Origin of the sequence: Lapillicoccus sp., from assembly GCF_025353065.1 — a bacterium.
Lineage (GTDB): Bacteria > Actinomycetota > Actinomycetes > Actinomycetales > Dermatophilaceae > Lapillicoccus.
On sequence record NZ_JANXRJ010000223.1, the window covers coordinates 1 to 49,946 of the forward strand.

Consider the following 49,946-nt stretch of genomic DNA (forward strand, 5'->3'; position numbering starts at 1 on the left):
CCTTGTAGACGTTGCCGACGATGTTTTGCGAGCTCTTGCGCTCCCAGTGGAGCTCGGACAGGCGTCCGTTCTCCAAGATCGCGATGCGCGTCTCCTCGAAGCTCGTGTTGGCGAGCACCTCGCGCTTGACCGGCGCGCGGTTGCTCTTGCCCGTGTTCGTGCGCTCCTGGCTGCGCCCGCGGTCGTCGCGCTCGTCGCGCCGGCCTTCGCGATGGCGATCGCCGCCGCGGTTCTCGCCGCGCCCGCGCCCGCCTTCCGCGCGTCCGCCCTCGGCGCGTCCGCCTTCGCCGCGCCCGCGCCCGCCTTCGCCTCGACCGGTCTGGTCGCGGCGTCCCTGATCTCGCCCTTGTCCGTTGCGGTCCCGTCCGCCGCCCTGCGGGGGGGCGGGCCGGACGACCTGCTGGGGGGCGGGCCGGACGGCTCGGCGAGAGGCGACCCGGTCCACAGCCCACGCCACCGCGCGAGGTCGAGGTCCGCAGATCGACGCTGCCAGAACGACGCCCGACCGCGTAGCCACGACCGGACGCCGGACGCCCGGACCCATGCGACCTCGGCGTCGGCGTCCTGCGGTGCCTGAGCCGCGAAGAGGAGGGCGTCGGTCGTCGCGGCGAGCTGCGGCAGGGCGTGCTCCGCGGAGCCGGGGCCGGCGGCGCGCTCGAGGACCTCGGCCTGCTCTCGTCGGGTGAGTCCTCGCGGCACGACGATCCCCAGTCCCGCGGCCGTGTCGACGATCTCGGCCCAGGCCGCCGCCACCCGGGCGGCCGGTGAGCCGCTGGTGCGGCGCCGACGACGACGCAGGATCGTCGCGAGGGCGGCCGCCGCCAGGGCGAGGGCCGTCACCAGGAGGAGCGCCCCGAGGGCCCAGCCTCCGACGATGAGCACCGTTGCCAGGAGTGGGCGTTCACTCGATGAGCCGACAGCGGCCGGCGCGGCGACGGCGGGTGGGACGGTGGTTGCGGGCGCGGGGACCGGAGGCACCGACGGCGTGGGGGCGACGACGGGCGCCGGTGTGGCCCGCTGCTGCTGCGGCGCCGGGTGCCGGCCGCGGTCGGGGACCACGTCCTGCGGCAGGATCGGCAGCCACGGGCCCGCGGCCGTCTGGACCTCGACCCAGGCGTGGATGTCCCTGCCCTTCACGACGCCGGCCTCGGGCAGGGCCCCGAGGACGACCCGGCTCGGGACGCCGAGGCGGGAGCCGACGAGGGCGAGGGCAGCGGCATACTGCTCGTCGTCGCCGACCATCTGGGGGGAGCCGAAGAACCGGGCCATCCGGCTGAGGCCGTGCCCGGGGAGGTACTCGCTCTCGGAGCCGCCGGGGGGTCCGCCGTCGGAGTAGGCGCCGGTGGTGCGCATCTCGCGGGCCGCGGTGCGCAACGTCGTCCAGGGGTCGGTCGAGCCGGCGCTCCACGCCGTGATCCGCGGGTCGAGCAGCCGGGCGAGGCTGGGGTCGACGCCGGCGCCGGTCGCGAGCGCGAGACGGGCGGGAAGCGCGGACAGGGCGGGGGGCGCCGTCACGAGCGCCTGGAGCCGGTAGGTGTCCCCCGGCGCGAGGCCCGCGGGCAGGACCCCGGCGCTGGTGACCGGGTCGAAGCGCAGCGCATCCGCCAGGTCGGCGGCGCGGGGGCCGCCGAACTCGAGCCCGGTGACCGTGGCCACCGTCGGCAGCCACACGTCGGCGTAGCCGTTCGTCGAGACGGTGACCGTCACGGTGACCGGCGAGCCCGGGAGACCAGCCACCGGCGCGGCGATCTCGTGCCCAACGCGGCGGAACCGCACACCGCTCGCACCCCCCGTGCTCCACACCCGACCGTCGTAGGAGTCCATGGTGAGCAGCCGGACGGGGATGCCGTCGGGCAGTCCCGAGACGGTGAACAGCGTTGCGGCATAACGCCCTGAGGGATCGGGCTGGGTGTAGGCGCGGAAGCCGGCGAGGGGGCTGGCAGCCGCGCCGACGACGACCGGGGAGGTGAGGGCCGACCGCCATACCGTCCTCGTCGCGTGCCCGCCGGGCAGGAGGGGGCCGAGGAACAGGCCGCCGACGGCGGCGAGCGCGAGGAGCGCCGCGCTGCTGAACGTGCGGGCGGCCAGGCCCTCGCCACTCGGCAGTGGCGCACCCCGTCGCCCGTGCCGCACCGCCGCCCAGGCGAGCAGGACCACGCCGAAGGCCGCGCCACGCCACGCGGGCTGCGCCGGCCCGGCCGACCCGAGCAGCACCGACAGCACGAGCAGGAGGAGCGGCGGGAGCAGAGCCGGGGCGACGGCGTCCCAGCGGCGGGCCACGGCATACGAGACCGAGGCACCGACGAGGCCGAGGAGGAAGGGCAGCGCCATCAGCGGTCCGGCGCTGTCGACCGGCAGGACCGAGGTCAGCAGCAGCACCCACCCCGTGACGGCGGTCCCGAGCAGGCCGCCGAAGGTCGACCCGCTCGGGAGCGCGCCGACGATCAGGTCCTGCCGGGTCGCGAGGGGGCCGCCGAGCAGGAGGTAGACCGCCGCGAGCGCGAGGAGCACGACGACGGCCGGCATCCGCGCGACGAGCAGGACGTGGGTCACGACGAGGGCGAGCAGGCCGCCGGCGAGACCGACGACGAGCCAGGCCGGGCCGGCGAAGGAGGAGGCGAGGCCGAGGAGGGTGAGCAGGTGGAGGACCAGCACGGCCACCGCGTCCTCGAGGGCCGTGGGGGTCGGCACGAGGGCCCGGCCCGCGGCACCCAGCCGTTCCCGGGCGGTGGGCGCGGTGACGAGCATGCTCGGCGGTGGCGGGGTGAAGACACTCACGTGCGCAGTCCGGCGGCGAGCAGGCGCGGCAGGTCGTCGAGGTCGCGCAGCGAGAGCACCAGCATGCTCTCGAGACGGCGGATGCCGTCGGTGGCGGCGCCGACGACGATGACGACGCACCGCACCTGGGTGCCGAACTGGTGGAGGGCCCGGTCGAGGTCGATGGTCGATCGGCGTGGGCCGGTGACGACGAAGGCGACGCTGGTCTCGGGGGCCAGGCGCGCGGCGGCCGTGACCTGGCGCAGCAGCGAGGCGTCGTGCGGACCGGTGCGGGCCATGTCGTTGAGGAGGTCGGGCGCCGAGATCCGTTGTCGCCGTATGTCGCCGCACACGATGGATGCCTCCTGCCGGTCCTTGAGGACACGCAGGACGAGGGAGGTCGCGACGGAGAAGGCGGTCTCGAGGTCCGGTGACGACCCGTCGGGCTCGGCGGGCGCTGCCGACGGCGCGGCACTCCCGGCGGCAGCACGCGCGTCGACCCGGATGGCCGTCCGGAGAGCAGCGCGGAGGTCGGTGCCGGGGTCGGCGCGGGTATGCCGCGCGCTCGCGTCGGCATACGACTGCGGCTCGGTGTCGACGACGACCGTGACGTGCGAGCGTCGGGTGTCGAGGTCCTGGCGGACCTGCAACCGCCCGGTGCGCGCCGAGGTGCGCCAGTGGATGTGGCGGCGGTCGTCGCCGGGCTGGTACTCCCGCAGGGCGTGGAACGCGAGGTCGGCGCTCGTGCGGTGCTCGGTCTCGGTGCCCTCGAGGTCGCGGAGGAGACCGAAGCCCAGCGTGGGGATCGGCAGGGTGCGCGGGTGCACGACGACCTCGTGCACGTCGGTCCAGCGCACCCGGCGCCGGACCAGCCCCAGCGGGTCGCCCTGGAGCGTCGTGGCGGGACCGACCCGCACGATCCCGCGGCCGGTGCTCGGGACGGCGAGCACCTCGCTGTGGCCGGCTCCGGCCTCGAGCGACGGGACGGTGAAGCGGACGGTGCCGGGTCCGACGGGCAGCTCGACGAGGAGAGGGAGCAGTCGCAGCCGGCCCCGGTTGGTGACGACGACGGCGGCGTGGACCGGGCCGCCGACCGCCACCCGGGTGGGTGAGACCTCGACCTCGATCGTCACGCGGGCGCGCACGAGGGTGAGGACGACGCAGGCGACGAAGAGGACGATGGCGGCGTCGGCCACCATGAGCAGCTCGCGCCAGCCGAACGACGCCCCGAGCGCCCAGCAGACGGCGGCGAGCAGCAGGGTGAGCCATCCGAGCGCGGAGACGCGCGCGGTCAGCCGGCCGGCGAGGGGCATCACCATCCGGCTCTCAGGGCCGGGGGGGTGACGTCGGCCAGGACCTGCCGCACGACCTGGTCGACGGTGACCCCGCCGAGCTGCGCCTCGGAGTCGAGCAGGAGCCGGTGGGAGAGGATGGGCTCGGCGAGGATCTTGACGTCGTCGGGCACGACGTGGGTGCGCCCCTGCGACAGCGCCCACGTCTTGGCGCAGCGGACATAGGCCAGGCATCCCCGGACCGACAGCCCGAGCCGCAGCGAGGGGTGGCTACGGGTGGCGTCGGCGATGCCGCTGATGTAGCTGAGCAGTGCGGCGTCGACGTGGACCTCGTCGGCGAGGCGGCCCATGTCGGCGATGACGTTGGGCGTGACGATGGCGGTGACGAGCGACGACCGGTCGCGGTTCTTCGCCTCGGACAGGATGGCGAGCGTCGCCTCGTGGTCGGGGTATCCGACGCTCGTCCGCATCAGGAAGCGGTCGACCTGGGCCTCGGGCAGGGGATAGGTCCCCGAGTGCTCGATGGGGTTCTGCGTCGCGACGACCATGAAGGGACGGGGCACGGGATGGGCGACCCCGTCGACGGTGACCCGGCCCTCGTCCATGACCTCGAGGAGCGCCGACTGGGTCTTGGGCGACGCGCGGTTGATCTCGTCGGCCAGCACGATCGTCGCGAAGACCGGGCCGGGGTGGAACTCGAAACGCTTGTGGTCGGGGTCGTAGATCGTCACGCCGGTCACGTCGCTCGGGAGCAGGTCGGGCGTGAACTGGATCCGGCCGTGGGTGCCCTGGACGGTGCCGGACAGCGCCCGAGCCAGCTGCGTCTTGCCGGTGCCGGGGACGTCCTCGAGCAGCAGGTGGCCCTCGCTGAGGAGACAGGTCATCGCCAGGCGGACGACGTGGTGCTTGCCGAGCACCGCCTTCTCGACGTTGGCCACGAGCTGCGCGAACGTCTGCGCGAACCAGTCGGCCTGGTCCTGGGTGACGGTCATGGTGTCAGTCTCTCCTCGGCCGGGTGGGCGGACGTGGTCATGAGCCCTGGACCTGAGGGCTCGCGGACGCCCAGTCGTCGATCCGCACCGGATCGGCGTCGACGTCCCAGAGGGTCCCGGAGTCGAGGTCGTCGAGCACGACGATTCCGCGGTCGACCCGCAGCCGGACGCCACCGAAGTGGCTGCCGCGGGCGAGCGAGCCGAGCTCGACAGCCTGCGTCGTGGTCGCGGCCGGGCCTGATGCCGTGCCAACGCAACTGCGCCCGAACCAGACCTTCGCCGCCACCGCCCAGGCCCCGTGGAGGCAGGCGTCCACGTGGACGGGACGGGACAGGATGACCGATGAGGGGGCGCCCTGGGCGTCGGTGCGCGCGCTGTCCGCGAGGGCGACGACGGTCCCGCTCTGGCTGCCGTCGCCCAGCGGGACGACCTTGAGCTCGGCGGGGGTCTCAACGAGGACATAGGGGCTGTCGGCCCCGGGCTGCTGCAGGGCCACCTGGGCGAGGCCGCCGGTCTGTGACGGGGAGTCGTCGGACACCTCGACCGGTGCGGCGAGACCCGCGGCATGCAGCAGGGCCGTCGCGGGATCGTAGGCCACCCAACGGTTCCCGACGACGGTGAGCTCGACGGCCTTGGACGTGAAACCGAGGGGCGCCGACGTCGCAGCGCCCAGGCGGCCGCTCGTGGCGTCGACACCGATGGTGACGACCGTGCCGGTGGCGGCGGACGCGGCATACACCGATCCGTCGTCGCCGACCGCGACCGCTGCGACCCCACCGACGACCGCGAGGGGCGGTGCCGAGGGCGCGATCGCGGCGAGCGAGTGGACCGCTCCGTCGGTGCCCACCCGTTCGGCCCAGACCCGGCCGGTGCCCGGGTCGACCACGGCCACGGTGCCACCGCGGACGTCGACCGGCAGGGGCACGGCATACGGCAGCCCGGTGGCCTTCGAGGGCAGCGGCAGGGCGATCGACGAGGAGCTGCGCAGCGTCGCCGTGCCGGGGTCGATCGGCAGGACGCGGGCCGGGGAGCCGGCGACGACGAGGACGGCGGGCCCGTCCTGGACCACGTCGACGACGGCGCCGGTCGCCCCCTCCACCTCGCCGAGGCCGACGCCCGCGTCGAGCTGCCCGGCCGCGGTGTTGAGCCGACCCACGAGGGTGCGTGAGGAGTCGCTGACCCACACCCCGCCGTCGTGGAGGCTGATGGTGCGAACCGCTTCGCCGCTGGCGTGCGCCGCGGACCAGACGAAGGCTCCGGCGGCGAGCGCGACGACGACGGAGGAGGCCACCGTGGCCCGTCGCCTCAGCGTGCCGGTGGTGCTCATCCCTCGTCCTCCCCCTGTCGTCGGTGCCCCGTCGTGGTGGTGGGGGCCCTGCCGTGGTCGCCCTCGTGGGACGGGCCGCTCAGCCGTGCGCGTCCCCGGATGCGTCCGGAAGCGCGTCCCCGGGTCCCTCGAGGAGAGCGAGGTCGGCCTCGGTCACGATCTTCGTCGAGAGGGCGTGCTCGACGAGTCGCGACTTGCGGTTGCTGGCGAGCTTGCCGACGCCGCCGTGGAGCCCGCGGGTGCCGGCGTCGGCGAGCTTCTGGCAGACGTTGTCGAGCTTGCGGTTGAAGCGGGTGATCGTCCACCCGAGCCGCTCGGCCGCTTCGGCTGACGACGGGATGTGGCTGGTCCCCGGGGAGTTGCGCCGCAGGAAGGGCTCGCACAGGGCGACCACGAGCAGCTTCTGGTCGGGGGTGAAGCCCACCCGTCCGACGGTCGCCTGCCCTCCCTCCTCGGTCACCGTGTCCTGCTCTCGCGCCACGGCCCGGAAGGCGGGTCGGTCGATGGTGATCTCGAAGTCGTAGGTCGTGGGGCCCGCCGTGAACCACACCATCATCTTGTTGAGGGCCAACGGGATTCGCGCACCCGGGTTGAGCCAGGCCTGGAACAGCCCGTGCTCGTCGGCGACGGTGGCGGTGAGGGTGGAGCCGACGTTGACCAACCACCAGAAGCCGTTGTCACTGGTGACCATCAGGAAGGTGCGATGGAGGAACGGGTTGTCGTCGATCTCGATGTCGCCCGAACGACCGATGGTGAGGTCCGTGCCGGGCGCGGCGACGAAGTCCTCCCCGCAGAAGGAGACGGTCACCTTGCTGTGGATCACTGGGCCGTCTCGCACTTCGTGGCGGACACCGGGGAGGTGAGGTTGGCCCGCACGACCTGGACCACGGCGCAGACCGTCTTCCCGGCGGCGGCGCTGACCGTGAGGGTGCGCGCCGCCTGCGACGACGGCCGGACCGTGGTGGTCGCCTCGACCGTCGGCCCGACGTAGACCCGTGACACGTCGGTGCTGCGGGGGTCGGCATAGCTCCAGGCGAAGAGGACCTTCCCGGTGCCGGTCGTGGCGGTGAGGGCCGGCGGTGCGAGGACGTCGCCGGGCCCGGTCGACGCGACGGTCGGGCTGCCGGTCGACGCCGGCAGCGGCGTGCTCACAGCGGGCGCCGTGCTGCGCGGCCAGAGCACGACGATCGCCGCGACCAGTCCGAGCACGACGACCCCGGCAACCACCGGAAGGAGCCAGCGCGGGTTCTCCTGCGGGGTGGCTCGCGCCCGCGCTGACCGCGCTGACCGGCCTGACCGCGCTGACCGGCCTGACCGCGCGGCACGCCCTGACCGCCCGGCGCGCCCGCCCGGCGGAGGTGGTGGGACGGGGGGCTGGTCGTCCAGCGGTCGGGCGGGACGCACGAAGGCACCGGATCCCGAATGATCGCCCGGGGGCGATGGCACGAACGAGGAACCGGGGGCCCGCACGCCGGGGTCGCGCGGGTCGCGCGCACCGGCGCCGACGAGCGCCCGCGGCTGCGTGTGGCCATCGGGCGGCGGAGCCGGCGGTGCCGGCGGCCCTTGCGGCGCGGTATACGTGCCGTAGGCCGTTGCGACAGCAGGCACCGGTGACATCGACGGCCGGGGCGAGAGGACCGGAGGGCCCGCGCTCTCCGTCGTCGTCTGCCCCTGCTCGTCGAGGACGACGATCGGTGTCGCGGGCAGGTGCAGCTCGACCTCGACCTCCTGCAGGGCGCGGGCCAGCTCGATCGCCGACGCGGGCCGGGCCGCCGGGTCCTTGGCCATCGCTCGGGCGAGCAGCCTCTCGAGAGAGGCGGGCACGTCCGCCCGCCCGGTTGTGGGGACCGGCGTCGAGCGGATCCGCGGCATGAGCGCGTAGGCCGAGTTGTCGCCGCCGGGGACCTCGAACGGCGACCGCCCGACGAGCAGCTGCCAGAGTGTCGCCGCGAGGGAGTAGACGTCGCCGCGCACGTCACCGTTGTTGTGGCCGTAGAGCACCTCGGGGGGAGCCCACGGCACGGAGACCCCGGTGTCACCGGTGTCCTGCTCGGGACCGCCGCGACCCGCGATGCCGAAGTCGGTGAGCCCGGGGACTCCGTAGGGGCTGACGAGGACGTTGGCGGGCTTGATGTCGCGGTGGATGATGTTGGCCCGGTGGGCGGTCTCGACGGCGCTGCCGAGCTGGATCCCGGTGCGCAGGACCTCGGGGACGGGGAGCCGCTCCACGCGGGACCGCGCGGCGAGGTTGGGTGGTGGGTAGTACTTCATCACGAGGTAGGGGCGGCCGTCGCTCGCAGTGTCGGCGCGGAAGACCTGGACGATGTAGGGATGGTCGCCGAGCTGCGCCATCGTGTCGGCCTCGTTGACGAACTGCGAGCGCACCGCCTCGGTCAGCCCCTCGCCCTTCAGGACCTTGACCGCGACCGGCATCCGCGGGCTCTGCTGCTGGTAGAGCAGGACATCGGCGTAGCCACCCGCGCCCAGCGGCTCGACGTAGTCGAGACCCGGGATCTGGGGCGCGGGTGTCGGCGTCATCGCTCCACCTCGAAGGTCAGCTCGACCTCGTCGGCCAGCGAGATCCTGGTGCCGGGCGTGACGACCTGCTGCTCCTGCGGCCGCAGCCGCACCGGCCACCCGCCCGGGACCGTCACCGTCGTGCCGTTGGTCGCGTCGAGGTCGCGGACGACGACCTGCCATCCGTCGAGAACCACCTCGAGGTGGGTGCGCGAGACGTCCTTGCGAGGGCTCGCGACGCGCACGACGTGGGGACGCGAGGCGGCGGGCAGATCCAGAGGCGGCTTGGGTGCCCGACCGAGGATGACGCCGCGGTCGAGGGTGACGACATCTCCCGAGGACAGTCGCAGGTACCCGAGCGGCGGGCGCGGCATCGTGATCGGCTGCTGGGCGGCGATCTCGCGCGAGCACTGCCGGCACCGGCTGGTGTCGGGCGGGTTCGGGTGACCGGACGGGCAGCGCACCCCCGTGACGGACGGGCCACTCCCCTGGTCGTGGGGGGGCACGGCGCCCACAGGCGTCCCGGTGTCGGCCGGCGTCGGGGTGACGGACTCGTCGCGATTAGCGGGGTTGTCGCGGCCGTCGGGGTTGTCACGGCTGTCGGGGTTGTGAGTGACCGGCGCCGGTGCGGCGGCTGGGCGACCGGAGTAGAACCGCGCTCCCGTCGTGGCCGGAGGCGTCGCAACCGGGGGCGGCGGGGTCTGTGGTGCCACCACGGGGACGATGGCGGCCGCCACGGGCACGGTTGAGATCCCGACCGGAGGCACTCGTCTCGGTGGCTCGTCCGCGCTGCGTCCGGGCGCGGTGACCTGTTGCGGCCCGGGTCGCACGACCGGCGCACCGGGCACCTGGGGGGCGGGCCATCCGCCCACCGGAGGTCCCTCGGGAATGGTACTGGGGGCGGTGGGGGGGTTTGCCCCCGCAGCGGTCCCGGCGCCGAGGCCGGCCGGGTCCTTAGGGGTGGCCCACGGTACGGAGGAGATGAGCAGACCTCCGCCGGCCACCGGGGACACGGGGTCGGACGCCGACACGACCTGCGGGAGGGCGGCCGGGTCGGCGCTCGGTTGCGCGGCGCCGCTGGCGAGGTCGGTTCCCGGGGGCAGGGGGACGGCGGGCGGTTGCTCCCTCACGGACGGGGGCAGGCTCACCGGCTCGTCAGGATCTGCGCGCTCGTCGTTGCGCTCGTCATGGCGATCGCCGAGCGCCACGAGCTTGGCGAGGTAGGCGTCCCGGTCGACGGTCCGCCCGAAGAGGTGGTCGTAGCCGACCTCCGCTGGTGCGGGCACGACGTCGGACGAGGCCGCCCACACGTCGGTCGGGTCGACCGAGGGCAGGGGTCCCGGACCGGGCGGCACGGAGGCTGGACCGCCCCGCGCGTGCCCACCGGCGAGAGGCAACGCGCTGGGGTGGGGGCCGTCCGTCTCGGCGTCGCCCGGCAACGGATGCGCGGGCGCCGGATTCGCGGGCGCCGGATCAGCAGACGACGGATCCGCAGGCGACGGATCAGCAGGTGACGACCCGGGACCGTCGAGCGACGGGATCGCCGTCAGGGTCTGCTCCCCGACGACCGATGCCCCTGCGGGAGTCACCACAGTCACCGGAGGCACTTCAGTCACCGCAGGCGCCGGTGCGCTCGCCGCCGGTGGTGGTGAGCCGGAGAACGGGGTCTGCGGCACACCCGCGAGCAGCGGCCGGTGGTCGCGCCACGACGGGAGGCCGTCGAGGAAGGAGCCCACCGCAGCCGGCGGGCTGCTCCCCGGGGGAGAACCGGAGGGAGGGGTCGAGTGAGAGGTCGAGGAAGAGGTCGAGGAAGGCGTGGAGAGCGGGATCGACGAAGAAGTGGAGGGCGGCTCGGCGGGTGACGGGAGCGCAGCGTCGGCCTCCGGTCTGGCCGGGGCGAGCGATGGGTCCGGTGCCTTCGCCGGGTCGGTCAACCAGCCCCGCGGGCCGGCCGAGCCCGCACCGGTCGGCAGGACGGGCACCAGGGGTCCCGAAGATCCCGGGGGGAACGACGCAGCGTCGGCCGGGGCCGGACTGTCGCTTGCAGGCGGCATACCAGCGAGAGTTGTTGTTGCAGTAGACGGCTGGCCAGCAGGATCCGGCCGGGGCCCGCTGCGGAGCCTGATCGCCTCGACCGACCCCTCGAGATCGACATCGAGCCAGACCCGCGCACTGGGCGCAGCGAGGAGGCGCTGGCCCTCGGGCGTTCCGACCTCGATCCAGGCGCTGCCGTGCGCGACGACCCGGATTGGGTCACCGACGTGGACACCCGCGAAGGAGGGCGCGCTCCGGGGTCCGTTCTTCGCCAGCACGTCGATGACGGCGTCGAGGTCGTCGCTGTCGGCGGCGTCGCTCGCACTGATCAGCAGCTCGTCGTCGTCACGCAGCGCGACGAGAAGGTGGACCGAGGGGCCACCGATGTAGGTCCACCCGAGTGGGGGGATGTCGACGTCGACGGTCGGGGAGCTCACCATCCTTCGGTCGTCACCTGACCCTGGCGCTCCTGGCGCCCTCGAGGCGACGTCTCCTCGTCGATGTCGGCGACGCCTTGCGCGCCGGCCAGGGAGACCACGATGGCCGTGACGTTGTCACGTCCACCGTGGTCGCAGGCGAGGTCGACGAGAGCGGTGGCCGCCGCCTGGGCGTCGGGGTGACCGAGCAGCACGCTGCGGATGTCGTCCGAGGAGCATTCGTTGCTCAGGCCGTCGGAGCAGACCAGGAAGCGCTCGCCGGGTTGCTGGGGAAAGACCCAGGTGTCCACCGCGCCCATGGGGTCACGGCCGAGGGAGCGCGTGACGACGTTGCGGGCGGGGTGTGTCCGCGCCTCCTCCTCCGTGATCCACCCGGCGTCGATGAGCTCACGGACCTCGGAGTGGTCGACGGTGACCAGCTCGAGCTCACCGTCCCGTGAGAGCCGGTAGACGCGGGAGTCCCCGATGTTGAAGACGGCCCAGTGGTCGCTGCCGCTGACCTCGATGACCGCCAGTCCGGCCAGCGTCGTGCCCATGCCGGCCTGCCGGGGGTCGTTCGCGGCGGAGCGCAGGATGGTGCGGTTGGCTTCGTCGACCTGGGCGACGATGTCCTGCAGCCGCAGCCGGGCCATCCCGTCGAGCCGCCCCACGGTGCGCGCGGCGATCTCGCTGGCCACCTCGCCCGCCGCGTGCCCACCCATCCCGTCGGCGACGGCGAACACGGACTCCGAGGCGACCGCGGCGTCCTCGTTGTGGTCGCGGACCCGACCGACGTCGGTCGCCACTCCTGCCGTGAGCTCGAGCATCACGGTCATGCCCGCACGCCGGAGCGAGCCTTCCAGGGGACGACCCTGGCGCTCCGGATGATCGTCTTGATGACCGGGTAGTCCGTGGCTGCAGCCGAGCCACCGCAGGTGCCGACCAGCTGCAGGAGGTTGACGGCACCTCCCGGCACGACGGGCTCCAAGGTGTGGAACAGGTGCACCTGCAGCAGGGTGCCGGCGCGGTCGTCCACCCAGGAGAGGTCGATGCCGTCGAAGACACAGCCATCGATCTCACCCCGGAACACGCCGGCGGTCTCGCCCTGTGCCCTCCCCGCGGCGGTGGCCCGGATCTCCTCGACCGCGCGGTCGACGGTGAAATCGTCCTCCCGGTGCTCGACACGCACCAGCACGTTGCTCATGAAGTCTCGGTCGGCGCCCGGCTTCCGGGCCGAGAGCAGCGCCCCGGGCGCCGTGGTCGGCTCCCAGCCCTGCGGGAGGTCGAGGGACACCTCCGGCGGAGCGGGGAACAGCTCGCTCGGCGAGGAGATCGTCGTCATGGTGCGGATCCTTTCATCCGAGGACGGGGCATCAGGCGCCGTGCGAGGTGCCGACGGGCCCGTTCTGCTCGACGCGCCCGCCCTGCTCGACGCTCCCGACCTGCCAGGGCGTGATGGTCGCTGAGCGCAGGACCCCCTGCAGCACCTCGTACTCCGTGGCGGCCTCGGGTCCACCGCACGAGCCGATCAGCTGGATCATCTGGACGGCGCCGCCGGGCACGAGCGCCTCGAGCGCGTGGAAGAGGTGGACCTGCAGGATGGTGCCGACCTGGTCGTCGACCCACGACAGGTCGAGCCCGACGAAGGTCAGTCCGCCGATCTCGCCCTGGAACGGCGGCGAGGCCACGCCCTGCGGCCGCCCCGGGGCGCTGCCCTGGATCTCCGCCACCGCACGGGAGACGTCGAAGTCGTCCTCCCGGTGCTCGACCCGGACCACGACGTTCGTCATGAAGCCCGGCCCCGGCTTCCGGGCGGCGAGCACGGTGCCCGGGGCCTGCGTTGCCTCCCAGCCGTCGGGGAGGTCGAGCGACAGCGCCGGGAGCGCCGGGAAGCGCTCGCTCGGGTAGGTCACGGTCGTCATGGCTGGGAAGGTCCTTCCGCGGGTCGCGCCCGGATCGGTCGATGTGGTCGTTGGTGCACTCCGGGTCCATTCTCACCGACGCCTTCCGTCATCACCTCATGCAATCGGCCGGGAGCCCCGGTCAGAACCAGTTGCTCGGGTCGAGGGCGTGACCCACGTCGTCGATCACGGCCTTCGGGCTGAAGCTGACGTCGAACGTGATGTCGATCCCGATCCCCAGGGTCGCCCCGAGGTCGGCGCTGACCCCCACCTTGTCGAGGCTGAGGGAGGCATCGGCGGTGGCCTTGATGCCGACCCCGTAGGAGACCCCGACACCGGCCGAGGCGTCGACGTACCTGGTGTCCACCCCGGCGGCCGCCTCCGCCTTGCCCCCGACGAAGGCATCGGCACCGACGTGCGCCTGCAGCCCGTCCGGCCCGACCCCGACCATCCCTGATGCGTTGGCCTCCGCACCGGCGTAGGCCTTGCCCTCGGCATACGCCGGTCCGGCCATCACCTTGCCCTGGGCGTAGCCGAGATAGGCGCCGGCGGTGGCGCTCGCTCCGACGCCGAGGATGCCGTCCTTGTAGCCGGAGTAGGCGTCGCCCTGCGCCTGTGCGTAGCCGACCGCGGCCATCACCTCGTGGTGCGCGCCCACGTCGGACACCGTGGCCACGGCCACGTCCGCCTGGCCGTGGGCGAGGTTGTAGGTCGCGCTGGCATGGTCGCTGACCTTGTCGGGACCCTCGGGGGCGGCGTGCTGCGGCTGGGGGCCGCGGTCGCGCTGGTAGCCGATGCTCTGGCCGTAGTCCTGCGCGACCTTGTGGTTGCCGAGGTAGGTCTCGCCGTAGGAGGAGCCGCGGGAGGTCTGGCCGTCGGCGAGCAGCCCCGTCGTGGTGGTGGTGTCGATGCCCACCCGCGTCTGACCGGGCCCGTCGGTGACGGAGAGGGTGGTGGTGGTGCTGCCGTGCTTCACCGCATACTCCGTCGTATGTCCGGTCGGGGTGTAGCTGGTGCGCGCCGGGCCCTGCCCGTCGGGGGTCAGCCAGCTCGGGGTTCCGGGCCCACCCCCGGAGCCGCTCGGCCCACCACCTGACCCACCCGGCCGGCTGCCTCCCCCGGTGGTCCCGCCGCCCCCGGAACCGCTGGCGCGGCGCTGGTCCGCCGCGTTCTGGGTGAGCTTCTCAGCGAGCCCGGCGAGCGTCGCGCTGGCCTGGCGGCAGGACGGGCCGACCTTGGTCCGAAAGATCGCCATCGACGCGCCCTGGTCGTCTCCCGACCAGTTGGGCGCGAGCACCAGGGCGACGCCGGAGGTGGCGCGGTCGATCTCGAGGAGCTCCGCGGCATACTGGCGGAACCGGCCGGTGCTCGCGTCGAGCGCCTCCGGGTCGGCTCCCGTGGTGAATGCCATGTCGACCTCCTCCCTGTCCGCGCCTCGTGCTGCCGTTCCTGGTGGGCGCGGCGGGCGCGGCGACCGGGTGCCCCCTGGACCACCCGGTCGCGCTGACACGACCGTACGGTCGCGGGAAGGTTCCGGGAATGGGGAGCACTCCCCATCGGAGCGGTCGGGCAGGTTCAGCAGCGCTCGACCGCGCTCAGGCCGAGGGCCGTTCGGCCCACCAGGCGAGCAGCCGCTCGCGCGCCACATCCGGGCCGAGCAGGCCCTCGTCGAGCCGGAGGGCGAGGAGGAAGCGGTAGGCCTGCCCGATCTCCCGACCCGGCGGTATGCCGAGCAGCTCACCGATCTCGTCGCCGTCGAGCTCCGGCCGCACGGCGGCCAGCTCCTCCTGCTCGAGCAGCGTCTCGATCCGGGCCTCGAGCTCGTCGTAGGTGCGCGCGAGACGGGCCGCCTTGTGGGCGTTGCGGGTCGTGGAGTCGGAGCGGGTCAGCAGGTGGAGCCGGCCCAGCAGCGGGCCGGCGTCGGTGATGTAGCGGCGGACGGCCGAGTCGGTCCACTCCCCGGTGCCGTAGCCGTGGAAGCGCAGGTGCAGTTCGACGAGCCGCGAGACCGCCTTGATGGTGTCCTTGTCGAAGCGCAGCGCCCGCAGTCGCTTGGCGACGAGCTTGGCTCCGACCACCTCGTGGTGGTGGAAGCTCACCCCGCCCGCGGGCTCGAAACGGCGGGTGGCGGGCTTGCCGACGTCGTGGAGCAGTGCGGCCAGCCGGAGCACGAGGTCGGGCCCGGACACCTCGACGGGGGTCTTGACCCCCGTGACCCGGCGACGACCCTCGAGGCCGATGGCCTGCTCGAGCACCGTGAGGGAGTGCTCGTAGACGTCCTTGTGGCGGTGGTGCTCGTCGATCTCGAGCATGAGCGCCGGCAGCTCCGGGAGGAACTCGGCGGCCAGCCCGGTCTCGACGAGCAGGGTGAGCCCGGCCCGGGGCGACGCCGAGAGCAGCGTCTTGCTCAGCTCGTCCCGGACCCGCTCGGCCGAGATCATCGACAACGTCGACGCGCGCTCGACCATCGCGGCGCGGACCTCAGGCGCGACGGCGAAACCGAGCTGCGCGGCGAAACGGGCCGCCCGCATCATCCGCAGGGGGTCGTCGGCGAAGGACTCCTCCGGCGTCGCGGGCGTGCGGATCACCCGCGCCGCCAGGTCGGCGATCCCGGAGTGCTGGTCGACGAACTCCAGCGAGGGCAGCCGGATCGCCATCGCGTTGACCGTGAAGTCGCGGCGCACGAGGTCCTCGGCGAGCGAGGTGCCGAAGACCACCTCGGGCTTGCGGCTCGCCCGGTCGTAGGAGTCGGTGCGGTAGGTCGTGATCTCGATGATCGTGGCGCCGAGCCGCAGGCCGATCGTGCCGAAGGCCCGGCCCACGTCCCAGTGCGCGTCGGCCCACGACCCGGCGACGGCGAGGATCTCGTCGGGGGTGGCGTCGGTGGTGAAGTCGAGGTCGGCGCTCGTCCGGCCGAGGAACGCGTCCCGGACCGGGCCACCGACGAGCGCGAGCTCGTGCCCGGCGACGGTGAAGAGGCCGCCGAGCTCCTGCAGCAGGGGGAGCACCGGCGCCAGGCCTGCGACGGCCTTCCGCCGGAGACGGTCCCCGTCCGCCCCAGAGCCCTGTCCGGACGGTGGGGGTGGTGAGGAGACGGACACGGCGGTCCAGCCTAGGCGGTCGGGTGGCCTGACGTGACCGGTGCGACGTGCGCGGGCCCGCACCGAGCGCAGGGTCGCTGGTTACAGTGGGCTGATGAGTGCCATGACGTCAGGCCAGGCGAACCACGCCCGCCGCCTGCCCGCCGTGGAGGAGCGCTCGGCCGGAGGCGTCGTCATCGACGTCCACGAAGGTGTCGCCAGGATCGCCGTCATCGCCCGTCGCAACCGCGCCGGAAGGGTGGAGTGGTGCCTGCCCAAGGGGCACATCGAAGCCGGCGAGACCCTGACCGAGACCGCCGAGCGGGAGGTCGCCGAGGAGACGGGGATCGTGGGCCGCGTGCTCGCCGAGCTCGGCACCATCGACTACTGGTTCGCGACGTCCGACCGGCGGGTGCACAAGTTCGTCCACCACTACCTGCTCGAGGCCACCGGGGGAGAGCTCACCATCGAGAACGACCCCGACCACGAGGCGATCGACGTGGCGTGGTTCCCCCTCGTCGAGGTGCACCTGCAGCTCACGTTCCCCAACGAGCGCCGGATCGCGCAGGTCGCCTGGGAGCGGCTGGCAGGCACCGCGTGAGTCGAGCGGTCGCCACGTGAGTCGACCCGCCGGCCGCCGACGGCAGAGGGTATGCCGCGTGCTCACCAGCGTCACCCTCCTCACTTGCGCGCGGCTGCTGCCGACGGCGACCGGGCCGGCGGGCGCCGCGCCGGCGCCGGGCAGGACCGCGACGACCACTGCGGTGACCGGCGTCGGCACCGACGACCCGGCAACGACCGCCACCTCGGTCCTCACGATCACCTCCGTCTCGCCGGCCGTCGCCCAACCCGGCACGCCCGTCACGATCACCGGCACGGTCACTCCCCGCGTCGCCGCCCTCTCGGCGCCGACCCTGCGCCTCGTGCGCGGCACCGACGGCCCGGGCAGCCGCCTCGACGTGCGGGCCTGGGCGGCGAGCACCACCGTCCCCGCCGGCCGCAACCTGGCGGAGGCCGACCTGCCGCAGCAGGTCGCGGTGGGCACCAGCGTGCCCTTCACCCTCACGGTCCCGGCCGGTGGGCTGGGCACCACGCCCACCTGGGGGGCCCTGCCCCTGGCCATCGTCCTCGACGACGGCACCACCCGCGAAGCCCTCCACACCTTCGTCGGCTGGCAGCGACGCAAGGAGTACCAGCCCCTCTCGGTCGCCGTCGTCGCTCCCCTGACCCTGTCCGCCCGACCCGAGCTCTTTTCCGACGTGACCGCGACCCGACTGGCGGCCTGGACCACGGAGATGTCCCCGTCGAGCCGGCTCAGCCGGGTCGTGCGCGGCACCGACACCTCACCCGTCCCGGTGACGTGGGCGCTCGATCCGGCCGTCCTCGGCCGGGACGGGCGGACCCCGGCCCAGGTTGCTGCCGACCTCGTCACGGCCGTGGTCGCCCCGCTCCTGACCACCCTGGGCGCGGCCGGGTCGCGACACCCCATCTGGGCCCTGCCCTACGCCGACGCCGACATCGCCGGGACCGTGGCGGCGAACCCCGCGGACCCGACCGTCACGGACGAGCTGGCTCGCACCGTCGCCGACACCGGCAGCCTCGGCCCGTCGGCCACGGTCTCCACGGGGGTGGCCTGGCCGGTCGACGGCGGCCTGGACCCCAACCGTGAGAAGGGGCTCAGGACGGCATACGGGAGCTCGCTGCGCGGCGCGCTCGTCTCCGGGTCCGCGGTGCCGCAGACCGAGGGCTTGACGACGACCGCGACCGTGCGGTCAGCGTCCGGACTGCCCCTGCTGGCCTGGGACGACACCCTCAGTGAGCTCACCCTGGCCACCCGGACGGCGAGCGGGTCGGCCCTGATGACCCAGCAGTTCGTCGCCGAGACCGCCGCCCTCCTCGGGGAGAGCCCCGGGATCGACCGTTCGCTCGTCGTCGCCATGCCGCGCACGATCGACCCGGATCCCGCCACCATGGGCGCCTTCCTCACCGCTCTGTCCGGGGTGCCCTGGCTCTCCTTCACCACGGCCGACGCGCTGCTCACCGAGGCATCGGGGCACGACCAGGTCACGACCGGCGCCGGCACCTGGCCAGCCGCCAGCCCCCAGGTCGACGCAGCGGCGCTGACCCGGATCTCGCAGCTCCGGCCCACGATCGGGCGGGTCTCCGCCGTGGTCCCCGACGGAGCCGACTACCGCCTGACCTGGAACGACAGCCTCGACCAGCTCACGTCCAGCCGATGGCGCGAGCGGCCCGGCAGCGTGGCCACGCTGACCGCGGCCGCCGAGGCGGCCGGTCGCAACGCGACACTGGGCATCCGGGTCTCTGCCCAGACGACGAACTTCCTCGCCGACGAGGGCGTGCTGCAGGTGACCATCATCAACGACCTCGACGTGCGCGTGCAGGACCTGCGCCTCGTCCTCACCCCCGGCAACCCCCGGATGCGGGTCGTCGAGCAGCCTCAGCCGCAGAGCATCGAGCGCAAGAGCCGGGCGACGGTCCAGGTCAGGATGCAGGCCGTGGCCGCCGGGCTCGTCCCCATCACCGCGACCCTCACCACGGCGGACGGCACGCCGATCGGCACCTCGGCCGATCTCGTCGTCCGGGCCAACCCTCCCGGCCGGACCTTCTACCTCGTCCTGTGGGGGGCGGCCGGCCTCGTGCTCGTCATCGGCCTGGTCCGGACGCTGCGCTCGATCGTGCGCCGTCGACGCCTCGGGCCCGTCGACCCGATGGACCCCCTGATCCTGAGCGACGCCGACGACGCCACACGGAGTCAGGCCGCTGTCCCGGGTGTCCTGGCCGGAGATCACCGGAACGCCGAGGCGCAGGACCTCGAGGGGCTCTCCGCGCGGGCGACCGAGCCAGAGCTCCCGGGCCCCGTAGGATGACGACGCAGTCCCGCCACCTCGACCGTGCCGCCGACGACGTGCACTGACGGGCGAGTCGAGTGGCCGGGCCAGTTCGGGCCAGTTCGAGCCAGTCCCGGCCGAGGCGAGCCGATGCCAGCAGATTGCGAGGGGGTCACCGTGCAGGGCGTGGGTCCAGGGTCGCTCCTCGGCGGACGTTACCTCGTCGGACGCCGGGTCTCCGTCCAGCCGCGGTTCGAGCGGTGGACCGCCTCCGACCAGGCGCTCGAGCGCGAGGTCGTCGTCCTCTGCTTCCCGACCGACGGCCCCACCGCGGCGGCTGCCGTCGACTCCGCCCGCCGAGCGGCCGGCATCGAGGAGGCCCGGCTCGTGCGCGTGCTCGACGTCGGGGAGGGCGACGGGGTCTCCTTCGTCGTCGAGGAACCCCTGACCGGCGCCCGATCCCTCACCAGCCTCGTCACGACGGGGGGGCTCCCGTCCGAGGAGGCTCGTCGGCTCGTCGGCGAGGCCGCCTCGGCGCTGGAGACCGCGCGCATCCGCGGGCTGCACCACGGCGCGCTCGGCCCCCGGTCGGTGCTCGTCCTCGACGACGGTGCGATCAAGGTGCGCGGCCTGGCGACCGAGGCCGCGCTGCTCGGAGTCGACGAGACCGACAGCCGCACGGCCCTGCGGGCCGACGCGGTCGCCCTCGTCGCCCTGACCTATGCCGCGCTGACCGGTCGCTGGCCCCTCACCCCGTCCGTCAGCGGCGCAGACCCCGGTCTGGCGTCCGCGCCCACCATCGGTAGCGGTGTCGCCCCCCCGGCCGAGCTCGCGTCAGGAGTCCCCGCCGACCTCGACACCCTAGCCAGGCTGACCTTCAACCACGACCAGGGGCCCCGGTCCCCCGGTGACCTCGCCGCCCAGCTCGCCCCCTGGTCCCCCACGGCGTATGCCGCCGTCCTGGCTCGGCCGTCGTCACCACCCGTCGACGAGGCCGGCCCGGCCGCGTCGACGGCCGGACCTGAGGTCCCCGCGGCTTCCGGCACCGGGGCAGGCACCCGAGCCGGTGCTCGCGGCCTCGCCCCGGCGACGGGTCCGCAGACAGCGGCGGTGCCGGCACCAGCGGCAACAGCCGCACCAGCGGCAACAGCGCCAACAGCGGCACCGGTGCGAAGCGGGTCTCGGAGTCGGACGGTGCTCGGTATGCCGGTCGCCGGGGCGGCCCTTCCGCCCACCCCCCTCGCGGCCACCTCGGCCGGGTCCCCGGCGTCGTCGACGTCGGTACCTCCCATCACGGCACCTCTCGCGGCGGCACCTGTTACCGCGGCTCCGACCTCCACGGCTCCGGTCGCCGCCGCGACCGCCGCGACCGCCGCCGCTGCCGAGGGCACCCGCCCGACGACGGTGCACCCCGACGGCGCCGACCTGGGCGAGGGTGACGCATGGGCCTGGGAGGCCGAGGCGGAGTTCGGCGAGCTCGACGACTCGGACGGTGCCGCCGGACGCCCCACGACCAACGGCACCGGGCCGATGCGGATCATCCACGACATGCGCCTCTCCGACACCCTGGAGGCCGGCGACGACGAGCCGCCCGTCCCCCTCGGGTCCGGCGGCGGTGCCCTCGGGCGCGACCAGTCGAAGATCGCGCTCCTCGTCGTCGCGCTCCTCGTCGTGGTGGCTGCGGTGATCGGCTTCACCAACCTCGCGCGGGGCGGCAGCACGGCGTCGTCCGCGCCGCCGTCGACGCCAGCCGTCACCAGCGCCGCGGCGAAGCCTTCCGTCGCGCCGACCACCGCACCCCCCAGCCCCACCCCGTCGGCCGCCCCGAGCAGCGACATCGCGATCACGAACGCCCAGGCCTGGGACCCGCAGGGTGACGGCCAGGAGGGCAACGCCTCTGCCCCCCGCGCCTACGACGGCAACCCCGCGACGGCGTGGCAGTCGCAGTCCTACGCGAGCGCGAACTTCGGCGGCTACGCCAAGTCGGGGATCGGCCTGGTCCTCGACCTCGGTCAGGAGACCGAGGTGCACCGCGTGATGACGACCCTGCGGGGCGGCGCCGACTTCACCGTCTACCTCGCCAACCGTCTCTCCCTCGACGGCGCGACCTCGATCGGGAGCTCGAGCGGGCAGAACGGCGACGTCACGCTCAACGCCTCGGGTGCCGGCGCCAAGGGCACCCTCGTCATCATCTGGTTCACGAAGCTCGCTCCCGACGGAGCCGGCATGTTCAGCGCCCAGGTCGCCGAAGTGAAGGTGAGCTGACCGTGCCCGGCCCCGACGAGGGACACGACCTCGCCGACCTCGCCGACCTCGCCGACCTCAGCGACCAGGAGCTCCTCAGCGCCCACTGCGCAGGCGACCCGGACGCCTTCGGCGAGATCTTCCGGAGGCACAAGGACCGGATGTGGGCCGTCGCGCTCCGCACCTGCGGTGACCGCGAGCTCGCCTCCGACTGTCTGCAGGACGCCTTCATCGCCGCCTTCCGGCGCGCCGACTCGTTCCGCGGCGAGGCTGCGGTGACGACGTGGCTGCACCGGATCGTCGTGAACGCCTGCTTGGACCGGCTCCGGCGCAGGAAGCCCACGTCGCAGCTGCCGGAGTACGAGCTCGCCGACCGCCACGACGAGCACGCCAGCACCGAGGTGGCGATCGACATCCGCAACGCCCTGGCGCAGCTGCCCGAGGGCCAGCGGATGGCGCTCGTCCTCGTCGACATGCAGGGCATGAGCGTCGCCGAGGCCGCGGCGATCCTGGAGGTCGCCGAGGGCACCATCAAGTCACGCTGCGCCCGTGGCCGGTCGGCCATGGCCGAGATCCTCGGCCTGCGGACCTCGAGCGAGGCGTCCTCCCGCCACCGGACGGCGGCGGACCCCTCCGGCTGACGCGCACGGCGGAGGACGTGGGCCCACCGGGCGCACCTGCACCAAGATCGAGCCACAAGATCGAGCCGCACGCGCAGGGAACCAGCCGGGGTCGACGCGACGTCAGAGTGCCGGATGCGTCCTGCCCGACGCGCACTGCGGCGTTCCCGCACCACCGCACCCGCACCACCGCACCCGCACCACCGCCCCATCTATGCCGACCGCCCCACGGCACGGCGCCCCTCCCCGTGGCCGGAACGCTCGAAGGAACCACGCATGGACACGCCACCCCCACCGGACGAACCGGGTCGCGACGACCTCGGCGACGCCAGAGTGCGTGACCTGCTCTCCACCCTCGGCGCCCGGGACCTCGCGCCCTTCACCGACGGCATACCGGCCGACGTCGACGCCCGCATCACCGCCGGCCTCGAGGCCGAGAGCACAGCCCGCGAGCGCGCCGGCCAGGACCTGCTCACCACCCTCCCCGCACCCGGCCCCATGCCCGCTGACGTCGTCGAGCGCATCACCGCAGCGCTACACGCCGAGCAGGAGATTCGCGCCGTCGCTGCGCCGGAGAACGTCGCTGCGGCCGAGACCCTCGAGGGGGGCTCGGTCGTGCCCCTGTTCCGTCCGCTGAGGGAGGGCCGGCGCCGGTGGACGACCGTGCTCGCCGCCGCGGCAGCCGTCGCCGCCGTGGGGGTGGTCGGCACCGTCGTCGTCCGAACGGTGTCCGGTGACCGGTCCACCGGCGGCACCCCGGCCCGGATCCACGTGCAGGTGTCGGGCGCGAGCTATCAGCAGGACCGGCTCGGCCTCCAGGCCCGCGACCTGCTCACCGCCCCCGGGGCGACCCTCACGACCGGCACGGCCTCCGGGCCGCTCGCCACCACCTCCGGGATCCGCTCCTGCCTCACCGGCCTGGGGGTCAAGGACCCCAGCGCGGTCTCCGTCGACCTGGCCTCCTACGAGGGCACCCCGGCGGCGATCCTCGTGGTCACGACGCCCGACTCCACGACGGCGTATGCCGTGGGCCGCGACTGCTCCGCCGCCCGGGCCCACGTGCTCGAGGGCGGCGTCACCGTCCCCTGAGCGGGGCCGTCGTCCGGCGGGGCGGGGGAACAAAGGCGCGGTCGCACGGGTTGACGCATCAGCACCGGTATGTTGGGGTAGGTGGCTCAAGAAGCCACTACCTGTGGGATGGTTCCTCGCACATCCACGCGAGCACGTCGCTCCGAATGTCCGGTACGACAACTGCGTCGGCACATCGCGACGCCCAGATTGACCCGACACCACAGACACCTCGAGGGGCTGACTTCGTGAGCACCGACGTGCGCAACGTCATCATCATCGGATCCGGACCGGCAGGCTACACCGCCGCCGTGTACGCCGCCCGGGCGAACCTGCACCCGCTGCTGATCGAGGGCAGCGTCACCGCGGGTGGCGCCCTGATGAACACCACCGAGGTGGAGAACTTCCCCGGCTTCCGCGACGGCATCATGGGCCCGCAGCTGATGGAGGACATGCGCGCCCAGGCCGTCCGGTTCGGCGCTGAGCTGATCACCGACGACGTCGCCTCGATCGACCTCTCCGGAGACGTCAAGTCCGTCACCACCGGTGACAGCGGCACCTTCGCGGCGCGCACGGTCATCCTCGCGATGGGTTCGGCCTACCGTGAGCTCGGTCTGCCCGACGAGAAGCGCCTGTCGGGGCACGGGGTCTCCTGGTGCGCCACCTGTGACGGCTTCTTCTTCCGCGACCAGGACATCGCCGTGGTCGGCGGCGGCGACTCCGCCGTCGAGGAGGCCACCTTCCTCACCAAGTTCGCCCGTTCGGTGACGATCATCCACCGCCGCGGCGAGCTGCGCGCCTCGAAGATCATGGTCGACCGCGCCCGGGCCAACGACAAGATCCGCTTCGCCTGGAACTCCGCCGTCTCGGCGATCCACGGCGAGGCCAAGGTCAGCGGCGTCACGCTCGAGGACACCGTCACCGGCGAGAGCCGCGAGCTGCCGGTCACCGGCCTCTTCGTCGCCATCGGGCACGACCCCCGCAACGAGCTCGTCCGCGAGCTCGTCGACCTCGACCCCGAGGGGTATGTCGTCACCGGCGCGCAGGTCGCTCCCGAGTCGCACGCCGCCACGACCACCCGCATCCCCGGCGTCTTCGCCTGCGGCGACCTCGTCGACCACACCTACCGGCAGGCCATCACCGCCGCCGGCTCCGGCTGCCAGGCCGCGCTCGACGCCGAGCGCTACCTCGCCGCCCTCGAGGACGCCGAGCTGGCGGAGCACCCCGACGGCGCGTCCGAGGGCACCCACCCCAGCCTGTCGGCGGCCGGCTCTACCGTCTGACGTATGCCGGTCCCACCCGTCGGGGGGCACGACACCCCCTGCCTCCCCCTGCTTCACCCAATGGAAGGACCCTCATGGGAATCAACACCAAGGACACCACCGACGCCACGTTCGAGGCTGACGTCCTCAAGAACGGCAAGCCGGTGCTCGTCGACTTCTGGGCCGAGTGGTGCGGCCCCTGCAAGGCCGTCGCCCCGGTCCTCGAGGAGATCGCCGGCGCCCACGGCGGCAAGATCGAGGTCTACAAGCTCGACACCGATGCCAACCCCGGCATCACGACGCGCTATGGCGTCACGAGCATCCCGACGATGAACGTCTATGTGAACGGCGAGGTCGTCAAGACCCTCGTCGGCGCGCTGCCGAAGCCCAAGCTGCTGCGCGAGCTGGCCGACTACATCTCCGAGTGACCCGACGGCGTGTCGCCTGACGACGCGCGGTGGCGCCGACCGCACCCGGTTGGCGCCATCCGCGTGTCCGGGCGGCTATCGTGCCCAGAGCGCATCATGCACGGCAAACGGTGAAGGGGATGGCGTGACCGACCAGGCACGAGGGATCACCCGTCGTCCTGACGACGCCCGGCCCGCGCAGCTCGGCCGTCGGAACCACGGTGCCGCTCTCTCCGTGCTGCGGGACCAGCTGCGCGCCACGGGCGACCTCCCTGCCGTCGACGACCCACCACAGCAGGCCGGTCCGGGAGGCAGCCACGAGGTCGACGAGGTGTCCGGCGAGGTCTCTGACGACGTCGTCGACCGGGCGGTGCGTGCGTTCCAGCAGCGCAGGGGCCTGATCGTGGACGGTCGGGTGGGTCCCCAGACCGCGACCGCCCTGGAGGCAGCCCGGTGGCACCTCGGCGACCGGCTGCTCCAGTTCACGCCCGGGCACCTGCTCCGGGGCGACGACGTCGCGCAGCTGCAGGAACGCCTGCTGACCCTCGGGTTCAGCCCCGGCCGGGTGGACAGCCTCTTCGGTCCGGACACCGACCACGCCGTCCGAGCCTTCCAGCGCGGCTGCGGGCTGCCCGCGGACGGGTCGGTCGGTCCGGCCACCCTGCGGGCGTTCGAGGGACTGCGTCGGTCGGTCTCGGGCGGCGCCCCGCACTCGCTGCGCGAGCGCGAGAGCATCCGCCGGTCGGGCCACAGCCTCGCCGGCCGCACCATCGTCATCGATCCCGGGCACGGCGGCGACGACCTCGGGGCACTGGCCCACGGGGTCGTCGAGGCCGAGGTGGTGCTCGATCTCGCCCGGCGGATCGAGGGCCGACTGAGCGCCCACGGGGTCGCCGTCGTACTCAGCCGCGGCCAGCACACGGCCGGCGGGGACGACGAGGACCGGGCGCGGTTCGCCAACGACTGCGGCGCCGACCTGGTGCTCTCCCTGCACTGCGACCTCGCCGACCACGCCGAGGCCAGCGGCTTCGCGACCTTCTTCTACGGCGAGGACCGCTTCGGCATCTGGTCGGTCATCGGCGAACGGCTCGCCGACCTCATCCAACGCGAGGCCGTCGCCCGCACCGGGCTCGTGGACTGCCGCAGCCACGCCCGGTCCTGGACCCTGCTGCAGCACACCAGGATGCCCACCGTCGTCATCGAGGCGGGCTACCTCAGCCACCCCGGCGACGCGGCCCGGCTGCGCGACCAGACCTTCCGGGACGACATCGCCGAGGCCGTCGTCGTGGCGATCCAGCGGATGTATCTCGGCGACGAGGACATGGGAGGCACCGGTCTGCTGCACCTCGGTGAGCTCCGCAAGTTCATGGAGTCGCTGGCGGGCTGACCTCGGTAGCCAGGGGCGCGTCGAGGTGCGCCGCGCCCACCGGCTGGGGCGCCCCGAGACCGCGCACCGGGGCGAAGAGGCGCTCGACGGCCTGCTCGACCTCGGAACGCCACCGCAGGACGGTGCGCAGGTCCAGCCGCATCCGGGGGTATGCCGGGTGGTCCCGTGCCGTCTGGAAGCCCACCGACCGCAGGAAGTCGCTCGGCAGGACGCAGTCGCGGGCCGGTCCGGACGAGCCGTAGGCCTCGAGCGCGCGCACCCCGCGCCGCAGGGCGTCCTTGGCCGCCGCCTGGACCAGGACCCTGCCGAGGCCCTGACCGGCATACCGGGGATCGATGCGGGCGGTCATCAGGACCACCGAGTCGGAGCTGACCGGCGAGGTCGGGAACGCGATCGCGCGGGGCACGTGGTGCGCCGGGGCGAACGTGAGGTAGCCGGCCGGGACGCCGTCGACGTAGGCGACCCGGCCGGGGCTGCCCCAGTCCAGCAGGGTGGTGGTGAGCCATCCCTTCTTGTCCTCGCTGGGGCACGGACGGCCCCGGGTGCTGGCCGCGGGGGTGAGCTCCCAGAACACGCACTGGACACAGGTGCTGGGCAGGTCCGACAGCCGGTCCAGCGTCAGGGGGAGGATCTCGCGTCCCACGACGACTCCCTTCGAGATCGGGTCCGACGATACGGGTTGCCGTCATTGTCCCCCACGACCGGTGGGTCGCACCCCCTGCCGGACGATCGCCGACGGTCAGGGGGGCTCGTCAGCAGTCGACCTTCAGGTAGAAGGCGGCGTCGGCCGGGAGGGAGGTCCCCCCGCTGGTCATCGTCCACATGTACACCGTGATGACGTTGCCACTGAAGGTATTGGCTTCCCCGTAGAGGTTGTGCCCGCCGAAGGCGTTGACGATCGGGACGCAGGTACTGACGTCGGAGTCGACGGTGACGGTGTAGGTGCCGGGACCGGTGTGCACGGTGGAGAGGATCCGGGAGGTGCCGAAGGACTGGACGCCGCTCTGCAGCCAGGCGCCCGAGATCTGCGGGATGTCATAGCCCGTCACGTCGATGATCAGGTGGGTGGTGGAGCCGTGCGAGACCACCGTCAGCGGCGTCTCGGCACTAGCGGCCGCGGTGGCGAGCGCAAGAGTCGGATTCACCGTCGTGGTGACGTTGGCGTGGCTGGTCATGAAGTTGGTCCCCGGCTCGGCGGACCCGGTGGGATAGCCGGTGAGGTAGCCGTCCGTCAGCGTGCCCACGGTGGTGACGTTGGTGGCGATCCCGGTGGCCGCTCCGGGCACCCCGCACCCGCCACCGGTGCCGCCCTGACCGACGAAGCCCGCCGTACCCGTGACGTAGAAGCTGCGCGCGGCGTTGCTCGCCATCACCCCACCGCCCCGCCTGGTGTCGACGATGCGGCAGGGGTTGATCGGCACGACGAGCGTCTCGGACCGCGCCGGGCCGGCCACCATCGAGGCGGCCTGATGACCGGGCCCGGCCGGAGCCCGGTGGGCGGCTGGGGTCGGGGGCGTGATCGTCATCGGCCCTGCCGACGCCGCGGTGAAGCCCAGCAGGACAGCGCTGGCGGTGAGCGCGGCGATCGCGCCAGTACGGATCCAACTCTTCATGGGTGTGTGTCTCTGACCGCGTTGTCGCGACAACATCGTCGGCACGCCCGAGTTCGGGAGGCTGTGCCGCTACGCGCCTGCCGGGATGCCGAGGATGGCCACGATCCGGTTGAGGTCCTCCACCGAGGCGAACTCCACCGTCAGTCGCCCCTTGCGCTGACCGAGGGCCAGGGTCACCCGGGTGTCGAGATGATCCGAGAGTCGAGTCGCGAGATCATCGAGCTGGGGCCGCCGCCCACCCGCCCTCGGCTTGCGGACCTTGGGAGCCGCATCGCCCCCCATGGCGACGATCTCCTCGACGCTTCGCACCGACAGACCCTCGGCGACGATCCGTTGAGCGAGCCGCTCCATGGCTGCCGGGTCCTCGAGCCCGAGCAAAGCGCGCGCATGCCCGGCACTGAGGACACCGGCCGCCAGTCGGCGGGCAACGAGTGGGGGCAGCCGCAGCAGGCGAAGGGTGTTGGAGATCTGGGGTCGGGAGCGACCGATGCGCGCGGCGAGCTCCTCGTGGGAGCACCCGAAGTCGTCCAGGAGCTGCTGGTAGGCCGCGGCCTCCTCGAGCGCGTTGAGCTGGCTGCGGTGCAGGTTCTCCAGGAGAGCGTCCCGCAGGAGATCGTCGTCCTTGGTGTCCTTGACGATCGCCGGGACGAGATCGAGACCTGCGGCCGCACTCGCGCGCCAGCGGCGCTCCCCCATGATCAGCTCGAAGTCGATGCCGTCGGGCACATCCGTGCGATCGGTGATCTCGCGCACGACGATGGGCTGGAGCACGCCGATCTCGGCGATCGAGTGCACGAGCTCGGCCATCTCGTCCTCGTCGAAGACGGTCCTGGGCTGCCGGGGGTTGGGCCGGATGCTCGTCACGGGGAGCTCGGCGAAGCGGGCACCGGGCACGGGGGCCAGGTCCCGCTGCACCTCCCGGGCCGAGTCGTCCCGGGTGGCCGACCCGTCTGTCGATTCCCTGCTCACGTCCGGACCAGCCCCCGGACTGCGGCCGATCCCGGTGGTGTCAGCGGGGTTCGACGACCCGGTAGTCCGATCCGCATCCCGGAAGAAGACGTCGGAGGGTCGCACGGTGTCGCTGGTGGTCGTGGGGATGAGGGCTCCCAGCCCTCGTCCGAGGGCTCGTCGTCGCTCAGCCATGCTGCACTCCTTCGGGGTCCCGACTGGTTGCGCTGGTCCTGGTGGAGGCAGCGCCGGTGGTTGCCCGGGGGTCCGGGCCACGTTCGCCAGCTCCCGAGGGCGGCGTCCCCGGTGCGGCTCCGCGGGCCGCGATCTCGCCGGCCGCCTCGAGATAGGCGAGTGCCCCACTGCTCATCGGGTCGTAGGTCATGACCGTCTCACCGAAGCTCGGAGCCTCGGAGACACGCACCGACCGGGGGACTGTGGTCGGAAGGACCTGGTCGGGGAAGTGGGTCCGCACCTCCTCCGCGACCTGGGACGACAACCGGGTCCGACCGTCATACATCGTCAGCAGGATCGTCGAGACGTGGAGAGCGGGGTTGAGGTGGTGGCGCACGAGCTCGATGTTCTTCAGCAGCTGCGACAGTCCCTCCAGGGCGTAGTACTCGCACTGGATCGGGATGAACACCTCCGCCGCGGCGACGAAGGCGTTCACCGTCAACAGACCCAGGCTCGGCGGGCAGTCGATGAGGACGTAGTCCACCGCGTTGCTCTCGAGATAGGTCGCCACAGCCCTGCGCAGCCGGGTCTCGCGGGCCACGAGCGAGACCAGCTCGATCTCCGCACCGGCGAGGTCGATCGTCGCGGGGACACAGAGCAGGCCCGGGACCGTGGGGCAGGGCGAGACGACATCGGCGAGCGGCACGTCGTCGATCAGGACGTCGTAGATCCCCATGACCTCGGCGTGGTGCGCGATCCCGAGTGCTGTGCTCGCATTCCCCTGGGGGTCGAGGTCGATGACGAGGACCGACAGACCGGCCTGCGCGAGGGCGGCGGCGACGTTGACCGTCGTCGTGGTCTTGCCCACCCCACCCTTCTGGTTCGCGACGGTGAGGACCCGGGTTTCAGCCGGCTTGGGGAACGTCCTGCCGGTCAGCACGATCCGGCGCTTGGTGTCGGTGGCCAGCGACTGGGCGAGCGGGGTGTCGGCGCCGACGTTCGGCAGGGTGTCGATCAGCTCGGCGTGGAGGTCGTCGTCGGAGAGCGGGGTGGCCGCATCGGTGTGGAGCGGTAATTCACGTGAAACCCCAGAACCCGGCTCCGATCCCGAGCGCGATGTTTCACGTGAAACACCAACCGGTTGAGCCAAGGTGGCTTCGATCTCGCGCTGCTCGGGTCCATCCGGCCGCACGGGCCAGCCCAAGGACCGCCCCACGACGCCAGCCAGATCAGTCGGCCACCCGAGACGGGCACCTGCACCCACCGGTGGGTGCAGCGCTCCACTCACGGACGCCACCCTCACGTCGGGTGTGGGGACGTCGAGGGTGACTTCATCCGGGGTGAGGTCGTCGGGCACCGTGGTGAGGTCGGGGTGGGTCATGACGTGAACCTCATCAGCAAAATCGTGGGTCGTGGTCCGGTCGTGCGCATCGGCCGATCGAGGCTGTCCAACAGGTCCGGCGCATCGAGTGGGTCAAGATCGGGCAGATCGAGGCCGGTCGAAGTGAGCAGCACCAGTGGGTCGTGCCGGGCACCACACCCCGGACGCTATCCAATCACAGCGGCGGCGACCCGACCCGCCGTCGGTGGCCTCAGCTCCCCTCGTCCGAGGCTGCTCCGGCCTCTGGTCGTGCCCCCTTCTGCTCCGAACGACCGGCTTCCGGCCCGGCGGCCCGGCGGTCCGGCGTCTGCCGACGTCTGGTCGACCCTCGTGACGTCGACAGGTTCCCCGGCGTCGAGTGTCCTCGCGGTCGGGCCGACGAGGACGGGATGTCGGGCGCCCGGTCGACAGCCACTACGACAGCGGTGGTGGGTACTTCGAGAAGGTCTTCACCGTAGGTGGCGATGCTGACCTGTGCGCCCCCTGCCGAGAGGAGGATGTCTCCGTCCTCCTCGACCTCGAGCCGGGCGCTGGCTCCCTTCATCGCCACCAGGCGACCGCCCGCCTCGAGCAGGGGGAGGCACCACCCGGACAGGGCGCCGATGCGGGCCACCGCCCGAGCGGTCACCGCCGGGAAGCGTCGGACTCCCCAGAGGCTCTCCGCCCGGCCCTCGTGCACCGTGACGTTGTCCAGCTCCAACCGTTCGACGGTGGACTGCAGCCACACGACCCGTCGGTGGAGGGGCTCGACGAGGACGAGCTGCAGGTCGGGGCGGACGATGCCGAGGACGATGCCGGGCAACCCGGCGCCGGAGCCGATGTCGGCCACGATCGCCTGGAAGGGGAAGGCCGACTGGAGGACGGCACAGCCGAGCACATGCCGGTCCCACAGCCGGGGAGCCTCCCGCGGCCCGATGAGGCCGTGGCTGATGCCGGTGTCAGCCAGCTCGGCCACATAACGTTCCGCGAGCCCGAGACGATCCCCGAAGATCGCCAGCGCGACCTCCGGGGTCGGCGGGAGGGGAGAGGACGAGACCTCCGGATGTTTCACGTGAAACGAGACCCCAGGATCGGGCGGGTCAGGTGGGGATGATGACGATGTGCCGGTGCGGCTCGACACCCTCGGACTCCGAGTCCAGCCCGGCCGAGGCGACCTCGTCGTGCACGACCTTGCGCTCGAACGCGGTCATGTCGTCGAGCGACTTGCGCTCGCCACTCTCCTTGACCTGGGCGATGGCCGCCTGCGCGAGGCCGACCAGAACGGTCCGGCGCTCTGCGCGATGACCGGCCACGTCGAGCATCAGCCGGCTCCGCTCGCCGGTCGCGGTCTGGACGGCCAGCCGGGTCAGCTCCTGCAGCGCCTCGAGCACCTTGCCCTGCTGCCCGACGAGGCGACGGGGCACGCGTCCCTCGTCGGAGTCGACGATCGACACGGCCGCACGGTCGCCGTCGATGTCGACCTCGATGTCGCCATCGAGATCGGCGATGTCGAGCAGGGTCTCCAGGAAGTCAGCGGCCACCTCACCCTCGCGCTCGAGCTGGGCGACTCGACCACCACGGCGGCGACCGGTGGTCCCGTCAGGATTCGCGCCCTCAGCCTCATCGCCGTCAGCATCGTCAGCATCGTCAGCATCGTCTTGGTCGGCGGCGTTGGCGTCGTGGTCGCCATCACCGTGCGTCACCCCGCCAGCCTCGAGGCCGTCGTACTGCGCCGCGGGTGTTCCCTCGTCGTGCGGCATACCGCGGTCCCCGTCCTCCGCCTGGCCGGCGGCCTGCCCGTGGTCATGGCTGCCGGAGACGTCGTCCTCCAGGGCGGTGGGGTCGGAGTCGATGTGCGTTTCGGTCATGGTCACTCCTGATGGGTACGTCGGGGCCGGTGATCTAGGATCACGCGCCCCGGTCATATCGTGGATCGGTTCGTGGGCAGGAGGTCGAGTCGGGGCCAGTCAGGACCGTGGGCCCTCGACCCGGCGACGCTCCTAGATGCCGGGGGTGTCCTGCGGCGTTCCGGGTGCGCCGGCCTCACCCGGACGCGGAGGTCGCTGGGCCTTGCCGCGCTTCTTGCTCTTGGGCTGCTGGCGCTGTCCGGTGATCACCTTCGGGGGCTCGACCGCCTCGGCGACCGTGTCCTGGATCCGGTTCTCGAGACCCTTGAGCTGGAGCTTCTTGACTTCCTTGCCCCGGCGCTTCTGGCGCTCCTCGTACTCACGCTCGGCCGCCGAGCCCGGCGCCGGCAGGCGACGGATGACGTAGAACTGCTGCCCCATCGACCACACGTTCGTGGTGAGCCAGTAGAGCAGGACACCGATCGGGAAGTTGACCCCCGAGATCATGAAGAAGAACGGCATCAGGTAGAGGATGATCTTCTGCTGCTTCATAAACGGGTTGTCCAGCGAGCTGTCGGGCATGTTCTTGCGCATCAGCTGGCGCTGCGTGGTGAAGGTCGTCAAGGACATCAGGATGATGAGGACGGCGGTGAGGATCTGGGTGTTGAGGTTGGGCGCGTTGAGGAAGTGGCTCGACAGCGGCGCACCGAAGAGCGATGACTTCTCGATCGTCCCGGCGATGGACCTGCTGATCGGGCCGACCTCGGCGTGGGTGCCCTGCGCGATGTGCGGGAGGTTGTTCAGCAGCTGGAAGAGCGCGAAGAAGAACGGCGACTGCAACAGGATCGGCAGACAGGACGAGAACGGGTTGGTGCCGGTGTCCTTGTAGAGCGCCATCGTCTCCTGCGTCAGCGCCTGACGGGAGTCCGGGTCGGTCTTGCCCTTGTACTTCGCCTGGATCTTCTGCATCTCGGGCTGGATGAGCTGCATCCGCCGCGAGGAGTGGATCTGTTTGACGAACAGCGGGATCAGGATGATCCGCACGATGATCGTCAGGCCGACGATCGACAGCGCCCAGCCCCACCCCGAGTCCTCGGGGATCCCGACCAGCGTGAAGAGCTTGTGCCAGGCCGTCATGATCCATGCCTCGCCCCACATGATGGGGGTGAGCAGGCCTACGAAGAAGTCGTACACGGTCGTCCTTGCGTCAGGTGGTGCGAGGTGGTGCTGGTCGGGTGCTGGCGTGGCGGCATACCTGCGGCTTGCGGTGGCGTACTACTGATGGTGCACCCGTGCCCTCCGGCTCGTCACGCCCGGGTGACCACTCTCCGTGCTGTCGGCGCCATCAGGACGAACCGCGCGACCCGTGCCCCCTCTGAGAGGAACGTGGTCGACGCCACCGGGGTTCCACGGATGACACCGGGCGAGCCGGCGCAGGGTGAGCCAGCTGCCCCGCAGGGGACCGAAGCGTTCCAGGGCCGTCACGGCATACGACGAGCAGCAGGGATAGAACCGGCACGACGGGGGGGTCATCGGTGAGATGACCAGCTGGTAGAAGCGGATCGGCCAGATCAGGGGGAGCGCCAGCGCTCGGCGCAGGGTCATCGGACGCTCCGCGCTCATGACCGCCCCCGTAGTGCCTTGGGCAGCAGCCGGTCGAGCTCCGCCGAGAGCTCGGGGGTCGTCGCGGCCGACGAGGCGGGGTTGGCCCGCACCACGAGGTCGACCCCCGCCGGTATGCCGGGCACCCGCGCCGCCATCAGGTGACGCAGCACGCGCTTGGTCCGGTTGCGGACCACCGACCCACCCACTGCCTTGGAGACGACGAAACCGACTCGCGGCGGGAGTCCCGCTCGCGTGTCGGTCTGGTTGGCGTGCACGACGATCAGACGACCGCCCGAACGTGATCCACCGGGGCCCCGGACTGCCGACGTGAAATCTGCGCTGGTGCGCAGACGATGACGTGCCGGCAGCACGTCAGGGGCCTCAGGCGGACAGCTCGGTGCGGCCCTTGGCGCGGCGGGCGGATAGGATCGCGCGTCCGGCCCGGGTGCGCATCCGCAGACGGAAGCCGTGGGTCTTGGCCCGACGGCGGTTGTTGGGCTGGAAGGTGCGCTTGCTCACGAGATGTCTCCGATGGATCAGATGCTGTCAAGTTCGTCCGCCGCGCGGCGGTGGTGCGGGCGGCAGGGGGAAGTGGTTCCGGGCAGAGGAAGATGACCGGGATTCAGGCCCGCGCCACGATACGGGAGGGTCCGACGCACGGTCAAACCGACCGGACGATGCGAATCCCAGCATACCCCGTGACCGAGAACTTCCCAGTGTCGCAAGACAGCCCCCGACGACGGGTCCCGACACGCCGTGGGGGGTGTAATCTCCCCCAATGGCCGCTGGCACCGGCTTGAAGACCGACGTCCGACTTGTTACCGTCTGGCCTCGCGTCAGGTTCTACACAGGCTGTGGAAAAGTGTGTGGACAGGCGCGTTCATAGGGATCTGAGCGTCCGATCGGGTCGGATACGTGACGGTATGCGGGGCGTCAGGCGCCCCCGACAGACGTGCGGGCGGTCCTCGATCAGGTGTGCAGGCGTAGAACGTCGTGGGACCGAGCTGGGCCACGACGGATCGAGCACGACCGAGCGGGACGGTGAGATGGCGGACGGCGACTCGGGGCTGCACGACTACTCCACGGTCTGGTCGGACACCCTCCGCCACCTCGATGAGCAGGGCGTCCCCGCGATCCAGCGGGCCCACCTGCAGATGAGCCGCCTCGTGGGGCTGCTCGAGGGGGTCGCGCTCATCAAGGCGCCCAGCCTCTACACGAAGCAGGTCATCGAGAACGACCTCCAGGACCAGGTGCGACAGGTCCTCGCCGCGCGGCTCGACACCGACGTGCAGCTGTCGGTGTCGATCGACGACACGCTGCAGGACGAGTCCGGCCGGCTGGCGCTCGACGGCCGGCACCCCGACCAGCGGTCCGCCGACCCCTCGCCCTCCATCGGCGCCGACCTGCCGCATCTCGAGCACCGGCACCCGCGGGAGATCGACGGTGTCCGCCTGGTCGAGGACCTGCCGCGGCATGACGCACGCGGACTCGGCGACGGCCGGGGAGTCCACCAGAACGGCTCCTCCCCGAGCGCCCCGAGCGGCACCGAGCCGAAGACCCGCCTCAACGAGAAGTACATCTTCGAGACCTTCGTCATCGGCGCCAGCAACCGCTTTGCACACGCCGCCGCGATCGCTGTGGCGGAGGCGCCGGCCAAGGCCTACAACCCGCTCTTCATCTACGGCGACTCCGGCCTCGGCAAGACCCACCTGCTCCACGCCATCGGCCACTACGCCCGGACGCTGCTGCCGCACCTGCGGGTGCGCTACGTGAACTCCGAGGAGTTCACCAACGACTTCATCAACTCCATCCGCGACGACCGCACGAGCCGCTTCCAGAGCCTCTACCGGGACGTCGACGTGCTCCTCATCGACGACATCCAGTTCCTGGCAGGCAAGGTCCAGACGCAGGAGGAGTTCTTCCACACCTTCAACGCGCTGCACAACGCGAGCAAGCAGGTCGTCATCACGTCCGACCTGCCGCCCAAGCAGCTGAGCGGCTTCGAGGGCCGGCTGCGGTCACGGTTCGAGTGGGGCCTGATCACCGACGTGCAGCCCCCCGACCTCGAGACGCGGATCGCCATCCTGCGCAAGAAGGCCATCCACGAGAAGATGTCGGCCCCGGACGACGTCCTCGAGTTCATCGCCAGCCGCATCTCCACCAACATCCGCGAGCTCGAGGGCGCCCTCATCCGGGCAACGGCCTTCGCCAGCCTCAACAAGCAGCCCGTCACGCTCGACCTGGCCGAGATCGTGCTGCGCGACCTGATCCCCAACGAGGCCGCCAGCCAGATCACCGCCGGCCTGATCATGGCGCAGACCGCCGCCTACTACGCCCTGACGATCGACGACCTCTGCAGCGCCTCCCGCTCGCGCCAGCTGGTCACGGCGCGGCAGATCGCGATGTACCTGTGCCGCGAGCTGACCGACCTCTCGCTGCCCAAGATCGGGCAGCTCTTCGGCAACCGCGACCACACGACGGTCATGCACGCCGACCGCAAGATCCGTGAGCTGATGTCCGAGCGACGGGCGATCTACAACCAGGTCACCGAGCTCACCAACCGGATCAGGCAGCAGTCCCGCTGACCGCTCGCCCACCGTTGTCCACCGGTTGTTTCTATGCTTGTCCACACCATCTACCGGACAATGACGGCGAATACGCCCAGCGGGGAGGGCAGTTGGTGAGCGTTGTCCACCGCCTGTGGACAACAGTGTGGATGCCGGGTTGTGGACCAAGGTCCGATATGTGAGCGGTTGTCCCTCCTGACCACCCTGTCGGTATGCCGGGTCGATGCCGCCTCGATACCGCCTCGATACCGGGTCGCTGCCGCCTCGTCCCCAGGCCCCTGTGCGGTGGTGGTGGACAACCCCGCGATCGCTGTGGGCCGGTGGGACCGCGGTCGCCCGCTGCTGGGGACGATCGGCCGTCGTCCCCAGGGCCCCCCGCTTGTCCACCCCGTCGTCCCCAGTGCGTCCACATCCCCGATCCGGCGGCTGACCAGCGTAGACAGGCGGTTGTCCCCATGATCCACAGCACCTATGACGACGACGAGACCTCCATCATCATCATCCGCCCCGAGTACGAGACCCCTCCCGACCTGGAGCAGGAGCGTCCCTCCCGACGCTCTCCCCGGATCCGGATGCCGGGACAGGGCTGGTGGTGCCGCGTCACCTGCGGGCACTAGGGTGCGATTCCCTGATGACTGACCTCGGCCGGCCGCGACCGGCCAGGCCCGACCCATCACGGACCGATGACAGACCCAGACCAGAGGCGGGACCGACGTGAAGTTCAGGGTTGAGCGCGATGTGCTGGCGGAGGCCGTCACCTGGGTGGCCCGCGGCCTCCCGGCCCGGCCCCCCGTGCCGGTGCTCGCGGGCGTCCTCCTCGAGGCGAGCGACGAGGGCACCATCACCCTGTCGGCCTTCGACTACGAGGTCTCGGCCAAGGTCACCGTCGTCGCCGACGTCGCAGAGTCCGGCACCGTCCTGGTCCTCGGCCGGCTGCTCGCCGACATCTCGCGCAACCTGCCTGCCCGACCCATCGACGTGTCGTCCGAGGGCAACAAGCTCCAGCTGGTCTGCGGCAGCTCGCGATTCAGCCTGCTGATGATGCCCAGTGCCGACTACCCCAGCCTCCCGGTCGCACCCAACTCGAGCGGGGTGCTGCAGGGCGACGTCTTCACACAGGCCGTCGCCCAGGTCGCCATCGCGGCGGATAAGGGAGACACCCTGCCCATCCTCACCGGTGTGCGGATGGAGATCGAGGGCGACAAGATCACCCTGCTGGCCACCGACCGCTACCGCCTGGCGATGCGCGAGCTGACCTGGAAGCCCGCCTCCGCCGACGCCTCGCACCTGGCGCTGATCCCGGCCCGCACCCTCTCCGATACGGCCCGGGCGCTCGGCGCCAGCGGCTCGGTCGAGATGGCTCTCGGCGGCTCTGCGGGTGGCGACGGGTTGATCGGGTTCGAGGCGGGGCAGCGGCGCACGACGACGCGCCTCCTCGACGGGGAGTACCCCAAGGTCACCTCGATCTTCCCGACCAGCGTCGACACCGAGAGCGTCATCGAGACCTCCGAGCTCGTCGAGGCCGTCAAGCGGGTCGCGCTCGTCGCCGAGCGCAACACCCCGGTCCGGCTGCGGTTCAGCGAGGGGCAGGTGACCATCGAGGCCGGCACCGGCGACGACGCCCAGGCGTCCGAGGCGGTCGAGGCCGTCCTCACCGGACCTGAGATCGAGATCGCCTTCAACCCGCAGTTCCTGCTCGACGGGCTGGGTGCCGTCGGCACGGCATACTCCCGCCTGTCGTTCACCCAGCCCAGCCGGCCGGCGGTGCTCACCGGTCAGGCCGAAGCGGACGGTCAACCGGACGAGAGCTACCGGTATGTCCTGATGCCCGTCCGCTTCGCCAGCTGAGATCGGGCGTAATCTGAGCGCGCTCGTCCCCCCTGCACCGTCGTCGAAAGGCACCACACCATGCAGCTCGGTCTCATCGGTCTCGGCAAGATGGGCGGCAACATGCGAGAGCGGTTGCGTCGTGCCGGTCACGAGGTGGTCGGCTACGACCGCAACCCCGCCGTCTCCGACGCCCGGACGATGGCCGCGATGGTCAAGGCCCTCGACGCCCCGCGCGTCGTGTGGGTGATGGTGCCCTCGGGCGTCCCCACACGCGAGACGATCGCCAAGCTCGGCGACCTGATGGACAAGGGCGACCTGATCATCGACGGGGGCAACTCCCGCTTCACCGACGACATCGAGAACGCCAAGATGCTGAAGACCAAGGGCATCAACTACCTCGACTGCGGGGTGTCCGGCGGCATCTGGGGCCTGCAGAACGGCTACGGCCTGATGGTCGGCGGCGACAAGCGCTCGGTCGCCCGGGCGATGCCGATCTTCGACGTGCTCCGCCCGGAGGGTCCGCGCGACGAGGGCTTCGTGCACGCCGGCGAGGTCGGCGCCGGGCACTACACCAAGATGGTGCACAACGGCATCGAGTACGGGCTGATGGCCGCGTATGCCGAGGGGTTCGAGCTGCTGGAGAAGAAGGACATCGTCAAGGACGTCCCCGGCGCCTTCAAGGCCTGGAGCCGCGGCACGGTCGTGCGGTCCTGGCTGCTCGACCTGGCGGTCGAGGCCCTCGACGCCAACCCCACTCTCGAGGGGGTGTCCGACTACACGGTCGACTCCGGCGAGGGCAAGTGGACCGTCGAGGAGGCCATCGCGCTCGACGTGCCGATGCCCGTCATCTCCGCCTCGCTGTTCGCACGGTTCGCCACCCGCCAGAAGCTGTCGCCGACGATGCAGATGGTGTCGGCCTTGCGCGGGCAGTTCGGCGGCCACCAGGTGATGACGATCGCCGAGGGCCAGGCCCTGCGCGACGCCGGAGCCGCCGGCGACGCCGACCCGACGCTCGGCATGAAGGTCGAGGCGAAGAAGCGCGAGGCCTCGACCGGGATGGCCCGTACCGCGACGCACCACACGGCGACCAAGAAGGCCGCATCGAAGAAGGCGATCCCCGCCAAGAAGGCGGCCGCGAGCACGACGGCAGCGAGCACGACAGCGGCGAAGACGACGAAAAAGGCCGTCGCGAAGCCGTGATCCGGTGGTCGTGACGGACGAGGGGTGAAGGGGTGACGTGCACGTCCGGCACTTGAGCGTCGTCGACTTCCGCAGCTATCCCACGGCGGAGCTCGCGCTCGGGCCCGGCGTCACGACGCTCGTCGGCCTCAACGGACAGGGCAAGACCAACCTCGTCGAGGCGATCGGCTACCTCGCCACCCTCTCGAGCCACCGGGTCGCGAGCGACCAGCCGCTCGTCCGCTTCGGCACGAGCTCGGCGGTCATCCGCGGCACGATCGACCGAGCCGGCCGGGAGGTCCTGGTCGAGCTGGAGCTCAACCCCGGACGGGCCAACCGCGCCAAGGTGAACCGGTCGTCGGTCAGTCGCCCTCGCGACGTGCTCGGCTCGTTGCGGACGGTGCTGTTCGCGCCCGAGGACCTGTCCCTCGTCAAGGGCGAGCCCGCGGGGCGACGGGCCTTCCTCGACGACCTCCTCGTGCAGCGCCAGCCGCGCTGGGCCGGCGTCCGCTCCGACTACGACAAGATCCTCAAGCAGCGCAACGCCCTCCTGAAGTCGGCAGCACCGGTGCTGCGCAAGGGATCTCGTCGGCCCCGGTCGCTCGCACCGGGCGAGGCACCCGACGAGGCGAAGGCGTCGGCGCTGCAGACGCTCGGGGTCTGGGACAGCCACATCTCGGAGGTCGGCTCCCAGCTGCTCTACGCCCGGCTGCGGCTGCTGCGCGACCTGCGCCCGCACCTCACCGCGTCCTACGACGCCGTCAGCGCGAGCGTGTCCGGGGCCACGGCGCACTACCGCGCGAGCCTCGCCGAGGCACCGACCGCCCGGATCGCGGCCGGTGACGTGCCCGAGCAGGCGGAGCTGCGCGAGCTGCTGCTCGCCGCCTTCGCCGAGGTCCGCGACCAGGAGATCGAGCGCGGCGTCTCGCTCGTCGGGCCGCACCGGGACGACGTCGTGCTCACCCTGGGCGAGCTCCCGGCCAAGGGGTATGCCTCGCACGGCGAGTCGTGGTCCTTCGCGCTGGGACTCAAGCTCGCGGCATACCAGCTGCTGCGGAACGACCTCGGCGAGGACCCGGTCCTCATCCTCGACGACGTCTTCGCTGAGCTCGACAGCGGTCGCCGCGAGCGCCTCGCCGAGCTCGTCGCCGACTGCGAGCAGGTGCTGATCACCGCCGCGGTCGGGGCCGACGTGCCCGAGGCGCTGCGCACCACCGGCCGCACGTATGCCGTGTCGCTCGGCGAGGTGCGCGATGTCGCCTAGGGCATCGGTGCCGCCGCCGCCGTCGGACGGTGGCGCCGAGGACCGACCTCAGGCCGACCTCCAGTCTGCTGGCGCTGTCGATGACGCGGGTGCTCCAGAGGGCGGCGAGGAGGCCGACGTCGAGGCGGCCGCCGCCTCCGCCCTGGCCCGGGCCCGCCGCGGCGCACGAGACAAGGGTCTACGACCGGGCCTGAAACCGTTGAAACGACACCGCCGCGACGCCGGCCCGCAGACGCGATCGGGAGCCGGCCGCGACGGCCGCGACCCGGCGCTGGTCGGTGAGCAGCTGGACCGGCTGATGGCCGACCGCGGCTGGCAGCTCGACGTCACGGCCGGCGCCGTCATGGGCCGCTGGCCCCAGATCATCGGGCCCGACATCGCCGAGCACGTGACGCCGGTGTCGTTCGAGCTCGGCGTGCTCACGCTGCGCGCCGACTCCACCGCCTGGGCCACCCAGATGCGGCTGATGGCGTCTGCGATCATCGGCCGGATCGACGAGGAGGCGGGACCGGGCACGGTCATCGAGCTCACCGTCCACGGGCCGAGCGCGCCGAGCTGGAGCAAGGGCCTGCGGCGGGTCAAGGGGCAGGGACCCCGCGACACCTACGGCTGACGGGCACCCACCCCAGCGGCCACCGCGCTCACTAGGCTCGGCGGGTGAGCCGCACCGAGCACCTCGTCACCGCCGCCGACCTCGCCGAGGAGCTGGCCGGCGATGGGTCGCCGCTGCTGCTCGACGTGCGGTGGCACCTCGCCGACGCGCCCGGGGCCGGCCGTGTGCGGTATGCCGCGGGCCACCTCCCCGGGGCACGGTTCCTCGACCTCGAGGCGGTCCTCACGGAGCACACCGGTGACCCCCGCGACGGGCGCCATCCGCTGCCGGACCCGGCCACGCTGACCGCCGGGCTCGGCGCCCTGGGCGTCGGGGCCGACTCCGATGTCGTGGTCTACGACGAGGCCGGTTCGTTCGCGGCCGACCGCGCGTGGTGGGTCCTGCGGTGGGCCGGCATCCGGACCCGGGTCCTCGACGGCGGGATCACGGCGTGGTCCAGGTGGACCGCGCGGGGTGGAGAAGGCGAGGGTGGCGACCTCGAGAGGGGAGACCCGGCCCCCTGGGCACCGACCACCCCCACCCTGCTCACCGGCCGGATGCCGAGCATCACGGCCGACGAGGCCGCGCGCTGGGCCGAGCACGGCACCCTCGTCGACGTCCGGGCCGGCGCGCGCTACCGCGGCGAGACCGAGCCGCTCGACCCTCGGGCCGGGCACATCCCCGGTGCGGTCAACGCGCTGCACGCCGCAGGTCTCTTCACCCCGGACGGGCACCTGCCGTCCGAGGAGGTCCTTCGCGGCGCGGCCGGCGACCTCACCGACGAGGCCGAGCTCGCGGCATACTGCGGCTCGGGCGTCTCGGCGGCCCACAGCGTCCTCGCGCTGGCCGTCCTCGGCGTGGACGCGGCACTCTTCCCGGGCTCGTGGTCCGCATGGTCCAACCACCCCGCACGACCTGCGGCGACGGGACCGTAAGGGGTTCCGCGGGCCGTCCTTCCGCCGCCACACCAAGAGTTGTGCACAGGCCTGTGGACAACGTGGGGGAAACCTCGGCTGCGGGAGGACCGTGCGGGCGCTGAGCGCCGCTCAGAGGCCGGGGTGCGACCGGGGACACCGGCCGTGGGCTGAATCCTCGGGAAACGGCCGTTCCGGGGCCTCCTGATGGGCACGACGCCGCTCCCGACCGCTAGGATGGGGAGTCAAGCGGCGGCCAGCCGGTCCGAGGCGATGGGTCTCGGGGTGGACCGCCGTTACGCGTGCGACCGAGACAAGCCTGGTATGCACCCGCATGATCCGAGAAGGAGCACCGTGCCCGAGGCCGAACCGACGCCCGAATCCGCACCCGACGCGCCCGCAACGAGTCCTCAGCACCCCGCCACGTCACACCCCGCCACATCTCACCCCGCGATGCCCCACCGCGCGAGCGACGTGCCGGACGCCGACAGCCCGGAGTACGACGCCGACGCGATCCAGGTGCTCGAAGGCCTCGAGGCCGTGCGCAAGCGCCCGGGGATGTATATCGGCTCGACCGGCGAGCGCGGCCTGCACCACCTCGTCACCGAGATCGTCGACAACGCCGTCGACGAGGCGCTCGCGGGCGCCAACGACCGGATCGACGTCACCCTCCTCGACAACGGCGGGGTCCGCGTCCAGGACTGGGGCCGCGGCATCCCCACCGGCATCCACTCCTCCGGCACCGTCTCCACGGTCGAGGTCGTCCTCACCCAGCTGCACGCAGGCGGCAAGTTCGGCGGCGGCGGCTACAAGGTCTCCGGCGGTCTGCACGGCGTGGGTTCGTCGGTGGTCAACGCCCTCTCGACCCGCCTCGACGTCGAGGTCCGCCAGCTCGGCCACGTCTGGCGGATGACGTTCCACGACGGTGTCCCGGACGCTCCGCTCGAGCGCGGCGAGGCGTCCGACGAGACGGGCACGACGATCACCTACTGGCCCAACGCCACGATCTTCGAGACCGTGCACCACGACTTCGAGACGATCCGGGCCCGCTTCCAGCAGATGGCCTTCCTCAACAAGGGCCTGACCATCAACCTCGTCGACGAGCGGGTCGACGACGTGTCGCTCGTCCCGGACGGCGAGCCCGACCTCGATCGCACGGAGGACGACGAGATCGAGACGGTCGTCGAGACCGCGGTGGCGGTCGCTGGAGAGGACGCGCCGAAGGCCACCCGCAAGCGCAAGGTCTCCTACCGCTACGACAACGGGCTCGTCGACTACGTCACCCACCTGGTCACCTCCAAGCGGGCCGAGCCGATCCACCCCGACATCATCTCGATCGAGTCCGAGGACCGGGAGCGGTCGCTCAGCCTCGAGCTGGCGATGCAGTGGACGACCTCCTACTCCGAGTCGGTGCACACCTACGCCAACACGATCAACACCCACGAGGGCGGCACCCACGAGGAGGGCTTCCGGGCGGCGCTGACCAAGATGGTCAACGACTTCGCCCGCGCCCAGAAGATGCTCAAGGACAAGGACGAGAACTTCACCGGCGACGACATCCGCGAGGGTCTGACTGCCGTCATCTCGATCAAGCTCGGCGAGCCCCAGTTCGAGGGTCAGACCAAGACCAAGCTCGGCAACTCCGAGGCCAAGGGCTTCGTCCAGCGCGCGATGACCGCCGAGTTCGGCCACTGGCTGGGGGCCCACCCCCGCGAGGGTCGCGACATCGTCAACAAGGCGATCCAGGCGTCGGCCGCGCGGATCGCCGCCCGCAAGGCGCGCGAGTCCACCCGCCGCAAGGGCCTGCTCGAGTCGGGCGGTCTCCCGGGCAAGCTCAAGGACTGCCAGAGCAAGGACCCCAGCCTGTCCGAGGTCTTCATCGTCGAGGGCGACTCGGCCGGCGGCTCGGCGGTCCAGGGCCGCAACCCCTTCACCCAGGCGATCCTCCCGATCCGCGGCAAGATCCTCAACGTCGAGAAGGCCCGCATCGACCGGGTCCTCGCCAACAACGAGGTCCAGGCGCTGATCACCGCCTTCGGCACCGGCATCGGCGAGGACTTCGACCTCGGCCGCGCGAGGTACCACAAGATCGTCATCATGGCCGATGCCGACGTCGACGGCATGCACATCCGGACCCTGCTGCTGACGCTCCTGTTCCGTTTCATGCGGCCGCTCATCGAGGCCGGCTACGTCTACCTCGCCCAGCCCCCGCTCTACCGGATCAAGTGGAGCAACGCCGAGCACGAGTTCGCCTACTCCGACCGCGAGCGCGACGGGCTGATCGCCGAGGGTGAGGCCAAGGGCCGGCGCCGGCCTAAGGAGAACTCGGTCCAGCGCTACAAGGGTCTCGGCGAGATGAACTACCGCGAGCTCTGGGACACCACGATGGATCCCGACACCCGCACGCTGCTGCAGGTCACCCTGGCCGACGCCGCGTCCGCCGACGAGATGTTCGCCATCCTGATGGGCGAGGACGTCGAGTCCCGCCGCGGGTTCATCCAGCGCAACGCGCGCGACGTGCGCTTCCTCGACATCTAGCCCGTATGCCGCGGCGCGGCCACCGCGCGCCGCGGGCACACGGCATACGAATCCGTAACCAGCAGAAGGATCCTGAGTGAGCGAGCAGCCGCCGACCGGCCCGGACGACGAGAACCCTGAGAACCCTGAGAACCCCGAGACTCGTGACGGCGACACCCCCGACGAGGTCATCGAGGGCGAGATCGTCGACGACGACACGATCTACAACTCGGAGTCGGGAGTCGCGTCGGTGCACCTCACCGAGGGTGACCGGGTCGAGCCCGTCGACCTCAACATCGAGATGCAGCGCTCCTACATCGACTACGCGATGGCGGTCATCGTCAGCCGGGCGCTGCCCGATGCGCGCGACGGGCTGAAGCCCGTCCACCGCCGGGTGATCTACGCGATGTACGACGGCGGCTACCGGCCCGACCGCGGTTACAACAAGTGCTCGCGCGTCGTCGGTGACGTGATGGGGCAGTACCACCCGCACGGCGACACCTCGATCTACGACGCCCTGGTGCGGCTCGTCCAGGACTGGACGCTGCGCTACCCGCTCGTCGACGGTCAGGGCAACTTCGGCTCCCGCGGCAACGACGGGGCGGCGGCGCCGCGCTACACCGAGTGCCGGATGGCGCAGATCGCCATGGAGATGGTGCGCGACATCGACGAGAACACCGTCGACATGAAGGACAACTACGACGGGAAGACCCGGGAGCCGGTCGTCCTGCCGGCGCGGTTCCCCAACCTGCTCGTCAACGGCTCGTCGGGCATCGCCGTCGGGATGGCCACCCAGATCCCGCCGCACAACCTGCGTGAGGTGGCCGAGGGCGCCGAGTGGGCGCTGCGGCACCCCGACGCCAGCCGGGAGGAGCTGCTCGAGGCCCTGCTCGGCATCATCAAGGGCCCCGACTTCCCGACCGGCGCGCTCATCATGGGCCGCAAGGGCATCGAGGACGCCTACCGCACCGGCCGCGGCTCGATCATCATGCGGGCGGTCGTCGTCGTCGAGGAGATCGAGGGCCGGCAGTGCCTCGTCGTCACCGAGCTCCCCTACCAGGTCAACCCCGACATGCTCGCGCAGAAGGTCGCCGAGCTCGTCCGCAACGGCAAGCTCTCCGGCATCGCCGACATCCGCGACGAGACGTCGGGGCGCACCGGGCAGCGGCTCGTCATCGTCCTCAAGCGCGACGCGATCGCCAAGGTCGTCCTCAACAACCTCTTCAAGCACACCCAGCTGCAGACCACGTTCGGCGCCAACATGCTGGCCCTGGTCGACGAGGTGCCGCGCACCCTGCCGCTCGACGCCTTCATCCGCTACTGGGTCGAGCACCAGATCGACGTCATCCAGCGCCGCACGGCATACCGGCTCCAGAAGGCCGAAGACCGGATCCATCTGCTGCGCGGCTTCATCAAGGCCCTGGACGCCCTGGACGAGGTCATCGCGCTGATCCGCCGGTCCGAGACCGTCGAGACCGCGCGCGACGGGCTGATCGCGCTGCTCGACATCGACGAGCTCCAGGCCCGCGCCATCCTCGACATGCAGCTGCGCCGGCTCGCCGCGCTCGAGCGGCAGCGGATCACCGAGGAGCACGACGAGATCCAGCGCAGCATCGACGACTACAACGACATCCTCGCCAAGCCGCAGCGGCAGCGCGACATCATCTCGACCGAGCTGGGCGAGATCGTCGCGAAGTTCGGCGACGAGCGGCGCACGAGCATCGAGTTCTTCGACGGCGACATGTCGGTCGAGGACCTCATCCCCGAGGAGGACGTCGTCGTGACGATCACCCGGGGCGGCTACGCCAAGCGCACCCGGGTCGACCTCTATCGGTCGCAGCGCCGCGGGGGCAAGGGCGTCAAGGGCGCTCAGCTGCGCGGGGAGGACGTGGTCGAGCACTTCTTCACGACGACGACCCACCACTGGCTGCTCTTCTTCACCAACCTCGGGCGGGTCTACCGCGCCAAGGGCTACGAGTTGCCGGAGAGCGGCCGTGACGCCAAGGGTCAGCACGTCGCCAACCTGATGGCCTTCCAGCCGGGCGAGGAGATCGCGCAGGTGCTGGCGATCCAGGACTACGAGTCCTCGCCCTACCTCGTCCTCGCGACGCGGGCCGGGTTGGTCAAGAAGACCAGGCTCAGCGAGTACGACTCCCCGCGCAGCGGTGGCCTCATCGCCGTCAACCTCCGCGAGGACGACACGCTTGTCGGGGCCGGTCTGGCGTCGCCCGAGGACGACCTCATCCTGGTCTCCCGCCGCGGTCAGTCGGTGCGCTTCCGCGCCAACGACGAGGCCCTGCGCCCGATGGGGCGGGCGACGTCGGGCGTCACCGGGATGAAGTTCCGCGAGGCCGACGACCTGCTGTCGATCTCGGTCGTGCGGTCCGGCGAGGACCCCGACCTGTTCGTCGTCTTCGAGAACGGGCTGGCCAAGCGCACCCAGTCCAGCGAGTACCCCATCAAGGGGCGGGGGATCTTCGGGGTGCGCGTCGCCCAGGTCTCGGAGCGCGGCGGCGACCTCGTCGGTGCGCTCACGGTCGCCGAGGACGACGAGGTCATGGTCGTCATGGAGAAGGGCAAGATCGTCCGCTCCCGCGTCGACGAGGTGCGTCGCACGGGCCGCAACACGATGGGCGTGATCTTCGCAGCGCCCGACAAGGGCGACGCCATCGTCGCCGTGGCTCGCAACAACGAGCGCGTGGCGCTCGAGGACGAGGCGGAGGGCGGCACCGATGAGGGCAGCGACGCCGTCGGTCTCGAGTTGGCCGCAGATGTCCACGAGGACGCGCTCACGGAAATCTCAGGAGGGGATGGCGTACCGTCTGAGGAGACCACCGAAACCGATGACCCGTCGGATGCGTCGTCCGACGACACCGATGGAGGCAGTGAGTGAGCATGTCAGGCCAAGGCGGTATGCCGAGTGCTGCGGGCAGCGGGACCACAGCGCCCCAGCCGTGGGTCAGCGCGCCCACCGCGACCCCTGCACCGGTCGCGCCCACCCCGACCGCACCCCGGCCGGCGCCCGGTGGTACCCGTCCCGGGCCCGCCGCCACCGCGCAGCGGCCACGCACGGGAGCGCCCACCAAGCGTCCCACCGGTGGTGGTCGCGGCAAGCGGACGACGGCGCGCCGGGTCAAGCTCGCGGTCTCGCGGGTCGACCCCTGGTCGGTCATGAAGATGTCGTTCCTGCTCGCCGTGGCCGCAGGCATCGTCGGTGTCGTCGTCACCGTGGTGCTGTGGCTGATCCTCTCGGGCATGGGCGTCTTCGCCGACATCGACCGCCTCGTCTCCCAGATCCAGCCCGCGACCGGCGGCAGCCAGTTCAAGATCATGGACTACATCGGCTTCGGCCGGGTCGCCTCCCTGGCCATCGTCTTCGGGGTCATCGACATCGTCCTGCTCACGGCCGTGGCCACCCTCTCCGCGTTCCTCTACAACATCTGCTCCGCGCTGGTCGGCGGCCTGCAGCTCACCCTCACCGACGACTGACTCGGTCCGCACGACCGATCCGGGCCACGGGCGTCCACGGGCCAAACCGTTTTGGTCGCGCCGTGCGCAGTGGGGTAATCTCGGGCGTCGTGCCGGGCCTTCGGTCCCAGCACGACTCGCGAGTGATGACGGGCCTATAGCTCAGACGGTTAGAGCGCTTCCCTGATAAGGAAGAGGCCACAGGTTCAAGTCCTGTTAGGCCCACCATCCCCGCTCCATCTCCGGCGGAGGCACACGCATGATCGAGGACCAGGCATGATCAAGAAGCTCCTCATCGTCGTCGCTACCGCGGCCGGCGCGGTGGCCCTCCAGCGGAAGCTGCGCGACCAGAAGGCCGAGCAGGAGCTCTGGGCCGAGGCCACCGACGACGTCCGGTCGCACCTCGCGAACTGATCTGCCGCCCGGGGAGTCCTGGTCGGCCACCACCCGCGCGTGAGCGCACGGGGCCATGGCGCAAGTGGTAGCGCACCTGCTTTGCAAGCAGGGGGTTAGGGGTTCGAGTCCCCTTGGCTCCACCGGAGGGACCGCAGGTCACGGGCCCTCTCCGCTACGGCGAGAGGGCCTTCGGCGTCCTCGTACCCCACGAAAGTACCGCAGTGGGCTCGGTGGACACCGGCTGAGTATCCTGTCGCACCCACGCAGGCCGTCGTCACTCGGGCAGACTTGCGGCCATGGCCTTCTACCTTCGCCCTTGGGACCAGTCGCGCGGTGACGAGCACGCTGAGTGGGGCGCGGCCGTTTACTACTTCTGGGTCCAAGACGGCGTAGTCGAGCAGCAGGTCGAACGCTACGAGGCGGGTGTACTCCTGGCGTACGACCGGTATCACCCTGAAGATCAGTACGGTGGGATGACCCTGGAACCACGAGACCCAGACGAGCGGGTTCGGTTCGAGGTCGACATCGCCACCTATCAAGCAGAGACCGACGGGCAGCCCTTCAACCGCCGGGGCTGATGTGCCTCATCGATAGATGAGGCCGTCTGGTGTGGACTTCGCCCGCGTAGAGGCACGTAAGGACGAGCTGGGCCGAGTCAGTGAGAGCGGCATCGCAGGATGTGGTGAAGGCCCGCTTCCCTGGCTCCCCCGCGTTCCTGTCGCTCTACAGGCCGACCCCCGCCGCAAGTGAACATCTCGAGCGGCCCATCGACCGGATCACTCGGCTCAGCCAGCGCGTGGCCGAGGTCGCCAACCAGCCAGGTGCCCGGGGTCGCCTTCCCTGGCTGCGTGCGCTGCCAGACCAGGCACCTTCCGAGCTCGTCGGGGACTTGGCGATCTGGCGCGCCGCAACAGGCGTGCCGGCGGTCGAGCAACGGGCGGCGGGCCGAACGCTCGAGACATGGTTGAGCAGGAAGCACCAGTCTCGGCTCGAGTGGCGCATCACCGCGAGCGGAGACGAATGGGTCGTACCGACGCAGGCGGTACGCGACCAGGTGGCGAGTGCCCGGATGAGGGGCAGCGGAGCGACTGAGCCATCTTGACGGTGGCCACTCCCCAGGTCCGACGCCGGGGCGTTGACCGGTCCGTGAGCTCATCCAGTGCCGCTGGGAGCGACCTCGGAGCCGCCTGGCGGCCATTGACCACCCTCAGGCAAGGGGGTCCGTGCGAAGCGCTCCCAACCCTGCCGCCGTGCCGACGGTGTGGGAATACCTGATGCCGGGCCCCCTGGGTCCGATCGGGCCAGATAGATTAAGAGTACTTGGCGGCCGGTCCTCCGCCGAGGGAGCGAAGGGGAGCGGTGATGGCAGAGCGAGTTGAAGTCGCGCCTGCCGTGCTTCGCTGGGCCCGGGAACGCTCCGGCCGAAGCGTGAGTGACCTCAAGAAGTTTCCCGTGGCGGCGTGGGAGAATCAGAGTCAGTTCCCGACGATGCGCCAGCTCGCTGAGTACGCCAAGGCCA

Annotated in this window: 41 protein-coding genes, 2 tRNA genes and 1 pseudogene; 22 read left to right on the forward strand and 22 right to left on the reverse strand. The window is 71.7% G+C overall.

What is annotated here, in order from left to right:
- The 12 genes from Q0R63_RS16835 to Q0R63_RS16890 all read right to left on the reverse strand — a co-directional run.
- A partial coding sequence (locus Q0R63_RS16835) for a transglutaminase-like domain-containing protein (RefSeq protein WP_295699802.1) occupies nt 1–2,778 on the reverse strand: 2,778 nt, incomplete at its 3' end.
- Nucleotides 2,775–4,076: a DUF58 domain-containing protein gene (locus tag Q0R63_RS16840; protein ID WP_295699806.1), complete on the reverse strand. Its 1,302-nt coding sequence runs from the start codon at nt 4,074–4,076 to the stop codon at nt 2,775–2,777. The genes Q0R63_RS16835 and Q0R63_RS16840, both read right to left, overlap by 4 nt.
- On the reverse strand, nt 4,070–5,041 hold the full coding sequence (locus Q0R63_RS16845; RefSeq protein WP_295699808.1) for a MoxR family ATPase: 972 nt from the start codon (nt 5,039–5,041) through the stop codon (nt 4,070–4,072). The genes Q0R63_RS16840 and Q0R63_RS16845 overlap by 7 nt, the downstream gene beginning before the upstream one ends.
- A 37-nt stretch (nt 5,042–5,078) precedes the next feature.
- Complete coding sequence (locus tag Q0R63_RS16850; protein WP_295699810.1) at nt 5,079–6,368, reverse strand: hypothetical protein; 1,290 nt, start codon at nt 6,366–6,368, stop codon at nt 5,079–5,081.
- A 79-nt stretch (nt 6,369–6,447) separates the two neighbouring features.
- Entirely contained in the window at nt 6,448–7,176 is a 729-nt protein-coding gene (locus Q0R63_RS16855; protein WP_295699811.1) for a hypothetical protein, read from the reverse strand.
- A gap of 11 nt (nt 7,177–7,187) precedes the next feature.
- A complete protein-coding gene (locus Q0R63_RS16860) occupies nt 7,188–8,906 on the reverse strand; it encodes a serine/threonine-protein kinase (RefSeq protein WP_295699813.1) in 1,719 nt (572 codons plus the stop codon).
- Entirely contained in the window at nt 8,903–11,359 is a 2,457-nt protein-coding gene (locus Q0R63_RS16865; RefSeq protein WP_295699814.1) for an FHA domain-containing protein, read from the reverse strand. The genes Q0R63_RS16860 and Q0R63_RS16865 overlap by 4 nt, the downstream gene beginning before the upstream one ends.
- Complete coding sequence (locus tag Q0R63_RS16870; protein WP_295699815.1) at nt 11,353–12,171, reverse strand: protein phosphatase 2C domain-containing protein; 819 nt, start codon at nt 12,169–12,171, stop codon at nt 11,353–11,355. The genes Q0R63_RS16865 and Q0R63_RS16870 overlap by 7 nt, the downstream gene beginning before the upstream one ends.
- Nucleotides 12,168–12,677 (reverse strand): hypothetical protein, encoded by a 510-nt coding sequence (locus Q0R63_RS16875; RefSeq protein ID WP_295699817.1) that lies wholly within the window; start codon nt 12,675–12,677, stop codon nt 12,168–12,170. The genes Q0R63_RS16870 and Q0R63_RS16875 overlap by 4 nt, the downstream gene beginning before the upstream one ends.
- Nucleotides 12,678–12,708: 31 nt before the next feature.
- Nucleotides 12,709–13,257 carry a hypothetical protein gene (locus tag Q0R63_RS16880; RefSeq protein ID WP_295699819.1) on the reverse strand — a complete coding sequence of 183 codons (549 nt, stop codon included), beginning with the start codon at nt 13,255–13,257 and terminating at the stop codon, nt 12,709–12,711.
- 121 nt (nt 13,258–13,378) lie between these two features.
- Nucleotides 13,379–14,647: a hypothetical protein gene (locus tag Q0R63_RS16885; RefSeq protein ID WP_295699821.1), complete on the reverse strand. Its 1,269-nt coding sequence runs from the start codon at nt 14,645–14,647 to the stop codon at nt 13,379–13,381.
- A 184-nt stretch (nt 14,648–14,831) separates the two neighbouring features.
- Complete coding sequence (locus Q0R63_RS16890) at nt 14,832–16,253, reverse strand: CCA tRNA nucleotidyltransferase (RefSeq protein WP_295699891.1); 1,422 nt, start codon at nt 16,251–16,253, stop codon at nt 14,832–14,834.
- A 178-nt stretch (nt 16,254–16,431) separates the two neighbouring features.
- On the opposite strand from Q0R63_RS16890, the gene Q0R63_RS16895 reads away from it, so the two are divergent.
- From Q0R63_RS16895 to Q0R63_RS16930, 8 genes are all read left to right on the forward strand, one after another.
- Complete coding sequence (locus Q0R63_RS16895) at nt 16,432–16,917, forward strand: NUDIX hydrolase (RefSeq protein WP_295699824.1); 486 nt, start codon at nt 16,432–16,434, stop codon at nt 16,915–16,917.
- Between the two features lie 58 nt (nt 16,918–16,975).
- A complete protein-coding gene (locus tag Q0R63_RS16900) occupies nt 16,976–19,204 on the forward strand; it encodes a DUF6049 family protein (RefSeq protein WP_295699827.1) in 2,229 nt (742 codons plus the stop codon).
- Between the two features lie 147 nt (nt 19,205–19,351).
- Nucleotides 19,352–21,430 carry a hypothetical protein gene (locus Q0R63_RS16905; RefSeq protein ID WP_295699830.1) on the forward strand — a complete coding sequence of 693 codons (2,079 nt, stop codon included), beginning with the start codon at nt 19,352–19,354 and terminating at the stop codon, nt 21,428–21,430.
- A 2-nt stretch (nt 21,431–21,432) separates the two neighbouring features.
- Entirely contained in the window at nt 21,433–22,050 is a 618-nt protein-coding gene (gene sigM, locus Q0R63_RS16910; protein WP_295699833.1) for an RNA polymerase sigma factor SigM, read from the forward strand.
- Nucleotides 22,051–22,305: 255 nt separating this feature from the next.
- Nucleotides 22,306–23,118: a hypothetical protein gene (locus Q0R63_RS16915; protein ID WP_295699836.1), complete on the forward strand. Its 813-nt coding sequence runs from the start codon at nt 22,306–22,308 to the stop codon at nt 23,116–23,118.
- A gap of 227 nt (nt 23,119–23,345) precedes the next feature.
- Nucleotides 23,346–24,380 (forward strand): thioredoxin-disulfide reductase, encoded by a 1,035-nt coding sequence (gene trxB, locus Q0R63_RS16920; protein WP_295699839.1) that lies wholly within the window; start codon nt 23,346–23,348, stop codon nt 24,378–24,380.
- Between the two features lie 74 nt (nt 24,381–24,454).
- Nucleotides 24,455–24,787, forward strand: a complete 333-nt coding sequence (trxA, locus tag Q0R63_RS16925; protein WP_295699841.1) for a thioredoxin — start codon at nt 24,455–24,457, stop codon at nt 24,785–24,787.
- 124 nt (nt 24,788–24,911) lie between these two features.
- Nucleotides 24,912–26,153, forward strand: coding sequence for an N-acetylmuramoyl-L-alanine amidase (locus Q0R63_RS16930; protein WP_295699843.1), 1,242 nt, complete (start codon nt 24,912–24,914; stop codon nt 26,151–26,153).
- Here Q0R63_RS16930 and Q0R63_RS16935 read toward each other — a convergent pair.
- The 10 genes from Q0R63_RS16935 to rpmH all read right to left on the reverse strand — a co-directional run bounded on the left by Q0R63_RS16935 (nt 26,131) and on the right by rpmH (nt 34,219).
- Nucleotides 26,131–26,796 carry a GNAT family N-acetyltransferase gene (locus tag Q0R63_RS16935; protein WP_295699845.1) on the reverse strand — a complete coding sequence of 222 codons (666 nt, stop codon included), beginning with the start codon at nt 26,794–26,796 and terminating at the stop codon, nt 26,131–26,133. The genes Q0R63_RS16930 and Q0R63_RS16935 overlap by 23 nt on opposite strands.
- A 109-nt stretch (nt 26,797–26,905) precedes the next feature.
- Nucleotides 26,906–27,766 carry a hypothetical protein gene (locus Q0R63_RS16940; RefSeq protein WP_295699847.1) on the reverse strand — a complete coding sequence of 287 codons (861 nt, stop codon included), beginning with the start codon at nt 27,764–27,766 and terminating at the stop codon, nt 26,906–26,908.
- A 69-nt stretch (nt 27,767–27,835) separates the two neighbouring features.
- On the reverse strand, nt 27,836–28,909 hold the full coding sequence (locus tag Q0R63_RS16945; RefSeq protein ID WP_295699849.1) for a ParB/RepB/Spo0J family partition protein: 1,074 nt from the start codon (nt 28,907–28,909) through the stop codon (nt 27,836–27,838).
- Nucleotides 28,902–30,269: an AAA family ATPase gene (locus tag Q0R63_RS16950; RefSeq protein ID WP_295699850.1), complete on the reverse strand. Its 1,368-nt coding sequence runs from the start codon at nt 30,267–30,269 to the stop codon at nt 28,902–28,904. Before Q0R63_RS16950 ends, Q0R63_RS16945 begins: the two co-directional genes overlap by 8 nt.
- A 211-nt stretch (nt 30,270–30,480) precedes the next feature.
- Entirely contained in the window at nt 30,481–31,320 is an 840-nt protein-coding gene (gene rsmG / locus Q0R63_RS16955) for a 16S rRNA (guanine(527)-N(7))-methyltransferase RsmG (RefSeq protein WP_295699853.1), read from the reverse strand.
- Nucleotides 31,321–31,348: 28 nt separating this feature from the next.
- Complete coding sequence (locus tag Q0R63_RS16960) at nt 31,349–31,951, reverse strand: R3H domain-containing nucleic acid-binding protein (RefSeq protein WP_295699894.1); 603 nt, start codon at nt 31,949–31,951, stop codon at nt 31,349–31,351.
- A gap of 297 nt (nt 31,952–32,248) precedes the next feature.
- Nucleotides 32,249–33,289 (reverse strand): membrane protein insertase YidC, encoded by a 1,041-nt coding sequence (gene yidC / locus Q0R63_RS16965; RefSeq protein WP_295699856.1) that lies wholly within the window; start codon nt 33,287–33,289, stop codon nt 32,249–32,251.
- Between the two features lie 81 nt (nt 33,290–33,370).
- Nucleotides 33,371–33,700: a membrane protein insertion efficiency factor YidD gene (gene yidD / locus Q0R63_RS16970; protein ID WP_295699858.1), complete on the reverse strand. Its 330-nt coding sequence runs from the start codon at nt 33,698–33,700 to the stop codon at nt 33,371–33,373.
- 14 nt (nt 33,701–33,714) lie between these two features.
- Nucleotides 33,715–34,071 carry a ribonuclease P protein component gene (gene rnpA / locus Q0R63_RS16975; protein ID WP_295699860.1) on the reverse strand — a complete coding sequence of 119 codons (357 nt, stop codon included), beginning with the start codon at nt 34,069–34,071 and terminating at the stop codon, nt 33,715–33,717.
- A gap of 10 nt (nt 34,072–34,081) precedes the next feature.
- On the reverse strand, nt 34,082–34,219 hold the full coding sequence (rpmH, locus tag Q0R63_RS16980; protein ID WP_140739978.1) for a 50S ribosomal protein L34: 138 nt from the start codon (nt 34,217–34,219) through the stop codon (nt 34,082–34,084).
- Nucleotides 34,220–34,746: 527 nt separating this feature from the next.
- Between rpmH and dnaA the strand changes: the two genes are divergently transcribed.
- The 14 genes and pseudogenes from dnaA (at nt 34,747) to Q0R63_RS17050 (ending at nt 49,005) form a co-directional block, all read left to right on the forward strand.
- Entirely contained in the window at nt 34,747–36,285 is a 1,539-nt protein-coding gene (gene dnaA, locus Q0R63_RS16985) for a chromosomal replication initiator protein DnaA (RefSeq protein WP_295699866.1), read from the forward strand.
- A gap of 437 nt (nt 36,286–36,722) precedes the next feature.
- Entirely contained in the window at nt 36,723–36,884 is a 162-nt protein-coding gene (locus Q0R63_RS16990; protein ID WP_295699868.1) for a hypothetical protein, read from the forward strand.
- A gap of 97 nt (nt 36,885–36,981) precedes the next feature.
- The gene (gene dnaN / locus Q0R63_RS16995; RefSeq protein ID WP_295699871.1) at nt 36,982–38,115 is read left to right on the forward strand and encodes a DNA polymerase III subunit beta; all 1,134 of its coding nucleotides are present in this window, start codon (nt 36,982–36,984) and stop codon (nt 38,113–38,115) included.
- A gap of 57 nt (nt 38,116–38,172) precedes the next feature.
- A pseudogene (gene gnd, locus Q0R63_RS17000) lies at nt 38,173–39,297 on the forward strand (phosphogluconate dehydrogenase (NAD(+)-dependent, decarboxylating)); the annotation flags it as partial.
- Nucleotides 39,298–39,349: 52 nt separating this feature from the next.
- On the forward strand, nt 39,350–40,540 hold the full coding sequence (gene recF / locus Q0R63_RS17005) for a DNA replication/repair protein RecF (RefSeq protein ID WP_366521162.1): 1,191 nt from the start codon (nt 39,350–39,352) through the stop codon (nt 40,538–40,540).
- A gap of 7 nt (nt 40,541–40,547) precedes the next feature.
- Entirely contained in the window at nt 40,548–41,153 is a 606-nt protein-coding gene (locus Q0R63_RS17010) for a DciA family protein (RefSeq protein WP_295699876.1), read from the forward strand.
- Nucleotides 41,154–41,197: 44 nt separating this feature from the next.
- The gene (locus tag Q0R63_RS17015; protein ID WP_295699880.1) at nt 41,198–42,067 is read left to right on the forward strand and encodes a rhodanese-like domain-containing protein; all 870 of its coding nucleotides are present in this window, start codon (nt 41,198–41,200) and stop codon (nt 42,065–42,067) included.
- Between the two features lie 432 nt (nt 42,068–42,499).
- The gene (gene gyrB, locus Q0R63_RS17020; protein WP_295699883.1) at nt 42,500–44,584 is read left to right on the forward strand and encodes a DNA topoisomerase (ATP-hydrolyzing) subunit B; all 2,085 of its coding nucleotides are present in this window, start codon (nt 42,500–42,502) and stop codon (nt 44,582–44,584) included.
- A 199-nt stretch (nt 44,585–44,783) separates the two neighbouring features.
- Nucleotides 44,784–47,456, forward strand: coding sequence for a DNA gyrase subunit A (gene gyrA, locus Q0R63_RS17025; protein ID WP_295699897.1), 2,673 nt, complete (start codon nt 44,784–44,786; stop codon nt 47,454–47,456).
- A gap of 2 nt (nt 47,457–47,458) precedes the next feature.
- Nucleotides 47,459–48,052: a DUF3566 domain-containing protein gene (locus Q0R63_RS17030; RefSeq protein WP_295699900.1), complete on the forward strand. Its 594-nt coding sequence runs from the start codon at nt 47,459–47,461 to the stop codon at nt 48,050–48,052.
- Between the two features lie 130 nt (nt 48,053–48,182).
- A tRNA-Ile gene (locus tag Q0R63_RS17035) sits at nt 48,183–48,259 on the forward strand.
- Nucleotides 48,260–48,307: 48 nt separating this feature from the next.
- Nucleotides 48,308–48,445 carry a DLW-39 family protein gene (locus tag Q0R63_RS17040; protein WP_295699886.1) on the forward strand — a complete coding sequence of 46 codons (138 nt, stop codon included), beginning with the start codon at nt 48,308–48,310 and terminating at the stop codon, nt 48,443–48,445.
- Between the two features lie 49 nt (nt 48,446–48,494).
- Nucleotides 48,495–48,567 (forward strand) — tRNA-Ala (locus tag Q0R63_RS17045).
- A gap of 156 nt (nt 48,568–48,723) precedes the next feature.
- Entirely contained in the window at nt 48,724–49,005 is a 282-nt protein-coding gene (locus Q0R63_RS17050; protein ID WP_295699888.1) for a hypothetical protein, read from the forward strand.
- Nucleotides 49,006–49,946: the final 941 nt, after the last annotated feature.

Coding starts and splice junctions, on each gene's coding strand:
- Q0R63_RS17030 (WP_295699900.1), top strand. CDS start 47,459: ATGTCAGGCCAAGGCGGTATGCCGAGTGCTGCGGGCAGCGGGACCACA.
- Q0R63_RS16850 (WP_295699810.1), bottom strand. CDS start 6,368: ATGAGCACCACCGGCACGCTGAGGCGACGGGCCACGGTGGCCTCCTCC.
- Q0R63_RS16840 (WP_295699806.1), bottom strand. CDS start 4,076: ATGGTGATGCCCCTCGCCGGCCGGCTGACCGCGCGCGTCTCCGCGCTC.
- Q0R63_RS16870 (WP_295699815.1), bottom strand. CDS start 12,171: ATGACCGTGATGCTCGAGCTCACGGCAGGAGTGGCGACCGACGTCGGT.
- Q0R63_RS16950 (WP_295699850.1), bottom strand. CDS start 30,269: ATGACCCACCCCGACCTCACCACGGTGCCCGACGACCTCACCCCGGAT.
- gyrB (WP_295699883.1), top strand. CDS start 42,500: ATGCCCCACCGCGCGAGCGACGTGCCGGACGCCGACAGCCCGGAGTAC.
- Q0R63_RS16875 (WP_295699817.1), bottom strand. CDS start 12,677: ATGACGACGATCTCCTCGCCGAGCGAGCTGTTCCCCGCTCCGCCGGAG.
- Q0R63_RS16860 (WP_295699813.1), bottom strand. CDS start 8,906: ATGACGCCGACACCCGCGCCCCAGATCCCGGGTCTCGACTACGTCGAG.
- Q0R63_RS16885 (WP_295699821.1), bottom strand. CDS start 14,647: ATGGCATTCACCACGGGAGCCGACCCGGAGGCGCTCGACGCGAGCACC.
- Q0R63_RS16990 (WP_295699868.1), top strand. CDS start 36,723: ATGATCCACAGCACCTATGACGACGACGAGACCTCCATCATCATCATC.
- Q0R63_RS16845 (WP_295699808.1), bottom strand. CDS start 5,041: ATGACCGTCACCCAGGACCAGGCCGACTGGTTCGCGCAGACGTTCGCG.
- Q0R63_RS16940 (WP_295699847.1), bottom strand. CDS start 27,766: ATGAAGAGTTGGATCCGTACTGGCGCGATCGCCGCGCTCACCGCCAGC.
- Q0R63_RS16865 (WP_295699814.1), bottom strand. CDS start 11,359: ATGGTGAGCTCCCCGACCGTCGACGTCGACATCCCCCCACTCGGGTGG.
- yidD (WP_295699858.1), bottom strand. CDS start 33,700: ATGACCCTGCGCCGAGCGCTGGCGCTCCCCCTGATCTGGCCGATCCGC.
- Q0R63_RS16915 (WP_295699836.1), top strand. CDS start 22,306: ATGGACACGCCACCCCCACCGGACGAACCGGGTCGCGACGACCTCGGC.
- Q0R63_RS16945 (WP_295699849.1), bottom strand. CDS start 28,909: ATGGCTGAGCGACGACGAGCCCTCGGACGAGGGCTGGGAGCCCTCATC.
- Q0R63_RS16880 (WP_295699819.1), bottom strand. CDS start 13,257: ATGACGACCGTGACCTACCCGAGCGAGCGCTTCCCGGCGCTCCCGGCG.
- dnaA (WP_295699866.1), top strand. CDS start 34,747: ATGGCGGACGGCGACTCGGGGCTGCACGACTACTCCACGGTCTGGTCG.
- Q0R63_RS17050 (WP_295699888.1), top strand. CDS start 48,724: ATGGCCTTCTACCTTCGCCCTTGGGACCAGTCGCGCGGTGACGAGCAC.
- Q0R63_RS17040 (WP_295699886.1), top strand. CDS start 48,308: ATGATCAAGAAGCTCCTCATCGTCGTCGCTACCGCGGCCGGCGCGGTG.
- trxA (WP_295699841.1), top strand. CDS start 24,455: ATGGGAATCAACACCAAGGACACCACCGACGCCACGTTCGAGGCTGAC.
- Q0R63_RS16895 (WP_295699824.1), top strand. CDS start 16,432: ATGAGTGCCATGACGTCAGGCCAGGCGAACCACGCCCGCCGCCTGCCC.